The organism is Phragmitibacter flavus, assembly GCF_005780165.1.
GTDB classification, from domain to species: domain Bacteria; phylum Verrucomicrobiota; class Verrucomicrobiia; order Verrucomicrobiales; family Verrucomicrobiaceae; genus Phragmitibacter; species Phragmitibacter flavus.
Window position 1 is genome coordinate 173,015 of sequence record NZ_VAUV01000003.1, and the last position, 57,671, is coordinate 230,685.

At 57.4% G+C, this 57,671-nt stretch carries 31 protein-coding genes (2 of these 31 running past the window's edge); 15 read left to right on the forward strand and 16 right to left on the reverse strand.

Annotated elements, in window-relative coordinates; genetic code table 11:
• The 6 genes from FEM03_RS04230 to FEM03_RS04255 all read right to left on the reverse strand — a co-directional run.
• Window positions 1–8,917, reverse strand: partial view of a calcium-binding protein gene (locus FEM03_RS04230; RefSeq protein WP_138084942.1) — the 5' portion only. The gene continues 22,769 nt to the left of window position 1, outside the view; the window shows 8,917 of its 31,686 coding nt (coding positions 1–8,917); the start codon lies at window positions 8,915–8,917; its stop codon lies off the left edge, out of view.
• 129 nt (window positions 8,918–9,046) lie between these two features.
• Window positions 9,047–11,068 carry a preprotein translocase subunit SecA gene (locus FEM03_RS04235; protein ID WP_138084943.1) on the reverse strand — a complete coding sequence of 674 codons (2,022 nt, stop codon included), beginning with the start codon at window positions 11,066–11,068 and terminating at the stop codon, window positions 9,047–9,049.
• 11 nt (window positions 11,069–11,079) lie between these two features.
• Window positions 11,080–13,233: a peptidase M50 gene (locus FEM03_RS04240; protein ID WP_138084944.1), complete on the reverse strand. Its 2,154-nt coding sequence runs from the start codon at window positions 13,231–13,233 to the stop codon at window positions 11,080–11,082.
• Window positions 13,234–13,267: 34 nt separating this feature from the next.
• Entirely contained in the window at window positions 13,268–15,097 is a 1,830-nt protein-coding gene (locus FEM03_RS04245) for a GAF domain-containing protein (protein ID WP_138084945.1), read from the reverse strand.
• 21 nt (window positions 15,098–15,118) lie between these two features.
• Complete coding sequence (locus FEM03_RS04250) at window positions 15,119–15,850, reverse strand: efflux RND transporter periplasmic adaptor subunit (RefSeq protein ID WP_240772679.1); 732 nt, start codon at window positions 15,848–15,850, stop codon at window positions 15,119–15,121.
• A gap of 109 nt (window positions 15,851–15,959) precedes the next feature.
• Window positions 15,960–17,519 carry a TolC family protein gene (locus tag FEM03_RS04255; RefSeq protein WP_166442618.1) on the reverse strand — a complete coding sequence of 520 codons (1,560 nt, stop codon included), beginning with the start codon at window positions 17,517–17,519 and terminating at the stop codon, window positions 15,960–15,962.
• A 669-nt stretch (window positions 17,520–18,188) separates the two neighbouring features.
• Between FEM03_RS04255 and FEM03_RS04260 the strand changes: the two genes are divergently transcribed.
• From FEM03_RS04260 to FEM03_RS25015, 5 genes are read left to right on the forward strand one after another with little or no spacing between them, the layout of a single operon-like run.
• Window positions 18,189–19,043 carry an STAS domain-containing protein gene (locus FEM03_RS04260; protein WP_138084948.1) on the forward strand — a complete coding sequence of 285 codons (855 nt, stop codon included), beginning with the start codon at window positions 18,189–18,191 and terminating at the stop codon, window positions 19,041–19,043.
• 50 nt (window positions 19,044–19,093) lie between these two features.
• Window positions 19,094–19,450: an STAS domain-containing protein gene (locus tag FEM03_RS04265; RefSeq protein ID WP_138084949.1), complete on the forward strand. Its 357-nt coding sequence runs from the start codon at window positions 19,094–19,096 to the stop codon at window positions 19,448–19,450.
• Window positions 19,451–19,453: 3 nt separating this feature from the next.
• Window positions 19,454–19,858, forward strand: coding sequence for an anti-sigma regulatory factor (locus FEM03_RS04270; RefSeq protein ID WP_138084950.1), 405 nt, complete (start codon window positions 19,454–19,456; stop codon window positions 19,856–19,858).
• A gap of 16 nt (window positions 19,859–19,874) precedes the next feature.
• The gene (locus tag FEM03_RS04275) at window positions 19,875–20,876 is read left to right on the forward strand and encodes a SpoIIE family protein phosphatase (protein WP_138084951.1); all 1,002 of its coding nucleotides are present in this window, start codon (window positions 19,875–19,877) and stop codon (window positions 20,874–20,876) included.
• A 10-nt stretch (window positions 20,877–20,886) separates the two neighbouring features.
• Window positions 20,887–23,175: an ATP-binding protein gene (locus FEM03_RS25015; RefSeq protein ID WP_240772680.1), complete on the forward strand. Its 2,289-nt coding sequence runs from the start codon at window positions 20,887–20,889 to the stop codon at window positions 23,173–23,175.
• A 21-nt stretch (window positions 23,176–23,196) separates the two neighbouring features.
• On the opposite strand, the gene FEM03_RS04285 is transcribed toward FEM03_RS25015, so the two are convergent.
• The gene (locus FEM03_RS04285; protein ID WP_138084953.1) at window positions 23,197–28,566 is read right to left on the reverse strand and encodes a chemotaxis protein CheB; all 5,370 of its coding nucleotides are present in this window, start codon (window positions 28,564–28,566) and stop codon (window positions 23,197–23,199) included.
• 444 nt (window positions 28,567–29,010) lie between these two features.
• Between FEM03_RS04285 and FEM03_RS04290 the strand changes: the two genes are divergently transcribed.
• The gene (locus FEM03_RS04290) at window positions 29,011–31,311 is read left to right on the forward strand and encodes a hypothetical protein (RefSeq protein WP_138084954.1); all 2,301 of its coding nucleotides are present in this window, start codon (window positions 29,011–29,013) and stop codon (window positions 31,309–31,311) included.
• Between the two features lie 239 nt (window positions 31,312–31,550).
• Here the strand turns inward: FEM03_RS04290 and FEM03_RS04295 are convergent, their stop codons facing one another.
• Entirely contained in the window at window positions 31,551–36,692 is a 5,142-nt protein-coding gene (locus FEM03_RS04295) for a DUF1549 domain-containing protein (protein WP_138084955.1), read from the reverse strand.
• A gap of 144 nt (window positions 36,693–36,836) precedes the next feature.
• A complete protein-coding gene (locus FEM03_RS04300) occupies window positions 36,837–37,289 on the reverse strand; it encodes a lipocalin family protein (protein ID WP_166442619.1) in 453 nt (150 codons plus the stop codon).
• 307 nt (window positions 37,290–37,596) lie between these two features.
• Between FEM03_RS04300 and FEM03_RS25020 the strand changes: the two genes are divergently transcribed.
• The 3 genes from FEM03_RS25020 (at window position 37,597) to FEM03_RS04315 (ending at window position 39,694) form a co-directional block, all read left to right on the forward strand.
• The gene (locus tag FEM03_RS25020; RefSeq protein ID WP_138084957.1) at window positions 37,597–38,370 is read left to right on the forward strand and encodes a helix-turn-helix transcriptional regulator; all 774 of its coding nucleotides are present in this window, start codon (window positions 37,597–37,599) and stop codon (window positions 38,368–38,370) included.
• Between the two features lie 78 nt (window positions 38,371–38,448).
• Entirely contained in the window at window positions 38,449–39,336 is an 888-nt protein-coding gene (locus FEM03_RS04310) for a PPK2 family polyphosphate kinase (RefSeq protein WP_138084958.1), read from the forward strand.
• Between the two features lie 31 nt (window positions 39,337–39,367).
• On the forward strand, window positions 39,368–39,694 hold the full coding sequence (locus FEM03_RS04315) for a hypothetical protein (protein ID WP_138084959.1): 327 nt from the start codon (window positions 39,368–39,370) through the stop codon (window positions 39,692–39,694).
• On the opposite strand, the gene FEM03_RS04320 is transcribed toward FEM03_RS04315, so the two are convergent.
• A complete protein-coding gene (locus FEM03_RS04320; protein WP_138084960.1) occupies window positions 39,691–40,212 on the reverse strand; it encodes a phospholipase D-like domain-containing protein in 522 nt (173 codons plus the stop codon). The two genes, FEM03_RS04315 and FEM03_RS04320, sit on opposite strands and share 4 nt — an antisense overlap.
• 80 nt (window positions 40,213–40,292) lie before the next feature.
• On the opposite strand from FEM03_RS04320, the gene FEM03_RS04325 reads away from it, so the two are divergent.
• Window positions 40,293–40,700, forward strand: a complete 408-nt coding sequence (locus tag FEM03_RS04325; protein ID WP_138084961.1) for a thiol-disulfide oxidoreductase DCC family protein — start codon at window positions 40,293–40,295, stop codon at window positions 40,698–40,700.
• On the opposite strand, the gene FEM03_RS04330 is transcribed toward FEM03_RS04325, so the two are convergent.
• On the reverse strand, window positions 40,697–43,840 hold the full coding sequence (locus FEM03_RS04330; RefSeq protein ID WP_166442620.1) for a beta strand repeat-containing protein: 3,144 nt from the start codon (window positions 43,838–43,840) through the stop codon (window positions 40,697–40,699). The genes FEM03_RS04325 and FEM03_RS04330 overlap by 4 nt on opposite strands.
• Before the next feature lie 136 nt (window positions 43,841–43,976).
• On the opposite strand from FEM03_RS04330, the gene FEM03_RS04335 reads away from it, so the two are divergent.
• Complete coding sequence (locus tag FEM03_RS04335; protein ID WP_138084963.1) at window positions 43,977–47,021, forward strand: DUF7133 domain-containing protein; 3,045 nt, start codon at window positions 43,977–43,979, stop codon at window positions 47,019–47,021.
• On the opposite strand, the gene lnt is transcribed toward FEM03_RS04335, so the two are convergent.
• The 5 genes from lnt to FEM03_RS04360 all read right to left on the reverse strand — a co-directional run bounded on the left by lnt (window position 47,018) and on the right by FEM03_RS04360 (window position 52,840).
• A complete protein-coding gene (gene lnt, locus FEM03_RS04340) occupies window positions 47,018–48,703 on the reverse strand; it encodes an apolipoprotein N-acyltransferase (protein ID WP_138084964.1) in 1,686 nt (561 codons plus the stop codon). The two genes, FEM03_RS04335 and lnt, sit on opposite strands and share 4 nt — an antisense overlap.
• 61 nt (window positions 48,704–48,764) lie before the next feature.
• The gene (locus tag FEM03_RS04345) at window positions 48,765–50,084 is read right to left on the reverse strand and encodes a SufB/SufD family protein (RefSeq protein WP_138084965.1); all 1,320 of its coding nucleotides are present in this window, start codon (window positions 50,082–50,084) and stop codon (window positions 48,765–48,767) included.
• Window positions 50,085–50,162: 78 nt separating this feature from the next.
• Window positions 50,163–51,578 carry a Fe-S cluster assembly protein SufB gene (gene sufB / locus FEM03_RS04350; RefSeq protein ID WP_138084966.1) on the reverse strand — a complete coding sequence of 472 codons (1,416 nt, stop codon included), beginning with the start codon at window positions 51,576–51,578 and terminating at the stop codon, window positions 50,163–50,165.
• Between the two features lie 25 nt (window positions 51,579–51,603).
• Window positions 51,604–52,362, reverse strand: coding sequence for a Fe-S cluster assembly ATPase SufC (sufC, locus tag FEM03_RS04355; RefSeq protein WP_138084967.1), 759 nt, complete (start codon window positions 52,360–52,362; stop codon window positions 51,604–51,606).
• A gap of 43 nt (window positions 52,363–52,405) precedes the next feature.
• Window positions 52,406–52,840, reverse strand: a complete 435-nt coding sequence (locus tag FEM03_RS04360) for a Fur family transcriptional regulator (protein WP_138084968.1) — start codon at window positions 52,838–52,840, stop codon at window positions 52,406–52,408.
• Between the two features lie 167 nt (window positions 52,841–53,007).
• Here FEM03_RS04360 and proC point away from each other — a divergent pair, with 167 nt between their 5' ends.
• The 4 genes in view from proC to FEM03_RS04380 are tightly spaced (at most 55 nt apart) and all read left to right on the forward strand, a layout consistent with a single transcriptional unit that may run on beyond the window.
• Complete coding sequence (gene proC / locus FEM03_RS04365) at window positions 53,008–53,808, forward strand: pyrroline-5-carboxylate reductase (RefSeq protein ID WP_138084969.1); 801 nt, start codon at window positions 53,008–53,010, stop codon at window positions 53,806–53,808.
• 55 nt (window positions 53,809–53,863) lie between these two features.
• The gene (locus FEM03_RS04370; RefSeq protein ID WP_138084970.1) at window positions 53,864–55,204 is read left to right on the forward strand and encodes a hypothetical protein; all 1,341 of its coding nucleotides are present in this window, start codon (window positions 53,864–53,866) and stop codon (window positions 55,202–55,204) included.
• A 41-nt stretch (window positions 55,205–55,245) separates the two neighbouring features.
• Entirely contained in the window at window positions 55,246–56,790 is a 1,545-nt protein-coding gene (locus tag FEM03_RS04375; protein ID WP_138084971.1) for a cryptochrome/photolyase family protein, read from the forward strand.
• Window positions 56,787–57,671 carry the 5' portion of a ligase-associated DNA damage response DEXH box helicase gene (locus tag FEM03_RS04380; RefSeq protein ID WP_138084972.1) on the forward strand. 1,599 nt of this gene lie beyond the right edge of the window, so only the first 885 of its 2,484 coding nucleotides appear in the window; it begins with the start codon at window positions 56,787–56,789; its stop codon lies beyond the right edge, outside the window. Before FEM03_RS04375 ends, FEM03_RS04380 begins: the two co-directional genes overlap by 4 nt.

The following is a 57,671-nucleotide window of genomic DNA, read 5'->3' on the forward strand; positions in this document are numbered from 1 at the left end:
GGTTGCCGGTGATGACGAGATCAGCCGGTTTGAATGAGATCCGCGTGTCCGCATTGATGGCGAAGATCTGGTCGGTGCCTGCGCTGCCTTTGGACGTCAGTTCAATGCCGATGCCTGCAAACGCGTCTTCCTGAGTGGCCGCGAGCTTGATGGTGTTGGCATCCAGGACAATGACATAATAAGTGGTGTTGGTGGTCAGTCCACCGATGGCGGTGCCCCCATTTTTGTAAGCCACCTGCTGACCGGTGGTCAATCCATGAGCGGTGGCGAAGCGAATGCTGTCGGCAAAGAAGCTCGCTTGGGAACCTGGTGCGAAAACGATGTTGGAAACTTCCAGAGGCCCGAGATCATCCAGCGTGGCAGGATCGCGATAACCCGCCAGGACTTGCACCCGCCCACCGGCTTCGACATCGGAAGAATCTATGTAGGCACGAACGCCGCTGCGGACATTGGTGTCGCCATCGGCGGCGGAAGGCAGCGGCATGCCGGCTGGACCGTTGAGAAAAGAAATAACATTCGGATCAGGCGAAACGCCGCCGGACATCTGATTTTGAATGGTGCCGCCGACGTAGTTATAAGCAATCGAGCCGCCAATGGCGATTCCATTGCTGGCTCCGGCTCCGGCCAATGCAACCACATACATGGTGGCGGCTTCGGAAGCACTGACCAACACATCACCGACCGTTGCGGTGATAATGGAACCCATGATGTGCGCATCCACCGCATTGGCGATGGAGTTGATCGTGATGGTGCCTGCGCCATTGATGCTGCCTGCCCCGCCTGATCCCGCACCCGCCGCGCCGATGGCAACCATCAAAGGAGTGGAAATCGCCCGCACCGAGATGTTGCCGGAATTGGAAGTCACCGTCGAAGAACCAATGTAAGCGGTGATGCCGTTGCTAACCCGGTTGTAGCTGATCGAAGCGCCAATGGCACCTCTGCCTGCCAGTGCCACGCTGATGCCACCGGTGAAGCTGTCCACTTCCGACTTATCTTCCGCAAGAAGCTCCACATTGCCTCCTGCCGTGACGGTCGAACTGGATTGGATGGAAGCTTCCACCGTGGTAACGATCACATTGGAAGCCACGGAACCTGCGCCAGTGAACTTCGCCTGACCAGTGGAAACGGCGACCCCAAGGGCGATGCCGATAATTTCAGGGCGGGAACTGGCGGTGAGACTGACTTTGCCGGTCGTGGCCGTGACCCGCGAGGATGAGATGATGCTGCGGGAAGTATTGGTGATGGTATTGAACGCAAGTGCCGCACCCGCTGCTGCTGCGGTGCCCGTCGTGACCGCCACCGCGCCGGCACCGGAATAGATCGCCGAAGTGTCATCGACACGCAGGGTGATGTCACCTGACGTGGCGGTGACTGTGCCATCAACCGTGCGATTGCCGATGATGGCCGCACGTGAAGTGCTGGTGATGGTGTTGACCGTGATGGCGATTTCGACATGGAATCCACCCGGTGGTTTCGGAGTGGTGCCGCTGTAACCAAAGGCAGCGGCCACCGCAATGATCTCGCCACCGGTATTGGCCGATACGCTGAGCGAGGCAGCGGAAAGGTCGGTGTTTTCGAGATAGGCTTCCGTGATTCCTGAAATTTCATTGATGGCAGCAGCGGCACCGACCCCGATCCGGCCACCGTATTCCACTGTGCCACCGACACCCACGATCATGCTGTCATTGATCGCCGTCACGGTGGCCGATCCACCATTGGTCAGCGTCACCGTCGAGCCGGTCAAATACGCGCGGGTGTCGTTATGAATCTCGTTCACGGCGACCGAACCTGCCAGACTGAAGCTGGTGCCGGAAAGGTTGTTCGCGAGGGTCACGCCAATGCCTGCCGCAAGCGCGATGTAGTTCGGACGGGTGATGCCAGAAGCGAACTCAAGTTCAGGGATCTCCGCCTTGACCAGCAAAGCACCGCTGAGGGTGATGCTCGAATCCTGGATATACGCTTTGGTTTCGTTGTTCGCCTGATTGAAGGCCACCGAACCTGCAAGACCACCAGGCGATTTTGCCAGAGGATCATTGGCGGAGATGGCGACCGATCCGCCAAGAGCCATGAGCTGGGTGGAGTTGGTGGCCACGATCGACAAGCCACTGCCGGAAGAAATGACTGCCTGACGGACGAACGCATAGGTCTTGTCCGTGACATCGTTCATGGTGAAGTCACCCGAAATGGCGATGCCATACTCGCCCGCGCCGCCGGTGAACTTGGCGTTCGGATCGGTTGGGCTTACCGGATCGCTGGTGCTGTAGGTGCCGGCAATGCCGACGTTCGCGATGTAGCCGGAATTGGTGGAATGAACCGCGATGCTGCCCGTGGCATTGATGTTGCCGGAGTCATCCGTGGCCAGCGCTTCATCAGGATCATTGCCGATATAGGCTTTGGTGACGCGGTTGACGATGGCAATCGGAATGGAGATGCCGACGCCAACACTTTGTGAGCGAAGGAAACCGCCGCCGATGTTGACGATGCGGATGTCATCGGAAGCAAACACGCTCAGGGCACTGCCGAAGGTGATGTCGACATGGTCATCATTCTGAACCACCGCACCCAAGGCATCGCGAAGTTTCGTCGGTCCGTCGAGGACGTTGATGGTCGCGCCATCATCAATGCTGGCGACCGTGAGGTTGTCGACGGTGATTACGGCGGAACCGCCCACGCCGCCGTATTTGCTGGCTGAACCACCGGACTGCGCAAAATTGATCGCGCCTGAAACGGTCGAAGCGGCGACATAAAGCGTTTTGGCATCGAGCAGCACGCCGCGACGAACCTGGGCCGACGTGTTGGTGTTGTAATTAAGGATGAGCACCGCCGCACCGATGGCGTTGCCGCTTTTCAGACCATAGAAAGCGGTGCCGGGGATGAAAGGCAGACCGAGATAGCTGATGTTACCGACCAGGTTGATGGTTTGGATTTCGCTAATTGCCTGCACCAGCACTTCCTGATCGGCGCGCACCACGGCCACGCTGTCGAGAACGGTCTTCTGGTTGATCTTCGCAAACTCATCAATGTAGCTGTGCGCGGAAGGATTGAAGTCGAAATAGCTGAGGGCACCGGCGATGGCAATGTCCTGGGTGACCGCACTGGCCTGCGACCACGAGGTGAAGAAGCCGTTTTGAATGCCGGCGTTGGGGTTCACTTTTGAAACGACCGACGCGAGAATCGGGCCGACCAAACCAGCGCCTTCGGCGGAGTTTTGACCCACGTCCGCCCACTTGATGTCAAAGGGCAGACTGGATGCGGAATAAACGGAGAGCACCTTCGCCGCGTCGAGCTCGGCATGTTTGCCGATGTAGGCTTCAGAACCGTAGATGAAGTCGGCAATCGTGATGCCAATCGACAGACCCTTTTTCTTCACTTCGTCCGGCGCATTCGAATAATCAACCCCGGCAATGGCGGACGTTTGCGGCGTATCAGTGGTGGTGGAAACGACCAGCACATTGCCGGTTTTTGAAATCACCACGGCGTGGTTGCCAGCCGCCGCGCTGGAAGTGGCGGAGTTACCGATGCGCGCACTGGAGCGATGCGTTTGCTCACCATAACTGATGGCACCCGCGATGCCATTGGTGTTGTCGAGGGAGCCAAGTTTGCTCTTCACCTTGTCCATCCACAAATTACGAACAACGCGCAACGGCGCGGTAACGGCCCAGACGCCTTTGATGATTTTGTTGGCGATGCCACCACTGCCAGCAGCGCCGCTTGAGACAAACATGTTACGACCGTAGTTGGCCGAGTTCCACGCGGTGAGGTTTGGCTGGTCTTTGGCGAAGGTGAAGATGCGGGAGTCGGCGAGGACGGTCACATCGCCATTCGCGACAACGCTGCCGTCGACCCATGCATCCGAAGACGTTTCAAAAATCGAAACCGTGACCGCAATGCCGACGATGCCGTTGCGGAAAGCCCCCGCCGTGGCGGCAAGCGAATGGTTCCACACCGTTTCAGAACTGACCAGCACATTTCCGCCGGAAACGATGGTTGAACCCAATTGAAGATGCGTTTTGGATTCAGCCTTCGAGTTGCCAATGGCGAGAGCGACGTTCACCGGCGATCCATCGCTGCGGCTCAGTTTCAACACCACCGCCGCGCCGGAAAGCATGCTGACGGCTTTCGAGGAGAGGGTTACGTTGCCGGTGGCCGTGATCGAAACGCCACTTTCCACGATCACATTGGCGGTGGGATTCGACTCCAGATAAACCACACCCAGACCGGTGACAAAAATCATCGCCGCCGCGTTGGTGTTGGCATCGGCGTCGGCTTTGAAGGTCGTGGCTTCAATGATGGTGCTGCCTTTGAGTTCGATGATCGCCCTCGCATCGGCCACCGAAACTGAGAAAGGAATGTTAACGGCGCCGCCCAGCAAGGTGCCGATCAACGGAGCCGGCAGCGCGTCCAGACCTTCGGGCAGGAAGCTGGTGCGCTGGGTGGCGCGAGCGATGGCGATGATGTCAACTTTGCCGCCTTTGATGATCGCGGAATTCACCGTGACCCGGGCTTCAACGTCCACGAAGTTGACTGTCCAGTTGTCCGTGTAACCCAGCGCGCCCGCACGGAGCATGATGTCTCCAAAAGCGAATCCACCGGTGCCTTGCGTGAGCAGTCGAGCACCCGAATTCACGGTGATGGTTTCGATGTGATTCTCGCGTGTGCCATTCGGCCTGTCGCCCGTCGCGGTGGTTGATTTGAAGAAGATGCTGCCGGAATCCGCGACGGAATTGGCGGTCAGGTGATTGGCGCCCGTGGCGACCACCCGGGTGGAAATGGTCTTGCCCGCTGCGACCGTGATGGTTTCAGCATCCGCGATCAGCGTCTTGCCAGGAAGGAACAGATCATCATTAAAGGAGATCGAATCGCGACCTTTTCCGCCAGCCAGCGTCAGGGCTGAGGTGAGGGTCAGGATGCCCGCGAACACAAACGAATCATTGCCATCGCCGCCCAAAATGGTGAACGAAACCGCAGGATCAAACAGGGTGAAGGAGCCGAAGGTGCCGTTGAGGCTTTCCACCTTCAACTGACCATTTCCATCACGGGAGATGCGGATTTGGTTGTCGTCATCCGGGGTCTGGAAGAAAAACGCATCCACGACCGAGGTGTCATCCAGGGTCTCGACCGAGATGACCTGCATCGAAGCGAAGTGACCACCATCAATCGTCACGGTGTCGGTTCCGGCTCCGCCGTCGATTTCAAGCGTCGCCGTCAGGTCTTTGTTGGTTCCGGCCGCGCGGCCGGACAGATCTACGGTAATCTGATCGTTGCCACCCAAGGTCACGATGCGCAAACGTTCGCTCGGTTCGTTGAAAGCGATCACAGAAGAGTTCATCACCAACTCAAGTCGGGAACCCGTGCCTTTACGCAGTTCGATTACATCATTGGCACCATCGGTTCCGAGGAAAGTGCGGCGGACCGTGGTCGCGCTGTCGGTCACGACTTCAAAACCGCCGTAAGTAAGATCGCGGTAGGTGCCAGCAATGTTCAAGGTGTCTGAAACCGTGTGGCCTCCGCCCAACAAGGTGAGCGGCGAGGTGACGCTCACGCCAGTGGGAAGATTGAAGGTGTCGTTGCCCGCAGCGCCATCAATGGTAAGCGACCCGCCTGCCATGGTGGCAGAGATGGTGGCAAAAGTATCGGACGCGATCTGGAAGCGTCCAACCGCTGGAGTCGTGATGGTGATGTTGTCCGCTGCACTGGTGCCGCTCACCAACAAATGAGGCGCGTCTTCGATGCCGCGATAGGAAAGGTAGGTCGATCCATTGAAAGTGAAATCGCCGCTGGTCGCATCGCCCGACATTTTACTGAACACAAAATCCTGCGCGCTTCCGTTTCCTTGCGTGCGAACCTCAAGACGATTGACCGCCGTGAGTCCGCTCACTTCAGGAATGTCCGCCGTTCCGGCTGGGCGACCATCAATGGTGAAATCCAGCGATCCGTTTTTAGCGAACATCTCGACGATCACCGTGTTGTTGCCGCTCAGCAGTTCCAGGCTGAGGAAATCGAGAGGCTCGGCCATCTTGAAATCGACAAAGTCATCGTCGGGGCTGGTCACGTGGATTTGCGAACCCACTTTGGAAACCACGGCCAGGTTGTCCGCCTGTGGCAAACGAACGATCCGCTCATTGGACTGCGAACGATCTTCCACGGATTCCATTCCCACGAACTGCACGCCCATGTCGTCGCGACTGACGATCCCGCTGTGATTCGAGGACGCAATGTAGAGAGCCGAATCAAATTTCGCTCCAGCACGATAACTGACCGTCGCTACCGCTGCGCCGATTTCAATCCCATGCTCAAACGTGGTGGTGATCGTGTTGCCGCTGAGATCCAGGCCGAGCAGCGGATCGAACACCAAAACTTTTTGCAGGGTATGAATGCTGTTGGGCAGACTTAATCCGCCGTCCGTCAATTTGATGGTGTCCGGCGTCTCCCGAAGTGCATACTCGGAACTGAGCGCGAGTTGCAGGGTCGTGCTCGAAATGGCCACCGCATAATAAACCACGCCGCTGACCAATGGTCCGAGGCTGCGTCCGCCGCCATTGTTGTAAATGACTGCCTGACCGGTGGTGAAGCCGTGATCGGCTACAAAAACCAAAGTGTCTTCCAACAACCCGGCGGGCGGAACGACAAACGCTTTGGCCGAGTCGAGCAACAGGTAGTGCTCGGAACCCAACGCGATGCTGGTGAGATCAACCGCAGTGGTCGGCGACGAGGCCAGCGCCAGCTGAAGTTTTTTCGTGTCCGTCAAATGAGGAATGACGATGTAGCTATTGCCATCCGTCAATCCGCCGACGGAAGTTCCCGCCGCCATGATCAGCGAATCGTTGCCCGCTTCACCATCAAACAGGAAACCGACATCCGCGGAGAAAATCTGTGGGTCGACCGTCAACTGATCATCACCGGCCCCGGCGCGAATCGTGAGCGAGTCCGTCATGCCGCTGATGTCGATGTTTCCAAAAGTCCCGTTGCTGCTTTCCAGAACCACCGAATCCAAAACATTGCCGCGACGCAAACGCATCTGGTCCGAACCAACCGTGCCGTTGAACTGAAGATTGGCCGCGCTGCGAACTCCGACATAACTGACGACCGTCACCCCGCCGACCAGCACCGAGCCGTTGGTGGTGTCGGGAACAAAAGTGAACGCCACCGTTTGAGCCGCCGCTTTCGCATCGACCTCAATCAGGATCGTGTCGGCATTGTCCTGATGGCCGGTCAGCGTGCCCGTCAAACGACCGGCCGCTTTAAACACAAACGTGTTGTCCGAGTCCGTTCCGGTCGTGATGTTTTGCACGCCGGTAAAATTCACCAGGCCAGTCGCGGCAGCTCCCGACTTCAAATTGCCCGCGTCCAATCCGGTCACGGTCCAGGTCCCGCCGATTTCGGCTCCGATCACCGTGTTGGTGCCCGATCCCAAATCCAGGGTGACCGTCACGCCGTTGTCCGCGGCCAGCTTTTTGAGATTGACGGTGTCGTTGCCGTTTCCGGTCAGAATGATGAGGCTCTGCAATCCCGTCGCGGAAAGCGGCGCGTTGATCGTGATCAAATCGTCCCATGCTCCGGTCGCGTCATTAGCGCCGGTGTTGATGGTGACCGTCTGGATGTTTTTGAAAACGATGTATTCAAAAGCGGTGCCGCCACTCGTGCCGGAAATGCGAAGTTGATCAGGACCGACATCCGAACCTTCCCGATCAATCGAGATGTTGTCGACGCCGCCCGGAGTGACAAACGTGAAACTCGGATTGGTGACACTCAATCCTGGATTGGAACCGCTGACCGATGCGCCATTCACGTAAACGGGTTCGAGACCGGTAAAGGAGATTTGGTTTTGACCGGCTTGAATGACGCCGTCTCCAAAAACCTGGCCGGGAGTGTAGCTGCCGCCAGTCGCGCCATTCAGAACGAGTGAGTCGAATCCGCCGGTGCCGCCGTGGAACTCGATGGACAGAGAAAAGTCGCCGCGAGCCAGGTCAACGGTGAGCGTGTCATCGGTTGTATCGCTGCCGTGGAAAATCAGGCCGGTAATGCCCTGCGATTGCAGATGATCAGGGCGGAAACTCCAGAGATCGACCTCTCCGAAAATGAAAACACCCAGCCTGTTATCAGCCGTAAGGTAGGCTGCATGGCCGAGATAAGTGGAATTTGAGTCTAAAACAGTAGGTGCGGGAAGATTTTCACCCTCCGGCGGTCCATTGGCGGCATTCAATGCCTCGACCATCTGCTCAGGATGCGGATTGGAAATATCTCCCGTCGTGCCCTCCTGAGTATCGTGATTTTCAGTTGAAGTTGGCGTGTCCGTGGCGGTCGAACCGGAGTTCGTTCCCGCCGAAATTGGCTGCTGCTCGGTGCCCGTTTGATCCGTCGCAGGCAGGATTGGCGTGTCCAGATCACCTCCCAAAATGGGGGTGGGATCCTGCTCGGCAAGCGTCTCGGAAGACAGATCAGCATCGAAGTTTTCGCCGATGCTGTTGCTCACAAAACTGAGCGATTGACCCTCGTCAGAAGGCAAATCCACCGTCGGTTGATCAGCCAAAACTTCCGATTCGGAAGGCAGGGTCACCGGCGTTTGAGCCTCTGGAAGTTCGGGCAAAACCCCCGTTTCGGTGGGTTCGCTGGCGTCTTCCAAGGGCTGGGTTTCACCGAACATGAAGTCGGTTTCGGCCATATTTTGAGTCGAATGGGAGCCCGAATCGGGGGTCTCCAAGAGGGCGAATTCGGCCTGCTGGTAGACATCCACCGGAGCGCTGTGGGAGGTGGATTGAACCACCTCGGGAACCGGAACTCCCGCATCCACCGGACCGGCGGAGAGCAGGATTCGAGGCTCCAAAACCTCCAAAAGATAGGCCCCCGCATACTCCCCCCGCAGCCGTAATGGCCGGGCTTTGTAACGCGATTTGCGCTTATTTTGGGGGTGTTCCATGAAGGAGGAAGAATCGCATTGTCGCTGATTGCAATCAGCTGACGAGCGGCGGGACCTGTAATTTCTCGTCGAAATTGTGCAAAGTTTATTTTATGGAAATGAGAAAAAACCACAGCTCATAAGCCTAAATCATCCTTGTTTGCGACGGGTTCCCTGCTTGCCAAAACCCAGTCCTTTGCTGATTTCCACCTCCCCTTTCATCACCTGACGACGGCTTTTGGCCGCCCGATTCTGCGCTCGCAACTGGGCAAACCAAAGCAAAGTTCTTCCCATCATTTCACCCAACGGGGAAGCTCCCAAACTGCGATTTCCCGACAGAATTTGCCTCCAGACCCGCAAAATAATTCGCGGCAAATATCGCACAAAAAGCGGGTCTTCGATGCTGTAAATGGCGAGCACTGATCCGGGGTTTCCCTGCCGTGCCGCCCGCCCAAAAAGCTGCCGGTCCACCCTCGCGCTCTCATGCGGTTCGGACGCAATCACGTGCAATCCGCCCACCTCCAGCACCCCGGATTCGAGTCGAATATCAGTCCCCCGACCCGCCATATTGGTGGCAATGGTGATCCGCGAACGGTGCCCCGCCTGCATGATCGTCATGGCTTCTTCCCGGTGCCGACGGGCGTTGAGCACGTGGCAGGTGACGCCTTTGGAGGCCAGATGAGCAGCCAGGGATTCGCTGGTTTCCACGCTGCGCAGACCAATCAAAATGGGCTGACCACGTGCCTGGCGCGCTTTCGTTTCAACAGCAATGGCCTCGTTTTTTGCATTCAGCGTAGGATAAAATCGCCAGCCGAGAACCTGCTTTTGAGAGGGCAAATGACGCGGAATTGCCAGGGTCGGAAGGTCGTAAGTCCGCCAGATTTCTGCCGCCACCTCGCTCACGGTGCCGGATGCTCCGGCCAGGTTTTGATACTTGCAGAAGAAGCTTTGGAACGAAATTCGCGCCAACGTTTCCGAGGCGCCCGACAGCGTCACCCCCTCTTTTGCCTCGATCATTTGATGCAATCCCTGCCGCCAGGTTCGCATCGGCATGGGCCTCCCGGTGGCCTCGTCGACGATGATCACCTTGCCCTCTTCCACCACATATTGCACATCCCGTTGGAAAAATTCGCGCGCCTCCAAAGCCAGTTTCAACAGCTCCGCACGACGTGTCAAACTGGTCCAAAGTGGTGACTGCGAAACCCTAATGTTAGCGGCAAATTGCTCCGAAATTTCAGGCTCAATTTCAATCGCTTTACGCGAATGATTCACCTCATAATCCTCACCGCGAACCATCTTAGCGGCCACTTCCCAGGTCGCCGCACAGGCGTTTTCAAGTTCCCCCGTCGGCAGAATCCGACTGATGATCAACGGAGTCACCGCTTCATCGATCAGCGCGTTGTCCGCCTCATCCACCAAAGCGAAATACAGCCCCCGTTGCACTGGCTCCCCGTGTGGCAGTTGCCCGGCACCGGTCATTTGCGCCAGCGCCAGCCGGGCTCCCGATTCCTCCAAACCTTGCAGGCGCAGACGGTCACGAAGGTAATCCGCCGCAGCTTCTTTTGCCGTGGTGTAGGTCACTGAACGACTGTATCCGCGCCGCCGATCAGGCTCCGAGGAATCGCCCAACACCCTTCCCACCGAGAGTCCCACCCGCTGATAAAAAGCCTCCAGCTGCTCCGCATCCCGCGCCGCGAGATAGTCGTTCGCCGTCAAAACATGGCAGGGTTTTCCGCTCCAGGCTTGATATGCAGCGGTCAGCGCCAACGCCAAAGTCTTGCCTTCGCCGGTGTCAACTTCGGTCAAAAATCCGCGCGCCAAAGCAGCCGCCGTCATCAATTGCACCCGATACGGAGCCAGTCCCAGCTCGCGTTCCGCAGCCACGGCGAGCAGTGCCAATCCGTCCTCCAGAGTGGCATCCACCTCCGCCGGACAAGCCTTCCGTCGCACTCGCATTTCAATAAGCCGTTCGTTCAAAACTCCGTCTTTCAACTCACTGAATTGAAGCCGGGCCTGATCGATGCGCGACGCGGCCGCCTGCAGATCTCTGAGGTGTTTGTTTCGACTCTTCCACCAACCCAGCAGACGATAACTGACCGCATCCAGGCCTTGAAGACGCGCTCCCTGCCGCCGTTCGTGCACGGTGCGTTGTCGATCAGTGGGAGTCGGCATGGCAGACTAAACTAGACCCGATAATTGCGCTGGAACAGCTGGCGCAGACTGCGCAGCCACTGGGAAAGCAGCGGCTCCCAGGGCAAATCCAGCCGCGCAATGCCTTGTTGTCCGTGCACCAACATGCAGGTGGAATCGGGCACCAGAAACGCCCTCACTTCGAAAAACGGCTCCGAACTCATCGCTTGGCGACCTGCATCCATCCCCGCCACCCCTTGTGCCTGGGGCTGATTGGAATTCTGTCTGCCGTTTTCGCCAGGATGGTCCGCAGGAATGGCTTGGAGATCCGATACCGCCAGGGTTTTCGCTTCTTGCCCCCGCACCTTGACCCCGGTTTTTTGAATGTTGCCGCCGAACAATCGAGCCACCTCCGCCTGTCGGACCACCGCCGCCATGTAAAATTTTTCCTCGCCCTGAACCACGCCCAGCTCGGTGCCGCGCTGCAAGGTCGCGCCCACCACCGTGCCCAATTCCGGGGAAATCCAGCGCCCCGCCACCGGTGCCCGCACCAATAATGACGCCTTTTGATCCGCCAGTTTCTGCTGCCTGACCACGAGCGCCTGCTGATACTCCTGAAGACTCAAATGGCGCACCGGATCCGTTTCGAGAGCATCCCGCTTCAAGGTTTCCAGGCGCCGCAGATCCAGCTGCAACAGCTTGATCTCCTGATCGAGATCAAAACTGACCATTCGGACCAGCGGCTGCCCTTCCACCACCACCGTGCCGGAGGGCACCAACATCTCGACGAGGTCACCCGCCGACCCGGCATAAACCCGCGCGAAAGGATCGGATCGAATCACCCCGTTCGCACGAAAATGACTCGGCATCGGCACCAGCGAAATCGCCGCGCCCAACACCATCACCAAGCCCAAACAGATCGCCGCCGCCACGTGACGCCTGCCTTCCAGTCGCGGACTCGTCAGCAGATATTTGATCGCCTTGAACACCGGAACCACCAGCCAGAGAACGAAAAATCCGATTGCGAGGAGGATCCCAATGATGAAAAACCAGCCCGACACCAGCAGCAGAATTCCCACCAGCAGCAGGATGCGGTAGATGAAGGAGGCGACAAAATAGAAGGTCAGCCAGAACGTTTCCACGCGCGTTTCCGCCGGATTCGCCGTATTGGGCACCCGGAAGACATACTTCTCCAATAGATACAAGGCGGTGCGCGAAGCCCGCGATTGCAAATTCGGCACCTCCAGCAGATCCGACAAAATGTGGTAGCCATCGAACCGCAGCAGCGGGTTCAGGTTGAACAACAAGGTTCCGACCGAAGCGATGATGATCACATTATAAGCAATCGCATGCTCGATTCCCTCGCGAGTATTCGCCCAAACGATTGCCGCCACCGAAGCCAGCAAAATCTCCACGATCATCCCCGCCGCACCAACCAGCGCCCGCTTGCTCTTCTCTCGAAAGGCCCAACTGGATGACGCATCCACATACGGCAGCGGATTGAACAACAGCAGCATGATCCCCATTTGCGGCACCTCCCCGCCGAACTTCCGGCAGAAATAACCGTGCCCATATTCATGCAGTCCCTTGATCACAATGATCGCCGCATAAAGCCAGGGCAGGTTCGCCGCTCCCAGCAATCCGCCACTTTCCGCACGAAACTGCTGCCAGTTTTCCGCCACCGCTTTCACGCCCAAAACCAGCAACAACAGCCAGATCACCAATCCCAGTTTGCTGATCAACCAGCCCACCGCTGGCAACGTTCTCTGCAAAAATCGATCCGGATTGATCAACGGAATGCGCAGAAAAAACAGGTTCGCCCATTGCGCGGTGACCTGCCGACGTTGTTCTTTTTGCTGGGCCTCAAACAACGCGGTGACGTCGCCTCCGAGATCACTGCGCAGCAATCCGGATTGATGCAATTGTGAAAGAAGCTGCACCACCTCTCCCTGTCCCGGCGCTTCCTCGGGAGAATTTTTCAAGCTGCGTTCCCAGGCCCCACCCACCGTGCCGGAACGCTCCAGTTCACAGATGAAACGGTAGGCCGGAGGTCGAATGCGAAAGAAGCGGTTGCCCAACGAATCCTGCACCACATACCAGCGCATCCCGCGAAACCGCTGGGGAAAAATCTCCACTCCAGGTCGCAGACAAACACGACGATCCTCCACTCGATGCCAGGATTCGTCGAAGGTGGGCGGACGATTCATCACGTTTTTTCTTTTCTCTTCCTGCCAAAAATAACTAGATCCAAAACCACAGGCGCAATGCCTCCACCAGACGGTGGGTGCCAATCCACAACAATGAACGCTTCTCCGTCGCGATCTTGCAAAGTCCACTCATGCCCGGGCGCCACCATGCTTGCGGTTCTCCAAGCACCTGGGCGCGCAACACAAACACCGTGCCCTCCGCCCGAACCTCTGCCACCGGCTCAAAACGATCCACTTTCACCGAATAAGATTCTCCTGGTCGACTCGCAAAAGCCAGGTCGCCCTGCAGCCCTGCGGACAAATACGAAATGTCGCGTTCATCCACCTGCAGCTGCCCGAAAAGGTCTTTGATCTGCACCACCTTCAACAGCAGTTCACCCGTCTGCACCGGCGACGAAAGCCTCTCGCGCAGATCCCCTTCCACGATCACTCCATCAAACGGCGCGGTCAGTTCCGTCAATTGCAACCGATGCCGAATGACCGCCAGTTTTGCCTCCGCCTGACGCATCTCCGCCTGTGAAACCAACATCTGCGCCAGCTTGCCCTCGCCCTGATTGCTGCGGACTTCACGTTCGCTTTTGTTGCGCAACGCCACCGTGTCCGCCTCCTCCAACAACAACTCCGTGCGATCAAGGCGCACCAGCACATCGCCTTTTTTCACGATGTCGCCGACATGAAAAGCCGCCTCATCAATAAACCCCGGAAACGGTGCTGAAATCAGCGAAGCCGCATCCGTCTTCAAGATGAACGGTGCCTTCACCTGATGATCGACATGAATGATCGCCAGTGCCACCAAAGTCACGCAAGACAACACCGCCGCCAGCTTCCAGCCGGTGTGATCCGGTCCCAGCCAGCCCGCTGCTTTGCGACGAGTCGAACGCCAGATGCGTTTGCCGATCCATCCGGTGCGCCCATGCAAACCTTGCAATCGCGGGGCCACCAAATCAGCCAGCAACCGCACCCGCTCCAGCTCGCCGATGGTCCAAACCCCTTCCTCCGCCGCGCGCTCCAGACACACCAACCCCACCACTTCCTGTTGATGCCGCAACGGCACCGAAGCCACCGCCACCGCCTCTCGCGCCGTGGAAAATTTGCGATGCTCGCGACTCACCACCGAAGTGCCCGCCAGTTCCGGCCAGGCCACTTCGTTGTCCTGATCCGCCGCCTCCTCCATCACCTGCTGCAGGGCCAGCGCCTCCTGTGAGCCACTCGAGATCCTGCCGCCATGACTGGTGCTCGAAAGCTTCAAATCCTGACCTTCCATCCACGCAAGCGACACCCGCGAGGCCCGCATCGGTGCCGCCAATTCATTGCAAAGCCGCAACGCCGCCTCCTGAAAATGGCCGCTCTCCCCCAGCGCAAGGCCGAGATCCATGACCTGCGACAGATTGAGCAGCTTCTCTTCGCTGCGTTGCGCGTGACGACGCGATTGATAAAGATCCGCCAGCGCTCGCGCTTCTTTGGAAACCGCTTCAATCAAAAGTTCCTCTTCATCGCCGGCAATCCCCTCGGCCACCATCCATAGCGGCGGCAGTCCTTCACGAACCGGAAAACTCATCGCCTGATAGCGTCTCCCCAACAGACCCGGCAACGGCGTGAACTCATTGTTGCGGACGTTGCGCAATTCTGCAGTCAAGCCCGACTGCCCCAGACGTTTTGCCGCGCCCACTGGTGCCTGTGCCAACACCCGAAACTCACTTCCCGCCCCGCCGCCGACCAGCAAACAAACCGATTCCGCATCCAGACGCGCCGCCGCATAAGCACAAAGACGTCCCCAAAAAATATTCGGCTCGCCATCAAACGTCGCGAGCAATTCATACTCGGGAATCGAATTCGCAGAGGGCTCGGAAAGATCAGGTTTCATGCTTGGGGGATGCCGCAAATACTACGGGTTCACTGAAACCGTCGGAAACGGAGTCAACACGCGCAAGCCGGGACGGATCAAACCCGCCTTGTTGTCCAGCAGCAACCTCACCCGGAACAAACCGCTGCGGGCATCCACTTCAGGATCGATGAAGTTGATCTTCGCCTTCAATCCCTTCACCTCAGGCATCTCAGGAAACTGCGCGGGGTATTCCTGACCGAGTTTCAGCAACGACAATTGTGAGGCTTCCAGATGAAACAGCAGCAAGACCTGGTCAGTGGTCATCACTTGAAGGATGGGATCATTTTCGCTGATCGACTCGCCCGACTCCTTGAACTTGCGCACCACCACTCCCGTCAATGGCGAAACGATTTCGCGTTCATTCACCTCCGCTTTGGCAATGGCGAGCTCCGCCTGCAAACGTTTCAATTCCACCTCCTTGGCCAAGGCATCGTCGCGACTCGCCACATTCTGTTGGAACAATCGTTGCGCCGCGTTGAAGTCGAACTGTGCCTTGCTGATCATCTGGTCATACCGCTCCACGGCCAGTCGCTGCTTTTCCGAAAGCAGACTCACCAACAATTGCCCCTCTTTGATACGTTCCCCTTCCTCCACCTGAATCTTGCCGATGATCTCACGGATTGAAGCACTGATCGTCACCGAGCGAAACGGCTTCACCACCCCTTCCGTCATCAGATTGACTTCCGCCTCGACGGCAAAACTCACCACCGGTGACGCCATCACTAACAGCATCGTCACACAGGCATAACTAAAACAACGACACGACTGCTTCATTTCAAGGGGGGACCTCACTGGGGAATTTCTCAAATGGCAGATGAATCCTGGTGCCGGCCTAAATCGACTACTTCTTGGATTTGGATTTTTTGGTCATGGAAGGTGCCGGACCCACCGAGGCCCCCTGGCTGCTTTCCTTCTCCATCTCTTCCACGATGATGCCCTGCTTCTCCAGCATCTCGCCCGTCACCAGCCAAAGGTCGACCTGATCCTTGTTAAGATCCGCCAAAGCCGCCAGCTCACGACTGCGCGTCTGCGAATATTCCTCCTGATATTGTAACACCTGATAACTGGTGGAGACCCCTTCCGTCAGACGCTTCACTTCACCTTCCATCGTGCGTTGGGCGACCTCGCGGCTCTTGCGCGCCGAAATCAAACGCTGCCGATCCATGTCAATCCGGCTCAACACCGTGTCCAGTTCCAACGAAATCAGCGCCTTTACCCGATCCACATCGATCATTGCCTGGGTCTCCAAATGCTGAGCCAGACGGGCTTGTGAACGCATGCGTTTCACCCCAAGCGGAACCGAAAACGTCACTCCGACGGTCCATTCCGGACCCTGACCACCCAATGCCTCATCATAAGAACTGCCCGTGCTGCCCGCCAAACCGTGAACGCCGCCGCTCGCAATCAGATCAAATCGCGGACGCGACTGGTTCTCCGCCAGCAAGGTCTGATGTTTGCGCTGATCCACAATTTCCAACGACTGCAGCACATCATATCGCGCTGCCGAAGCCTTGCCCAACAGCTCAGCCCGCGGGGCCACCTGCACCGATTCCCTCAAATAATCCGCTGGCCGAATCCGCAGGCTCTGTCCCGCATCCGCTCCTTTTTTGAACAGCGTTTGCAACGTGTTCTGCCGTTCGATGTATTGGGTCTCCGCCAGCAGCGCACCTTCCTTACGTGCGTAAACCGCCGCTTCCGCCACCAGCACATCATTCGGCTGCATCACTCCCTCTTCACCGCGCTTTTTGTTGTCGCTAAAAAGTTTCTCCGCCAGTTCGATGGAATCGCGCTGCACCGCCATGTTTTCATACGTGAAGATCACGTCATAATAGAGCTTCATCACGTTCCCCACCGTTGCCGCCGTGCGCGCCCGCCATTCGAGATCCGCCACACGCATGTTGGAACGGGCGATGCGCAGTTCCGCAAGGTTCGCACTGTTGCCAAAATCCCTCAACAACGGCTGGGTCACGGTCAAACCAGTGAAGGTCTCATACTCCGGATTAAAAAGTCCCGGCGGCAGATTGCGGTTCAAACTGTTGTCCAACACCCGCAGGCTGCTGCCCAGTTCAAAGGTCGTGCCCCAAGGAATTTTCTGCACCAGGGCCACCTTAGCCACATGGTTGCGTTGCTCAAAAATGGTCGGCTCCCCGAGGATCGGCGTGGACAGACCCGTTTGCGAAGCGATCACTTCAGGAGTCGCCGCACCACCACCCGTGGCTACAAAATCCTGGGCGTTTTGTGGCGTGTCGATGTATTGATAGGCATAAGCACCTTCCAGTTTAGGATCAAATGCCGAACGCGCGATGTTCGCCCGCTCCTGTTCAATCACCTTGTTAAGATTCTGAACCGCAATGTCGTGGTTGTTCTCCAAAGCGAGAGCAATGACCTCCTGAAGGCTCATTTTCCTCACCTCAACCTCATCCGCAACAACCCCCGTTCCAACCATTCCTATGGTGCCTAGAGCAACTAATTGAGCCAGGCAAAAATATGTTGGAACGGCACACCGGGGATTAGTAGATTTCATAAATGCACAGAACTGATTAATTTCAGCTTCGGCTGTATGTGCATGATGCCCAACAATTGTCGACGAATTTCCTTCGGATTTTCGATAATAAATGCATCCAACGGTCAGGCCGACATCCATGATGGCCGATCAAAATTGCAGCAACTCACCAGCCGCCAAGGTTAAAAACCATGTCTCCAAAGCGTGGCAAACTGGAGGGCATGCTGACGACGTATAACCCCCTGTCATGACGGACAGCCTCACTGCCGGTCAACGCCTCAACCGCAAATCGCAGAATTCATCGATCGTAAAAGTTCATAGAAGACTATCCGTTGAAATTGGATGCTTGATGAGTTGACGCGCTTGTTCGTGTTGCCCGCACTAACTCCCAGCCATTCAGCAGGATTTTTTTGTGCCCGAAAATCCAAACCTATCGATGGATATCATTCGCGTCCCATTCTCTCCTTGATGGGACCAAAACGCGATTCAAAGCGATTCACATGCGACCTTTACACTTAGGGCTGCCAACCATAGGGTGATTTCCCCAAATCAAAACTTCCATTAGCCATGACCACTCTTCCTGATTTAATCGGCAAAGCAAAATCCACGATTCTTAGTGAGTGGGTCCGGCAACAAATCGAAGCGCCAGGGATGCGGTCTGACCTTATCAATGATGCGCAATTGAAAACCCAGTCGGCCGAATTTTTCCAGCAATTCCAGAAGGGACTCGAGAGCGGCGAACTGAAAAACGTCAAGGTGGCGGCTTGGGAACCGACCCTGAACCTTCTCAGCGAATTTTCCCGCCAGCGCGAGCGCATGGGCTTTTCCCCATCGGAAACGGCGCTGTTCGTCTTCTCACTGAAAGACCCTCTCTTCGATCAATTGCGCAAAGATTTTAAGGCTGAGCCGGATCGTCTGGTGGACACGATGACGGCCATGTCGGGACTTCTCGACAAACTGGGTCTCCACACCATGGAGGTTTATCAGGTGGCGCGTGAAGACGTCATTCGTCGTCAGCAGGAGGAACTTCTCGAGCTCTCCACGCCGGTGGTCAAACTTTGGGAAGGCATCGTGGCCCTGCCCCTGATCGGCACGCTCGACAGCGCCCGCACCAGTGTGGTGATGGAATCCCTTTTGCAGCGCATCGTCGAAACAGGATCAGACATCGCCATCATCGACATCACTGGCGTGCCGACGGTCGACACTCTGGTCGCGCAACATCTCCTCAAAACGGTGGCCGCCGCCCGGCTCATGGGTGCCGACTGCATCATCAGCGGCATCCGGCCCCAAATTGCCCAGACCATGGTGCACTTGGCCATTGATCTTAGCGCGGTAACGACCAAAGCGACCATCGCCGAGGCACTCAAGGTCGCTCTTCAACGCACTGGCCACCGATTCGTCCGGGATGCCGAGGCCAAGTAACTCACCGACGTTTCCTTCCGCCACCTACCTTTCCCCAACCCACCGAATCTATGCAAGACCGCATCCCGATTCTGCACATGAGCAACATCCTGCTCGTGACCATTCAAGTCGACATGCACGACCGACTGGCCTTGCAGTTGCAGGATGACTTGACCACCAAGATCTCCGACACCGGTGCAAGCGGGGTTCTCATCGACATCTCCAGCCTGGAAATGGTCGACTCATTCATTGGCAGAGTATTGGGCAACATCTCCTCAATGGCCCGAGTTCTCGATGCAAAAACCGTGGTGGTCGGTATGCAGCCCGCGGTGGCGATCACGCTCGTCGAGCTGGGGCTTTCTCTGGAAGGCGTGCTCACCGCCCTGAATGTGGAGAAGGGTATGAAACTTTTGGCAAAGGGCAGATGAACCATGCCCGTGCTTAAAAGCGAAATTCAACCCGTTCTCACGGAAAACGACATCGTTTACGTGCGGCAGAACGTTCGCAAATGGTGCCTTGAACTGAAGTGCTCTCTCGTCGATCAAACCAAGGTGGTCACGGCGGCCAGTGAGCTTGCGCGGAACCTTCTCATCTACGGCGGCGGCGGCGAAGTTCACCTTGAGCTGGTGCAGGAAGGTGTGCGCAACGGACTGCGCATTGCTTTTGTGGATGAGGGTCCGGGCATCCCGGATATCGAGCAAGCCTTGAAGGACGGATTCACCAGCGGCAAAGGCATGGGCCTCGGCCTCGGGGGTGCGCGACGGCTGGTCAACGATTTCCATATCGAGTCAGAAGTTGGAAAAGGAACCCGCATCACCATCACCAAATGGCGCTAGGCCCGCTGTTCTGACCATGCCCGCAACCCTCCAACTCCCGGTGCAGGACCGATCCCAAGTGGGTGAGGCCCGACGCCTCGCTTGCGCATGGGCCGCAAAGCACGGCAGCTCCCAACAACAGCAAGGGAAACTCGCACTCATCGTATCCGAACTCGCCAACAATCTTGCCCTTCATACCACCGAAGGCGGCAAAATTCTGGTGCAGGTGCTCGTCGAAAACGATCCGACCACCCTTGAAGTCCTCGCCTTGGACAACGGACCTGGGAGCGCCAACTTCACTGCCTTTCTTCAGGACGGATTCTCCACCACAGGCACCGCCGGAACTGGCCTGGGGGCGGTTCAACGGGGCTCCAGCCTTTTTGAAATGCACTCAAATCCTCAAACTGGCACGGCGCTTTTGAGCCAACAGGGCGAGGGACACGAGTCAAACCATGCCCACTTCGGCATGATCAACGTGCCCATCCGTGGGGAACACGTTTGCGGAGACAGCCTTGGATACTTGGATCTTGGCGGCGGTCGACAACGGCTCATGGTGGCCGATGGACTGGGTCACGGACCTCTGGCAGCGGACGCGTCTCTCGCTGCCATCGCGACCTTTAAATCCAATCCCCATTTGGATCTTATCTCCCTGCTGCAAAAAGTTCACACCGCTTTGAAAAGCACCCGTGGTGCCGCCGTAGCCGTGGCTGAAGTCGACGCCAACACCCAGAAACTGCTCTACGCCGGCGTTGGCAATATCGCCGGATCCATCGTTCACCAAGTCGATGAATACAGCCACCTGGTCTCGATGAATGGAACTCTTGGCATGGCCTGCGGACGCATCCAACAGTTCAGTTATGCCTGGCAGCCGGAGAGCCTGTTGGTCATGACTTCTGATGGGGTCAAAAATCACTGGCGCCTCGACCGTTATCCCGGCCTCATCAATCGCCACCCCAGTCTCATCGCCGGCGTGCTTTTCCGCGACTACGCGCGAGACAATGACGATGCAACGGCCGCTGTCCTCCGATTTAGCGTGTAACCACTCAGTCATGAGCAGCGACTCACAGTCTTTACCCCTCCACATCGTGGATCTCCACGTGGAAAAAGACATCGTGGTCTGTCGTCAACATGCGCGCCAGTTTGCTTCAGCACTCGGATTTGACCTCCAAACGCAGACACGGATCGCCACCGCAGTTTCTGAAATCGCCCGCAACGCCTATCAATATGCAAGCGGCGGCGTGGTGGAGTTTTTGTCTGATTGTGAAACCAACAGCCAACGGCGATTCGACCTCCGACGTCAAAGTTTCATCATCATCATCAGGGATCAAGGCCCCGGCATCCCTCATCTGAAAACCATCCTTGAAGGCGACTATCGATCCACCACCGGCATGGGTCTCGGCATCATCGGTGCCCGTCGCCTCATGGACACGGTGGACATCCAGTCGGACTCAAAGGGCACGGTCATCACCCTTCAAAAAAACCTGCCCCCTTCCGCTGCCCGTAAAACCGACGCGCAGATCCAGAGCATCGCCGTGATCCAGTCGGAACCGGCTGCCGTGGAGCGCACCGTCATTGCCGAGGTGCAGAGGCAGAATCAGGAACTCATCACCGTGATGGATGAGGTGCGGCTCCGTCAGGAAGACCTCGATCATCTTAACAAGGAACTTGAAGATACCAATGCGGGCGTGCTTGCGCTTTACGATGAGCTGGAGACTCTCCACCGTGTGGGCCTGTTGCTCGCGTCGAAAATTGACCTGCCAGCCGTCATGCAAACCTTGATTGAGGCCACCACCGATCTAACCGGGGCTCAGTTCGGTGTGTGTTACATGCTCAACAAAAAGACCGGACATTGGGAACGCTACGCCGATGCCGGACCAAAACGTGATTTGTTGTCAGATCTACCGAAGACCCAGGGATCCGACTTCTTCGGAAGCAATTTCGGCGAGGAAGGACTAACGCATGTCCCGGACATGGAAGACCTGTCTGAGCCCAGTTGCATGTCTGATTTTTCGGCGGCGCTTGATCCTTCCAACAAGCTCAGGAGTTGCCTCGCGTTCCCTTTGAAGGCCGAGAACAATTCGGTCGTCGGAGCCCTCATCTTCGGCAGCTCAGAACCGCGTTTCTTTTCCGAGAGAAGCGAGCGTATCGTTTCAAGCATTGCCGCCCAAGCCATTGTCGCCGTTGAGAAGGCCCGGTTGTTTGACAGCGTCAAGTCAGCCAGCGAGGCAAAAGACCGCTTTCTGGCAATGTTAAGCCACGAGCTGCGAACCCCGCTTAATCCGGTGCTCAGCATTGTCTCCGACCTGCATCAAAATCCCTCCTTCCCCAAGGAGTTTCAGGAAGATATCGCCGTCGTGTTGCGCAACGTGCAGCTTGAAGCACGACTTATCGACGACTTATTGGACTTTCAGCGCATCATCAAAGGGAATTTCAGCTTCGCTTCAGAACCCGTTGATGCCCATTCCATCATTGAGACCGTGGTCAATATTTGTAAGCACGATTTGCTAAGTCACAAACATCATCTCACTCTGAATCTGGACGCCCCTAGATTTATCGTGATCGGCGACCCCGCCCGACTTCAACAAATTCTCTGGAATGTGCTGAAAAACGCCATCAAATTCACCCCCATCGGCGGCGACATCTCCATCACCACCGAGTTGGGTAGTAGTGACCAGACATTGTGTATTGTCATCACGGATACCGGTCGCGGCATTGAAAACGAAATGCTCGAAGGGATCTTCAATGCTTTCGAGCAGGGCAGTTTGGAGGGCACCACCGAGTTCGGCGGATTGGGACTCGGCCTTGCCATCGTCAAGGCCTTCATTGAAAAACTGGGCGGCACCGTCAAAGCCGAAAGTGCTGGCCGGGATCACGGCACAAAAATGATTCTAAGCTTCCCACTGGTCGATGTTTTGGCACCAGGAATTGCCCCGGTTCTGGAACCTACCGATCAAAAGCCCGGCCTTATCGGCGGAAAGGCTCAACATGTCCTTTTGGTGGATGACCACTTCGATACTCTTGAAAGTCTTTCCCGGATTCTCGCTAGAAAAGGCTATGTGGTCACCACGGCCGTTGACTGCGCCTCGGCCTTTACCTTGGCCCAGAACCAAACCTTTGATGTGATTTGCAGCGACCTCGGACTCCCCGATGGTTCTGGACTCGACCTCATGATTGACATTCGCAAGCTCGGGATCACCACCCCCTCCATCGCACTCAGTGGATACGGGATGGAGAGTGATGTCGCCCAGGCACAGGATGCCGGTTTTCAAAAGCATCTCACCAAGCCGGTCTCGATGCACGCGCTGTTGAGCGCGCTGGCTGGAGTGCTCGCCGATTAGCGGCCACAGGACCTGATCCACTTAGTTCCTTTTTTGCAAAAGGTCGCGCAACACGCTTAGATTGGCAGGCTTCACCAGGTATTCGTCAAAACCCGCCCGCTTCGCCTCAGCGATGTCTTCGCTGCTGCCATAACCACTCAAGGCGATCAGAAAAACGTCCTTTAGATCAGGCAGGGTGCGTAACTTCCGTGCCACCTGAAAGCCATCCATGCCAGGGAGACCGATGTCCAACAACACAACATCGGGAAGAAACTCCGTGGCGGCGGTGATGGCGTCCGGGCCGGTAAATGCCGTCTTGGTCACGTGACCCCGACGCCGTTGCAGCAAGGCGAGACTCTTGGCAGCATCAACGTTGTCATCGACAACAAGAATTCGCCGCGATGCCTCACGCGCGACGGGCGCTGGCGCTGGTTGTGTTGACGGACCCTCATCAACAATGGGCAGGCGGACAACGAAGGTGGCACCTTTGTCAGGTCCGTCGCTGTGGGCGGTGATGCTGCCGCCATGCATGCTGACCAAGCGCTTCACCAAAGTAAGGCCGATACCCAAGCCGCCATGGGCCCGGTCGAGCGTATGACTGGCCTGAACGAAGAGATCGAAGATATGAGGCAGCAAGTCAGACGAGATGCCAATTCCATCGTCAATGACACTTATCTCCACCTCGTGCGTATCGCTTCCGATCTTGCCAGAGGGAGAAAGAGCCTTGGCAAGAGCAGAGTTTTTTACCACCAACTCAGCTTTCACGGTGATGTGACTGCCATTCCCACTGTATTTGCAGGCGTTGGATAAAAGATTGACGAAGACCTGCTCGATCCGCGTCGCATCGGCATCCACATAGACAGGCTCTTGGGGCAACGTGAGAACGAGTTGCTGATCCTGCGCATCGCAACTGGCACGCACCGTGGCAGCGGCGGCGGCGAGGATGGCTTCCAGCGCCAGAGGTTTTTTCCGCAGCCCAATCTTGCCTTCGGTGATGCGGGAAACATCCAGCAAGTCATCCAGCATCCGGCTCATGTTCTCAATCTGTCGAGTGATGACGTGTTGAGCTTGGATTCTCTCCTCCACGCTGATGTTGCCGCAATTGAGCAACTCAGTGGCATTGCGGATCGGTGCCAATGGATTGCGAAGCTCATGAGCCAGCATGGCAAGAAACTCGTCCTTGCTGCGATCCGCCCTGGCCAGTTCTTCAGCTCGGGAAATGATCGCTTGTTCAAGTTCACGCCGCACTGTCACGTCGCGTGAAACGGCAAGCAAGCGCGTCGGCTGCCCCCGCGCATCCAGGATGGGCGAGATGGCCACGTCCCACCATTTATCAAGGCCATGCAGCGTTCGGAAAAATCCGACGAAACTGGCTTCGTTGCCGGCCGCAGCCGCGGCAACGGTTTCGCGCGCCGCCATCAGGTCCTCCGCGCTTGACCAAAATTCAATCCACGACTTGCCGACAAAAGGCGTGATGTCCGGGATGCCCAGCAATTCCTGCCCGGCCTCAATGGAAAGTAGATTGCCGTCAAGGTCGAGCACCTTGATGCAGTCCGGGCTGCTGTCGATGATGCTGCGCTTAAATTCCTCGCTCTTCCGGATCGCCTCCTCGGCTTCCCTGCGCTCGATGAGCAAGGATGCCGTGCTGGACACCATTTCGCTCAACAACTTCTCCCGCACTCCCGGCTCGCACGGCTCCGTGTAAAAACAAACGAACGTTCCCAGCACTCTGCCAGTGGAGGCAACGATGGGTGTGCTCCAGGCGGATTGCATTCCCTGAGAACGTGCAAATTCGGCCAGCAGGGGATACTCATCACAGTTGGCAATTTCGGGCACGACCTCGCGTTCCCGGCGTGTCACGGCGGCACAACAGGGGCCCCCATGACTGCTCACGGCCATGCCATTGACCTTGTCCGCATAAGCAGGAGGCAGCGACGTCGTGATGGTCCTGGTGAATGTTTCGCCCTTGTCATCCAGCAGATGAATGGCAGTGCGGGTTCCCGCCGGAGACTGCACCTCGGAGGTGACGGTCAGGAACTCAAGCACTTCAAGCAATAGCGTTCCACGTGCGGATTTTTCAAGCGCTTCCTTCGACGCCGATTGCAGCAGTTCAGCCTGTCGCAGTTCGTGAATGTCGGTGTTGCTGCCAAAGTATCGCACCACCTTCCCTGCGTCATCACGAATGACCTTCATCCGCGAAAGGAACCAGCGATACTCACCGCCGTGATTGCGCAGAGGAAAGGTATCCTCGCAGTCCTGGCCCTCGGTCAGGTGCCGCTCGAACTTTTCCTTCACCGCCTCAAGATCATCGGGGTGTAGCGCACGCATCCAGCCGTCTCCCACATTGTCTTCCAACGTCGTGCCGGTATAACTGAGCCAAACCTGGTTGAACCACACCATGCGTCGGTCAGCGTTGGCCAACCATGCAAGCTGTGGGATGTGGTCGGTAATGGCATGAAGCCGTTGTTCGCTTTCGCGCAGCGCCGTTGCGGCTGCCACTCGATCGGTGATGTCCTCGAGCGACATGATGATCAGCGCTTCGTCCTCAACCACCTGCCGTAACCGGCTCGCATTGACCATGATGATGCGCGGACCAATATCTTCAAACGTGTGCTTCACCTCGTAGTTCTCGACCACCTGCTCCTGCACCAGCATATCTTCGAGCAGCATGCGCAAAGCAGGGATGTTCCACTGGCCGTTGCCGAGATTGTAAATGTAACGGCCCTCGGTCTTGTCGGGTTCGACACCGAAGTGATCGTAGAAAGCGAGGTTGGCCGACTTCACACGCAACGAGCCATCGAGCATCACCAGCGGAATGCGCACATTGGCAATGATGTTCTCCGCGTAGTCGCGCGCCCGATGCAAAGTATCCACATCCACCAGCGTGACCACGGCTCCGTCAATTTTGTTATCGTGCGTGAGATAGGGCCGGGCGCGCAAGGAAAACCAGTGTCCATTGGCATCCTGAATTTCCCGCTCGCGGGGACCCACCGTATCAATGACCTCGCTCAGAAGGGGTTCAAGGTCAGGGATGGCGAGACTCAACTTGATGTCGCTCAGCGGACGCCCGATGTCGCCCTTGGCAAGGTTGAGCGTCTTTTCCGCCATGGGGGTGAAACGCCGGATGCGCAATTCGCGTGAGACGATAACGATGGAAAGCTGCGTGCTGGCGAGCACGTTGTTGAGGTCGTTGTTGAGTCCGTTGAGTTCGAGATTGCGGCTGTTGAGCTCGTCATTGACCGTCGCCAGCTCCTCGTTGCTGGACTGGATTTCCTCTTTTGAGGTCTCAAGCTCCTCGTTGATGCTCTGCATCTCCTCGTTGGTGGATTGCGCCTCCTCGTTGGCAGTTTGCAGCTCTTCGTTGGCAAAATCCTGCTGTTCGATGACGGACTGGAGATATTCACGCGTGGTAACAAGCTCACGAGTGAGGCGGGCGATCTCATTGGCCTGATCGCTGTCCGCATTGCGAAGGTCCCGCGACTTTGGCAGCGCGGGGGGCTGCAGGCTTCCGTGGGTTGGCACGTCATGCTCGTCGAAAATGACAATGAAACCCGCCTCGCGATCCTGAGCCGCCTTGAGCGGGATCACTTCGATCGCGACCGCACGGTGGCCACCACTGCTTTTTACCCAAGCACCCTCCTCGCGCACCGCTTGACCGTCGCTTTGCGCCCGGGCAATGGCGCTGCGCACCGGAACGAGCAACCCTTCGCGCAGCATTTTCAGAAGGTCATGACTGGCCATCCCGGACGCCGGTGCCAGAAATTCTCCGGTGTCGCCGCGAAATTGCACCACCTCCATCACCGCGTTGATGACCACACACGGCGGCACGTATTTTGCCAGCAACACACGTTCGGCATCCCGGTGCAGCATCGCCGGAGGTTTCTCCCGTGGACCCGCTGCCGCTGGCGCAAAACCGGAGGCGCCATGCGACGGACGGAAACGCGCGTCGGGAGATGTGGGTCCGGGCCGACGGGTGAAAATTTTCTGCCGCGCATCTTCAACATCAAATAGAGCGCGGGATGTGCCCAGCGATTCCGAACTGCCAAGCCAGAGATGCCCGCCAGGTTTCAACGCGTAGTGCAGCAGCGGTAACACCTGTTGTTGCAGCACAGGCTCAAGATAAATGAGCAGGTTTCGACAGGAGACAAAGTCCACTTTCGAAAACGGCGGATCGGCCAGCACATTGTGCCGCGAGAAAACCACACGCTCACGAATGCTTTTGCTGACGCGGTAGAATCCTTCTTCCTCGGTGAAGAACTTTCGCAGCCGTTCGGGTGAAACATCCAGCGCAATGCTCTTTGGATAGCGCCCCGCGCGCGCCTTCTCAATGCCCGAAGCATTCAAGTCGCTGGCAAACATCTGCAATTGCACCGAGCGTTTCGTCGACTCGGCGCACTCCGCGAACAGCATCGCCAGCGAATACGCCTCCTCGCCCGTCGAACAGCCCAGCGTCCAGATGCGCACTGGTTCGTGATTGGAGCGCTCAGCAATCACCTTCGGAAAAATCTTCTTCGCCAGCACTTCAAACGCCTCGGGATTGCGAAAGAAGCTGGTCACGTTGATGAGCACATCCTGATAAAGCGCTTCGATCTCGCCCGGGGTCGCCAGCAGGTGTTCCTCGTATTCCGCCAACGTCTCAATCTTGTGCACCAACATGCGCCGCTGGATGCGCCGCTGCATCGTGTTCGCTTTGTAATGGGTAAAATCCACGCCGAGTGCCCGATGCAAAATTCCCGCGATCCGTCCATGCCCCGGCTCGTGAACGACGCCTTCCCTAATTTCCGTCGCGACATAAGGATGCCGGGCCAGGCGGGCGATTTCATGAGCGATCCCCTCCGGTGGCAAAACAAAATCGACACTCCCAGTCGCCGCCGCGCTTTTTGGCATCGAATCATACTCCGCGCTCTCATCCTGGGCGAAAGTCACGCCCCCCTCGGCCTTGATGATCTCCAATCCCAGCGTGCCATCCGTCGCGCTGCCGGAAAGCACCACTCCGATCGCCTGATGCCCGCTGTCCTCGGCGAGCGAACGGAAAAATTGGTCAATCCCGCGATGTCGTGCTTCGCGCACCTGGGGCAAAAGCTGCAACTTCCCGCCCTCAATGATCATGTCCCGCCCGGGTGGAATGACATAAACGTGATTCGCTTCCACCGTCGGCTCATCCCGCACCTGACAGACAGGCATCTCCGTCGCGCGAGAAAGAATTTCCGCGAGATTGCTGACATGCGAAGGTGCCAGATGCTGGACAATGACAAACCCCATCCCCGTGTTGTCCGGGATCGCACGCAACAGCTGAGACAATGCTTCCAATCCACCTGCTGAAGCGCCGACACCCACAATAGGAAACTTCGCCCCCTGTCGAGGTGCGGTATTTTGCGTCGCTTCCGACGAGGGATTGATGTCAGAAGGCATTGTTGAGAGTTGACCGAGCTGTCAATCATTGACCAGGACCACTGCAACTGCATCGCCGGGCCATTGACGTAGCCGACTGGAGCAGCCTACCTGTTCATCCTGATTACATCAACCCAAACTTCGTTCAGACACAAGTGCATGCGCTTAAAGCTTTAAACCGCCCAATATAAACCTGGTGATTCCATCATGCGACGCTTCTAGGTGGATCAAGCTCCAGCTCGCTGCGTGTCCAAAGCCGTTCCGTCGGCAGGATGGAGCGGTCGACAGCCTGCTCCTCATCTCTCAAAATCGATGTCGCCGCACAGGCCACTTTAATCGCGACAACCGCGTGGAAATCCTCCCGCCCCTTGATGCGTTGGCCCTGTTTCTCCGCCGCATCTCCTCCATTTCCCATTGCCAACTCCCCACGAACTGCCACATGGACGGTTCCTCAACGCACGCCCCATGTCCGATTCCCAAGACACCAAGCCCCTTCTCGACCTTTCTGACCTTCGACTGACCCCCAAATGGGTCTCCGATTTCGGCAAGTCCAGTTCCAGCTCTTCGCCCGACCAGGAAGAGACCAATTCCCGTCCCCAACGTGGAGGCGGACGCGATTTCAACGACCGCCGCGGCGGCCCCCGCAATGATCAACGCAGCGGCCCCGGCCCACGTGGTCCCCGTGATGGCGGCAGCCAGTTTCGTGGCGGCCAGGGCGCAGGTGGCGGTGCTGGTGATCGTCAACGCGACGGTGGCAATCGTTCACGCGATGGACGCTCCCCCCGCCCGCAGGACGGTCGGGGTCGTCCCGGGCAAGGTGGTGACCGACGCGACTTCCAAGATCGTCGTCCTCCACAGGAAGCTCCTCCACGTCTGCCAGCCGGACTCATCACCGAAATCGAGCCCGAATCCCGTGCCACCGAAGCCATGGCTTCGATGATTCGCAACGCGGGCAAGGCCTACAGCGTGTTCGACGCCGCCCGCCTCGTGCTCTCCAGCGGCGACCGATTCCACGTCAAATTCTCCCTTCCCAAAGACAGCGAAGCGAAACTCTACGCCATCCCCGCCGACGGCTCCCTGTGGTTGTCCCGCGAAGAAGCCATCGAACATTTTCTTAACAGCGAAGGCATCAAGGAATTTTATCGCGTCGAACAAGTCCAGCTTGAAGCCCCCAAAGGCAACTTCGCCAGCGTCGCCATCTGTGGCCTCAGCGGCACCCTGCTTGGACCACCAAGCCATCACAGTTATCAAACCACGCTGCATCGCATCCATCGCGAGCGTTTTGCCAACATGTCCTTTGAGGACTACAAACGCCGCGTGCGCACCGACAACTCGCCGGAAGCGGTGGAGAAGTGGAAAGAATCCCTCACCCACGGCACCGAATGGGTGGTCATCACCCCTGGTTCCGAGCCTGAGCAGGAGCCAGTCGCAGAGGTGAAACCTCCCACGGAAGCGACTCCCGAAGTTGAAGCCGAAGCAGAAGCTCCTATCTCCAACGCCGCACCTGAAGTGATCGCCGACGAGCCAGCGTCCGAAGAAGCCGAGGCAGCAACCCCAGAGGCATCTTCCGAAGAAGCAGCACCCACGCCTGCTCCAGCAGCAGAACCTGCAACTCCTGCCGTGCGCCTGAAAACCCGCGCCGAGATGCAAACCCACTTCCGGGAAAACTTCGCGCCGACGTTGGTTCACGAAACCAACACCCGCTACGTCTCCGGCAACATCCCCCGCCAGAACATCAATCCTGGGCTCTACAACCTGTTGCGCCGCAGCGTCGACGAAACCCGCAAACACCTGCTCACCCTCGCCCAGCGCCTTTGCATCGGCTTTGAACAACAGGGACTTAAGCTATTCAAACGCCGCGGTGGCAAACTATGGGTCAGCCGCGCCAGACCCCGTCTTCTCGACAGCAGCGTCGTTCTTTCCGAGCGCATTTCCTTGATGATGCAAATCGTCAAATCCAAGCCCGGCATCAGCGCCAAAGCGCTCATCGAAGCCGTCGCGCCTGCCGCCGCCAAGGTCGAAACACCGACACCTGAGCCAACACCCGCGCCTGCAGTGGTTACCGAATCCATTGACGCAACCCTGCCTGTCATCGACGAATTGGGTGCCGTGGTTGAATCGATCGTCGATACGCCAACAACAGTGGAAGAAATCGCCGAGGCCCCCGCTCCTGTTGCAGCAGCCGTGGTCGCTCCGCACGAACCTACCGCCGACCAGATGGGTGCCCTCAAAGACCTTCATTGGCTCAACAGCGAAGGTTATGTGATCGAATACGCCGATGGCCAGGTTTTCCCCGGCGTCACCGAGCCACCTCCCGCCAAACCCAAGCCTGAGAAGCTGCCAGTTCCGGTCGCTCCCGCTGACGAAGCCGCCGAGACCGAAGTCCCCGCAGATTCCGCACCCGCCGAAATCGCCCCAATTCAGGCCGCCATCGAAATGGCTCCTGCTCCTGCTCCTGTCGAGCAACCGAGTGCCGATGTCGAATCCGCAGAGGCAGAGACTGGAGAAGCACCGCAGGCCATCGCCGGCTCCGAATCCAACATCAACGAACTTGAAGCATCCCCCCAAGCCTTTGATTTCCTGATGGAATCATCCGAAGCCCCTGCTCCTGCCGTCACCGACTCTGAAGAGACCGAATCCTCATCCGCCGAACCCACCGAAGAAGCAGGCTTCCTGGTGGAATCCGAAGCCGAGGTTGAAATCGAAGCCGAAGTAGAAGAATCTTCCAGCGAAGAAAAAGTCGCCGCCAAACAAGCGGCTGAGTAATCGGCAAACAGAAACGGCACGTCAGACCCCAGCTGCGCCGCAGCCCGGGATGTTCGCTACGCATTTGACCAAACCGGTGCGGGTGCAGGTGCTGGAGGAGGCGAGCGCCTGTTCGTTGTCGCGATAGAAAGCAAAGTAGAAGGGCCGTCCCGGCCCTTGAGTTGTATTGGGCAAGGCCCGGGACGAGCCTTCTACGTTTCCTCCATCAATAAGCGAAGCGCTCGTCCACTAAGACCGGCTCAATAATTAAACAAAAACGCCGGTGAATTGATCAACGCCCACGCCAGATCCTGCGCGGCGGTCAATCGCATCGTCGACATCTGTTGCCGGCTCAATCCCGCATCGCGACGCAACTGCACCAGCTTCGGATCCAATACTACCGGCTGCTGCGCCTCTACCAACTTCCCTTGAAGGGCCAGCAATTGCTGATCCACCGGCAACGGCATCCGCGCCGCCACCAACGCCCTCTTCGCATCCTGATGGGCGGCATCCGTCAAAAGATATTCCGCCCGCAATTTCGCCAACTGCGCCTCATCCCGTTTGCCCATCTCGGTTGTAGCAATCTGCGCCAAACCTTGCGATGCCCCAAAACGCAACGGCTGTGCCGAACTCGTCACATAAATGCGAAACTTTCCAAGGTGATAGCGCTGCCGCTGATACCCCTGCTGCAACACCAGATTCAACACCCCGTCCTTTGATCCTATGGCCGCCGGATCGGTCTCAAAAATCGCCTCATGCCGACGCGACCCGCGGGGACTTACCGCCCACCCCTTGTCCGCCACGTCATTGTTGCCGTTGACCGATGCCGCAATCCCAAAATCCTTCTGTTCAAAACTGGCAAGATGCGGCCGCATTTTCACCGCCTCAGGTTTTGCCTGCCCCGCCGCCTGATGGCTCACCGTAAACTCCGTCAGCACGAAATTCCCATCTGGAGCCAACCCAGGACCGTTGTCAGGAAGTCGCTCATCTGGCAAGGCTTCAATCTTGATCCCGGTGATCCCCGTCAACGAAGTCTTCGCGCGCAATACATACATCGCCTGAACCGCCGCCCCCGGAGGCAACGCCGTTGCCAGCAACGAACCATCCGCCTCCTTCACCAATTTCTCCACCCCGCTGACCCTCACCACTTCCAAATCCAGCGGAATCCATTCCGTGGAAAGATCCAGATAAGCCGACCAGTCAGCCAGCTTGGGCAAAACGGCTTCCTCCGATTTTTTGACCTGTTCCTCGGCTTTGGCGATGCGCGTCGCACGCTCCGCCTGTTTCTTCGCCAGTTCAGGAGCCACCGCTTTTTGATGATCCGCAATCGCCTGCCTGGCCTTCGCGATCTTTTCCGCACGCTCGGCTTCCTGCGCCGCAATCACCCCGGACATCTTCATCTCATACTCCGCCCAATCCTTCATCATCGACGCGTTTTCTCCAGCAATCTCCGCCATGCTCGCCTCGGCGGCCTTGATCTCCTCCTCCGTCGGAGGCCGATTCAAAATGCGCACAAACAACTCTTCAATCAACCGCCGATCATCTGGCATCTTCTTCGTCAGTTCCGCGATCGCATTGGTCGGCGAACTGATCGCATCTCCCACCGTCGGACCACTGATCAACGCCATCACCGGCCCCAGTTGCACATCATTGCTGCGCTCACACTCACACGCGCTCTCGCGCACCGGCCGACCAAAGTTGCCCAGAAACCCATCGGCAATCTTGATCTGCGCATCGTCAATCTCCGCCGCTCTCGTCCCTGGTTTAACCCCCGGGATGTTGTTCGCCGCACCCGTCACCGCATGAATCGCATCATACAACGCCTCCGCCGGCAAACGCCGCGCCTTGGCGTGGGAATAATTGATCTGGTCATCCTTGTTCCATTCATTGGTGGCGATGCTCAATTGATAAGTGCGGGACTTGGTGATCACCCGCATCAAATGGCGCACATCAAATCCACTTTGAATAAACTCATCCGTCAAATAGCTCAGCAACTCAGGATTGCTCGGTGGATTGCCCGCACGAATGTCGTCCAAAGGTTCAATCACCCCGGTTCCGGTCAGATAGCCCCAAATCCGGTTGGCATAACTCATCGCAAAATAAGTGTTGTCCGGACTGGTCATCCAATCCGCCAGCCTGGCACGACGACTTGCGTCCGGCTTCTCCGCGAGATTCAGTTTTACCGGATAGGGAAATTCCGGCTTGGTCTCTTTGTTGGTGCGCTGATGCACCATCTCGCCCTTGCCCGTGTCCTGCACAATCTCAAAGAGCGGCTTGGCTCCTTCGACGGCACTGCCGCCGATGTTGCGGTTGCCGCTTGCGGGATCTTTGGTCAGTCCCACCTGCGAGAAAAATGCCGCCGTCTCATAATACTGACCTTGGGTCCAACGCTCGAACGGATGGTCATGACACTTGTTGCAGTTAAAGCGAACCGCCAGAAACAAGTGGGTGGTGTTCTCCATGGTATCTTCCGGAGTGCGCAGGATCTTGTAGTAACTCGCCGCCGGATGCTCCCGATTGGAACCGCTGGCCGTTAGAATCTCCTTCACAAACTGATCATAAGGACGATTGCCGGCAATCTGCTCCCGAATCCATCCTCTGAAAAGCTGCGCTCCCTCTTCGCCGAGAAACTTGCTGTTCACCTGCAACATGTCCGCCCATTTGTTGGTCCATTGTTCAACAAAGGCCTCGCTGGCAATCAGTTGATCAATCACCTTGTCACGCTTCAATCGCGTGTCCGTCTTGTCTTCAAGAAACGCCCGCACCTCATCCGCCGTCGGAGGTAATCCGGTGAGATCCAGATAAACCCTGCGCAGGAACTCGTTGTCTTTCGTCAACCCACTCGGAAGAATCTTCATCCGCTGCCACTTTGAGGAAACCAATTCATCAATGCGACTCCACTTCTCCGGTTCCTTCCAGGCAAAGCCGCTGCGATCCCCCATCACCGTCACCGTCGTCGCCGCATAAGCTCCTTCAAACCTAGCCAGCATCGGTGCCTCTCCACGCCGGAGCGTTGTTACCAGGCCATGCTTGTCCGTTTCCGCAACTTCCGTGTTGCCGCTCTCGATAAAAGCCTCTGCCGTCACATCTTTGGTGATGCCATCCGCATAAGTAGCCAGCACCCGCATCTGCTGTTTTTCGCCAATGGCTTCCACCACCGGATTCAATGGAAACACTTCGAGACGGGTAACCTTGGGGGTATCCTCCTTGATCTTGCTGCCATTCGCGATCCACGCCTTGATCATTTCATAATACAGCTCACCCGGCACCGTCAACTGACCGCCTTCATGAGGCACCGCCCCACTCGCCTTGAGTAACATCAGACTGCGCGCCGGGGCCGCCACATTGCTGCGCCTGCTCCACAACTCCTCCGTCAAAGCGGTCACATCATAAGCCATGTCATAACCGCGCAGCGACAACTGAAACCCATTCTTCCCTGCCTGTCCTCCATGACAGGTGCCCATGTTACAACCCAGTTTGGACAGCACCGGATTGATGTCCCGAATGTAATCCGGCTCATAGGCTTCCTGAAGGCCACCCACACTCACCGGAACCTCCACCAATTGTGATGCCAGACGAATCTTGATGATTCCACGCCCTTCGGCTTTGGGACGCACCAACCGATGCGGCGTAATCTCCACCTGCACCCCCTGTGCCTCCATGGCCGCGATCCGCGTCACGTCCGCACGCGTGCCGTCTTTCATGATGGCCGTCACCAGCAACTGCGCATATTCCGCCGGTTTGCCCAAGGCGATTTCTTTTGGCATCACTTCCAGCTTTGCGACCTGACGATTCGGTGACAGCACTTCCGCCTCCATCGCTTTGTCCCTGGCCGCCCGCTCGATCTGATCAGAAGTATCTTTGGCAATCGTTGCCGCATCCGTCAAAGGCACACTGATAAACTCCTTGCTCACCTCGCCGGTGCCGACATCAATCAATCGAATCTTCCCGTCCGCCCCACCTGCTGCGAGCGTCTTGCCATCGGGACTAAAACCCACCGCATAGATGCCAGAATCTGCCACCACCACCGACTTGAGCAGCTTTACTCCGTCATTGAGCGATGCTTCCAATGTCGCCTTTTCAGCAGGGGTGTGGTCACTGACGCGCTTCTCATGAATTTTTTTCAGTTCATCGCTCAATGCCGAATCAAACTCCGCACCGTAGATATTCACCGCACCACTGGCATGATAGGCACTCGCGGCCGCAATGGTTTTGCCATCGGGAGAATAATCCACCCCAAAAATGCGCCCCTCCATCGCAGGAAACTTGCGCACCAGATTCGCGTTGTCACCAATCACCCGCTTGGTTTGACGATGAATCCGATAGATTTGCGGCAGCCCGTCCGATCCCCCAATCAAAATCTCATCGCGCTGCGGATGCCGCTCCACTGCATGAATCCCACCACGCAATGCCCCGGGTGTGATGGAAGTGATGTTGTCCACAAACCTGGACGTCGCCACCTCGGTCAGTTTCGCCGCCATGTCCCGGCTCGTCGCCACCAGATGGGAACCATCGCTGCTCCAGACCGAATCCAGCACCCAGTCATTCGCCGAGCCATTGAACAGCACTTCCTTGCCTGACTTCGCATCGATCACCCGCAGCGAATTGTCCGCTGCCCCAAAAGCCAGACGTCCCCCATCAGGAGACCAGCTCACCCCATACAGCGTGTCAAAAGTGGTGCTGGTGCTCTGCAGCAATTCTCTGTCCGCCACGTCCCACACCTGAATCTCTCCCATGCGCCCCGGATTGCCACCAGCCACGGCAAGATGTTTCCCATCCGGTGAGAAACGGATCTTCTGAATCCGCTCCGACAACCCCACCAACCTCGCTTCAAGTCCCGAACCATCGGCCCGATGCAGCAACACCTCATGATACCCTGCCACCGCCAGGTATTTGCCATCTGGCGAATAATCGAGCGAAGTCACCAATGGTGCCGTGGCATACACCGGCGGATTCTCCATGTCATGCTGACGACGCGCTGAGGGCGGCGTATCATCTTTTGCACCCTCTGCGATCCAGCGTTTGATCAGGTCGATCTGGGTCGTATGCAAAGCGTCCGCTTTCTGCGGCATCGACGCCTTGCCGCTCGCATCCGGCGTGATTTCCTTCACCAAGAGACTCGCCTCCGGATTTCCACCTAACACCGCCTCGCCCTCTTCGCCGCCCTTCAGCAAGGTCGCGAAATCGGTCATGATGTAATCGCCCTTCGCCTTGGAAGGTTGGTGACAACCATAACATTGCGCCTGGAGAATCGGACGAATCTGCCGGTAAAAACTCACCGGTTTTGAAGGATCCGGTTCCTCCTGCTTGGCTTGAAGAGCAGAAGAAAAACAAAATCCCGAGACCAAAGCAAAGGCAGCGGCAGCGAGGGTGACGGAGGTGGACGTCAGACGATCAATCATTGGAGCAAACAGGCGGTTGTCAGTGCGATGGAATTCGCACCAGTGGTCAGCAAGCAACATTCGGCAACGCTGAATACAGCGCCACCTCGCCTATTTTTTCAGGTTGCCACAAAATGGCAAGATTATAACCGCCGCTCCCAATGCTTACCACTTCGCGTGCAGCAGCTGGTCAGTCGCAAATCCCAACCGTTTGGCCTCATCAAGGTAGACCTGCTTATCCGACTCGGAAATCTTTGGGTCGCGAGCCAGCAACCACAAAAACTTCCGGCTGGGCGTTCCCACCAGCGCCACCGAGTAGTCGTCCGCCAGTTTGATGATCCAGTAGTTGCCCTCTTTCGACGCCGGTGCCAAAGCGGCGAGTCCTCCAAATTTCACCCTCAACCGGCTGTTTCCTGTCTCAGGAACCGCCGTCGCACTCCCCACCACCTGCTTTTGTGAACCATCGGGACGCATCTCCGTGTTCACCACCTTCACGCTCCCATCCGCCTGGGGAGTGTATTCCGCAATCGCCTTGGAATCATCACGCTGAAATGCATTCGGCAGACGTGCGACCTCATGCCAGCGACCGGCATACTGCGCGAGATCCACTTTCGACACCGTGGGCAATGGGGGCTTGGGAGCCGACTTGCAAGAAACCACCAACAACAGAACCAAAAGAGCCAATGACCAGTAGCAAGCGTTCAAGATTTTCACAGATTCAAATTCGACGGAGGTGAATCCAATGGATGCCTCAAAGATAAACTCTGCGGATTTCCCGCGAACCAGCACAGGAATCGGTGCCCTCCCGTAAGAGAATCCACCATCTCGCGATAACTGGTGGCTCCCCCTAAGTTATCGAATTCCAATCGTTGTATCCCATGAAAAGTGCTCTCCCTTCCCCGAACCCCTAATCCCCCCACGGATCATGAACGCGATCAACGGACAGCAGATTCACCGACTCCTTGAAGCGTTGGAGAGACTTCATTGCCACCAGGCCGGCCCTTTTCACCAACGACTTTTCGACGCCACCAAGACTCTTTTCAAAGAGTGCGGCCAGGCTTTTGAGATCTTTTCGACCACCGAAGCGGGAGGTCACTCCCTGCAAACCGACATCACCTTCCCCGCCTCCTACTCCCAGAACGAATTTTTCGAACGAATCGGCGAGCTGGTTCAACTGCAACATCCAGGATATCAATTGCTCATGCTGGGCCACATGGACGTCTTCCGCATGAGCGACCTCCTCTCACAACGCCAGTTCCAGCGAACCGACCTCTACAATGAAGTGTTCATCCCGATGGACAAAAGATATCAACTGGCGATCCCTTTCGTGAGCGCAGGAGGCTTCGGAGCCCTCACCCTGAATCGACGCGATCGTGACTTCTCCGACACTGAACTCGCCCTCGCCATCCCTTTTGCCAGGCATGTTGGCATCGCCTACGAAACCGACCAAATCCTGCAGTCCGCCATGCCTGCCCGTGCAGCCGCCGCTACTAAAGACTACACCCCATGGCGTCAACTCGGCCTCACCAAGCGCGAATGCGAAGTGCTCGACTGGATGACGCAAGGCAAACGCGACGGTGAAATCGCCGTCATCCTTGGCATCAGCCAGCGCACGGTCAACGTTCATGTCCATTCGATTTTGTCGAAATTGAAAGTCGAAAACCGCACCGCCGCCGCCAGCATGGTGGCAACTCTCTAGGATCAACATTAACAAGTGACACGACAACGGTTGCCGGTTGACCAATGCCTGTGTAGTTTGGTGCAAGCAACTGACACCATGGCAAACCAACCCGACCCAAGCGCGTTCAAGTATCCACGCAAAACGGCTTTTAAACTGGGGAAGGCCCCGACCTCCATCGACAAGCTCTACAAAAACAAGCTCGATTACAAGGAGAAGCTCAACGTCATGCGTGAGGAGATTCACCTCCTCCAGGAAAAACTCTACGCCGAGAACCGCCACGCCGTGCTGGTCATCTTCCAGGCCACCGACACCGCCGGCAAAGACGGCACCATCGACCACGTCTTCAACGGTATCGATCCCCACGGACTCGAAGTCCATGCCTTCAAACGCCCCACCAGCACCGAGCTCGATCAAGACTTCCTCTGGCGCACCACGGTCGCCCTTCCTTCGCGCGGCAAGATCGCCGTTCACAACCGCAGCCACTACGAAGAAGTGCTCGCCTGCCGCGTCCATCCCGACATCATCACGGATATCCAGCGACTCCCCCTTGCGCTCACCAAAAACATGGACAAACTTTATCAGGGACGATTCGAAAGCATTCGCGACCAGGAAAAGCACCTCGTCCGCAATGGCACCCGCGTGATCAAATTTTTCCTCCATCTCTCCAAGGAAGAACAACGCAACCGCCTCCTTGCCCGCATCGACGATCCGGAAAAGCATTGGAAGTATGAGCCCGGCGATCTCAAGGAACGCGGCTACTGGGACAAGTATCAAAAAGCCTACGAAGAAGCCATCCAGGAAACCGCCACCGAAGCCGCCCCCTGGTATGTGATTCCCGCCGATGACAAACGCAACATGCGCCTCCTCGTCGCCGCAGTGCTCTGCGAAGAGTTGCGCGCCCTCAACCCCGATTGGCCAAAAGTCAATGTCGTGCAGCTTGAGGCCCTCGCCGAAGGCAAAAAAATGCTGCTCGCCGAAGACTAAACTTCTTCAAAATGCCCTCAACATTGAGCCCATGGAATCCATCATCACGGCGAATCAGTCGCTCCTCCCGTGGGTTTACACCACCGTTAACTTTTTGGGATTCATTTTCTTCATCCTGGCCTCAGCGTTTAAAGGATGGAGCAAAGGCGAACTCCTCCTGGCCATCGCAGCGATCCTATCCCTGGCGCTGCAAGTCTATTGGATTTTGATGGAAATGCGGATCACCTGGATTTCCTCTGGCCACACCGGCAGAGCCATCTGGTTCGTCCATGCATTCGCAGAATACGTCTCCATTTTCTGCTATGCACTCGGAGCAATCCTCATCTATCGCGCCGCCCGAAAACGCCAGCCATCCTAACGGATCGGCTCCGGGCAAACATCCCTCCTCTGGCACTTCTCACAATGGTCCCCCAGATAAAACTCATCGATAAAAGCCATCAACTGCGCCAGTTGCTCGCGATCTTCCGTCACCACTCCCGCTTCAAAGTTGCGCCGTCCATCGGACTTCGCCCCCATCCCCGCTCCCGTGAGATTGGCTGACCCAATATAGGCCACGCGTCCATCCGCGATCACGCACTTCATGTGCATGCGCGGACACAGCAATCGGTCAAACCCATCGCTGCGCAGGAACTCCGGGAACCGGTCGAAATCCTCACGAAACCTCGGCCCCGGTTCCTTCGCATGGATCAGCCTCACCTCGACCCCGTTCCGCAACTTGCCCGCCAGCACTTCAAGAAACGGAATAAACTTCCCACGTCCTCCATCCACATGCAGATCCTTGATGTCCGCCGTCACGATCCATAAAAATCGACGCGCCTTCGCCACAATGTCACGGAACACCGTTTCGTAAGTCTCCGCATTCAACACCAGGCGCATTCCCGCGATACTAACCGCTTCCAATCACAAACGAAAGCGTCTTGTATTTGCCTTTCCCACAACGATGTTGTTGCCGTTCCATGCCCGCCCCTGCCAAAGAACCCATCATCCTGTTTGACGGCGTCTGCCATCTTTGTGCCGGAGCCGTGCAGTTCATCCTCAAGCGCGATCCCAAAGCCATCTTCCGTTTCGCCCCCCTGCAATCGCCGCTCGGCATCGAACTGCGCCAGCAACATCACCTCGATTCCACGACCGTCGACACCCTCGTGCTGATAGAAAACGGCAATGCCTACACCCGCAGCAGTGCCGCCCTGCACATCGCCAAACAACTCAACGCCGCCTGGCCCTTGTGCTACGCCGCCATCATCATCCCGCGTCCCCTTCGCGATGCCGCCTACAACTTCATCGCCCGCAATCGCTACCGCTGGTTCGGCAAATCCGAAGCCTGCATGATGCCCCAACCCGGCTGGAAAGAACGTTTCCTTTAGACCGAAACGAAGGAATTCTTCCCGCGCCGACGCCGAGTCAGCCACACTGCTCCTGCCAGCAACAACAACATCGCGCGACCCGGTTCTGGCGTCACGGTGATCGTCAATGCCTTGTCAGCCGTGGAAACTGCCCACATCTGCCCCGCATATCCCGTCAGCGTCGTCAGGTCAGGCAGATCAAAATTCGTCGCATTGTCGCCGCTTCCATCGCGTGTCTCACCGAAGTCGAAGCCCTCCGCCATCAGTTCCCCCGTCCACGTTGCCAACGTCCAACTGTCCCCAATCATCAACGAATATCCCGCGTCAAAATTCACCTGGAACTTCGTAAGGCTGTTCATCGACAAATCCCCGGTCACATCAAACATGTCGGCGCTCGATGCCGAAAACAAATTGAACTCCGCCACCGCCGCATTCGCCGTGGTCGGCGCAAACGCAAGACCGCTGGAAAACCTCAGCGTTCCCGCCATCGCTCCCAAATTGTCACCGGGCTTCACCGTGCCCACCAGAATCTGCCCCATCCCCTGCACGATGCCCGTGCCGGAAAGGATCGTCGTCGCCGTCGTGCCATTCAGAAAAACTGCCCCCAATCCCGTCCTGCCCAATCCCGCCACTCCCACCTGCAAATTGCCCTGACTCACCAAAGTCTCTCCCGTGTAGGTATTATTTCCTTCCAGCCTCAGAAAACCATTCCCCGTCTTGGTCAATGAGCCCTGCCCCTTGATCACCCCACCATAGATCAACTGGGTATCCGCGTTCAACGTTCCCCCCTGCTCGCGCAACTCCATCCCGCGATTGGAATTGACGGTAATCGACGTCACATTCAGTGCGCCGCCGTTGAAGACCAAGTTGTCATCATCCACCGCCGCAGGCGCAGCCCCCAGAGCGGTCTCAATCCCTATTCGAAACGTTCCTCCATCAAAAAACGTTCCTCCTGTGTAACCGTTGGAGCTCCCAAAAACCGTCCGCCCCGTGCCGTTGTGCACCACGGACACCGCCCCCGTTCCATCATCCGTGATCCGCGCATTGATCCGCGATTCGGTCGTGTTGAAATAGTTGGTCACACTGATCTGACCACCCGAATTCGCTCCCGTTCCCGCCGTGAGAAACCCGTCGCCACCTGCGGCCCCCAGATGCAATACCCCCGCATTTTCTGCGATCAAAATCCCCCCGTCCGCCGCGAGACGCAAGGTGTTGGTGCCCCCGAGACCGATGACCGTCATTCCCGTGCTCGAACTCACCAGCGATGCCACATTCGTCACCCCGGCAGCCGCCATGGAAACGTTGCCCGTTGTCCCGCCCGCAACGATTTTGATATGCGACGCCGCATTGTTCACGATCACATTCCCCGGCCCCAACCGCGTAATCTCTGTATACCCGTCAAACGCCACCACATTTCCCCCACTCACCGACGCCCAATCACGCCGGTTCACGGTTGCCCAATGGCCCATGAATCCATCCGCATTCGAGGTCCGCACCCCATTCGTCACCGTTTGCAGGACATTCGTCAAACCCGGCAAAAGAAAACTCACCACCCCATCCGCGCGCGTGATCGCCCCCACATCCACCAACACATCCGCCACCCCGCCACTGTTCGGCAGCAACGCCACCACCGACGAACCGCCATCCACCAGCAACCCGTCAAAAGTCTGCGTCACCGCCGACCCCGATTTCCCCGAAACCAACAACGTCCCACCCCGCATCTCCAGTGATGAATCGGCATCAATCATGTCCCCAAGCGGTGCCCCTGCCGCATTAAAATCCAACTGCAACGTCCCGCCAGCCACCACCGTCTCACCGGTATACAAACTCGCACGATTCAAAGTCAACCGCCCCGCCCCTTCCTTGACCAACGACAAATTCCCCGCCGCCCCTCCATCCTGGATCACCCCGCTAAACGTCGTGTCCACCGCCGACCTCACCGTCAGCGTCGCATCCACAGCACTCGCGTTCTGAACCGTATTCAACCCAACCCCCGCTCCAGCAGCCGAACTCAATCCCCCCACCACCGTCGAAAACCCATTCAATTCCAACGTTTTTGCATACGCCGAGTCCTCAAAAATCACCGTATTTGGTCGGCCCGAATTCAATGCCCCCACATGCCCCAGTCGCACCGTTCCCCCCTGAATCCGCAACCCGCCAGTAAACCGGTTGTCCCCCGCCAGCACCACCGTGCCACCCGCGTTGCTCGCGTTCTGCCGGATTGTCAGCGCCCGGCTCCCCCCACTCTCCACCACACTCCCCGCAAGAGTCGCCATCCTGGTCGCATTCTCCGTCGCAATCGCTGCATCTGCCGTCAGCGTCACCGTTCCGTTCAAAACCGCATTCGAATCCATCCGCAGCACCCCGCGCGACGACGACCCAGTCCCCGCCAATCGAAAATCACTGCTGTAAGCCCCCGCCGTTCCATTGATCGCCATGGTCGAATTCGCACCCACCACGATCAATTCCAATCCATTCAAATTCGCCGCCGCACTCGACCTCAAGAACAATTGCCCATTGGCACTGTCGACCGTCAAGGTGCCGGTCAAATCCTTCACCCCCGTCGTGCCCAGCTCCAAATAACCAATCGTCCCGCCCGTCTTGCGAATCGTCAAATCATGCGCCGTGATGTTGGTGTTGAATACCATGAATCCCCCCGTCGATGCCGCCGCCTCCCCATCGACTTGGATGACCGCCCCATCCCTGAACTGCAGGCGACCCGCCCCCGCAAAACGGTAGGCATTGCCCGGAACCGTTGGCATTGGCCGGGGCACCGCATTGAACGTCAACCCCCCCACATAAACCACCCCATCATAACCGCCACCCGCCGCGCCCAAGGTGATTGTGCCTGCATTCCCGCCCGACCCAAACACCGCCACCGTGTCCAGTCCCAACGTTTGATAACCCGGCACGATCGTTTCCGTCCAGGTGGTCTGGCTGGCGTTCTCCACCGAATACCAACCTGCCCTCGTCCCATCCGACGCATTCGAACTCCACACCCCACTGCCATCCGACCCGGTGCTGCCGACCCCGCCCACTGGATCCCATACAAAAGTCCGGCTCTGTCCATGCCCCGATTCCAACACTCCAATCAAACCCAACAGAACTCCCAGCTGGCAAAGCCTGGGAAAAAACCTGGAACCGGCACAATTGGAAATCATTAAATTATTGGTAAGAGCTTCATCATCAACCACAACAGCAAGCCTCTCAAAATCCCCTTTCATTGACAAGCACAAAAGCATCGGCCTCGCAGCCCATCGCAATTTCATCCCACCCAACCACGTATCCGTGTAGCCCATGTCCCGACTCCTTTCCCTGCTCCCGCTCCTGCTGACGCTCTTCAGCCCATTCCTCCAGGCCCAACCACCAACGCCTGCCGCCAATGACGAGGTCCGCAAGGTCATGGAAACCTTCAAAGGCCGTGGCGTCATGCGTGGCGAAACTCCACCCACTCCCCCAGACGCCGCACCAGACTCCTTCCAACTCCGCGATGGACTCGCCCTCGACCTCATGGCTGCCGAACCCATGGTCGAACAACCCCTTTACTTGAGTTGGGACTCGCGCGGTCGACTCTGGGTCACCCTCTACCGCCAATACCAGTTCCCCGCCGGACTCAAAATCACCAGCTACGACCAGCACCTGCGCGCCGTCTTCGACACCATCCCCCAACCCCCTCCTCACGGCGTCAAGGGAGCCGATCAGGTCATCGTTCTCGAAGACACCAACCACGACGGCCAGTTCGACAGCCGCAAGGTTGTCATCGACGGACTCAACATCGCCACCGCCGCCATCAAGGGAGCCGGTGGCATCTGGGTCCTCAACCCGCCCTACCTGCTCTTTTATCCCGACGCCAACCACGACGACATCCCCGACAGCGACCCCGAAGTCGCTCTCAGCGGCTTCGGCCTCGAAGACACCCATGCCGTCGCCAACAGCCTGCAATTCGGCCCCGACGGCTGGCTCTACGGCGTCAACGGCAGCACCACCACCTGCAACATCAGCAGCCGTGTCACCAAAAATATCCGCTTTGAAGGTCAGCATGTCTGGCGCTTTCACCCCAAGACCCATCGCTTCGAAGTCTATGCCGAAGGCGGCGGCAACACCTTCAATCTCGAAATCGATTCCAACGGCCGCTTCTTCTCCGGCACCAACGGCAACGCCCGCGGCATCCACTACGACCAAGGCATGAGCGGCATCAAAAACTTCGGCAAACACGGCCCCGCCGGCAACCCCTACGCCTTCGGCTACTTCGACCACCTCGAAACCAAAAGCGACGGCAAACGTTTCTCCCAAGCCTTCTGCATCTACGAAGGCGGCGACCCCACCCTCACCAAACTCCTCGGCAACCGCATCATCGCCCCCAACTCCCTCCACAATTTTGTCTACGTCAGCCGACTCATCCCCACCGGCTCCACCTTCCGCGTCGAAGACGATGCCCCCTTGCTCAAAAGCACCGACTCCTGGTTCCGTCCCGTCGATATCAAAGTTGGACCCGACGGCGGCATCTGGATGGCCGACTGGTATGACACCCGCCTCAGCCACGTCAGCCCTGTCGACGACTGGCACAAAACCAGTGGTCGCATCTACCGCGTCCGCGCCAACACCGAACCCTCTCCTAGCAAACCCTTCAATCTCCACACCAGCCCCGCCGCCGACCTCGTCAAACTCCTCAACCATCCCAACAAATGGTTCCGTCGTCAGGCCGGCTTCGAACTCGCCTGGCGCAACGCCACCGAGGTCCTCCCTGACCTCGAAAAACACCTTCGCTCACCCAATCATCCCCACGCCATCGACTCCCTCTTCGCCCTGCACATGCTCGGCGGCCTCCGCGACGAACTCGCCCTCGACCTCCTCGTCCACCCCAACCCCTCCCGCCGCCGCTGGGTCATCCGCTGCATCGGCGACACCAATCAAACCAGCCCCCGCATCGCCACCGCCATCCGCGAACTCGCCCTGCGCGAAGACCATCCCGAAGTCCGCACCCAACTGCTCTGCAGCCTCAAACGTCTGCCCGCCAGCAACGCCCTCCCCGCCCTGCGCGTGATGCTCACCCGCGATCAGGACCTCACCGATCCCCGCATCCCTCTCCTCCTCTGGTGGGCTCTCGAAGACAAAGCCGAAACCGATCGCGAACCCCTCCTAGCCCTTTTTGACGAATCCGCCGTCTGGCACAGCCAGCTTGCCCAATCATACGCCATCAAAAACCTCGCCCGCCGCTGGGCTCTCGCCGGAGGCACCGACAACTTCAACGCCTGCGCCGGCCTGCTCCGACGCGCCCCACGTGACACCGACCGCACCCTCGTCATCGAAGGCATCGCCTCCGCCTTTCAAGGTTCCAAAATGCCAGTGCTTCCTCCCGCCCTCGCCGAACCCCTCCAGGCACACCTCAAAAAACTCGTCGAAGATGACCTCCTGCTCGCTGTCAAAACCGGCGACAAAACCGCCATCAAAAAATCTCTCGCCGTCATCACCGATCAAAAAGCCCCCACCGAAAAACGCATCGCCCTTCTCGAAGCCCTCGCCGCCGCCAATCATCCCGACCTCCCAAAAATCCTCCAATCCCTCCTCAAATCTCCCGGCAACCTCCCCCTCAAACACGCCGCCCTCAACGCCGCCGGCCGTTACGACGACCTCGAGCTCGCCAGAACCGTCCTCACCGGATACGAAGCCCGCTTCGCCGGTGACCCTGCCCTGCGCGACGCAGCCCACCGCATGCTCGCCAGCCGCAAAGAATCATCCACCCTGTTCCTCGACCAACTCGATGCCCGCACCATCAAACCCACCGAAGTCGCCGTCGACGTCGTCAACCAGATGCGCGTCTACAACGACGAATCCTTAACCATCCGACTCGACAAACACTGGCCCCCCGTCACCACCCTGCTCGCCGCCGACCAGGCCACCGAAATGACCCGCATCAAAACCATACTTACCGCCCAACCCGGCAACCCCAAACAAGGTCACCTCATCTACCAGCAGCGCTGCCACGCCTGCCATAAACTCTTCAACGAAGGCGGCCTCGCCGGACCCGACCTCACCGGCTATGAACGCAGCAATCTCGACTTCTGGCTCACCGCCATCCTCGCCCCCAACGCCGAAATTCGCGAAGGATTCGGCACCTACATCGCCAAGCAAAAGAACGGTCAGATGCTCATGGGCATGCTCGAAAAGCAAGACGCCACCGGCATTCTCCTGCGCGACATGGCCGGACAAAAACACCTTATCTCCAACAACGACATCGAAACCCTCGACGCCTCCCCCGTCTCCCTCATGCCCGCCGGCCTGATCCAAGGCCTGAGCGACGAAGACCTCCGCCATCTCTTCGCTTACCTCATGAAACCTTAGCGTCCTTGTCCACGCCGTATCCATCCCATCAAGGCCAGCAGCGCCGTGACTGCAGCCATCGCGATGGAAAATACGTCGCCATGTTTCGCATAGAAAGTCATGGGCGGATTTTTCTCCAATGCCACCTCTTTGGGCAAAAACCCTTTGATGAACACACTCCCGGTGTTTGGGTCCTGAAGCTTGTCGGCCTTCGCAATTCTCCCATGGGAATCCACAAAACAACTCACCCCCGTATTGCAGGAACGGGCCATCGGACGACGCAATTCCACGCAACGAAAAATCGCATTGGCGAGATGAACCTCATTCTCGTTGCTCTGCAAGAACCACCCGTCGTTGGTCATGTTCACGATCATTTGTGGTGCGTCCCTCACAAACTTTCTGGCCAGCCTTCCCACCGTATCTTCAAAACAAATCAGCGGAATGATCTGCACTCCACCACCCGCCGGAAACTCCAACTTCAAAGGCTCCGTTGATTCCCCAAAGGCAAAATCGCTCGGCAGAATCCCCCCCAGCAATGCCTCCACCCCCGGCACTCCACGCATCGGCAGATACTCCCCAAACGGCACCAGATGAATCTTCCGGTAGAGCTCGTGATTCTCGAAACTGCCCTGCATCAAAGCCGCTCCGTTGTAACCGGGCTCATTCGGCATCTGAATGTCGGTTCCTGTCAGCAGCGCATACTGATGATCCTCAAACAGCGCGTTGAGAAAATCGAAATGATTCGGATCATGAAACGCATAAGAAAGCGACGTCTCCGGCCAGATTACCAAATCCGGTTTGGAAGTGATCAGACCATACCTCGTCAACTCACCCATCTCCTGATAAATCTGTTCATGGGTCCCGGGCGTCCAGCGCACCACCTGCGGGATGTTCTGCTGCACCACCAGCGTCCGCACCTTCACCGTCTCCCCCGGCTTTTCCGACAATACATTCACCCCAAAGAAAAAGTTGGCAATCACCAGAAACGCCGCAAAGAAGAAATCCAGATGCGGACGCGCCCCCCGCTGACCCGCTTCGATGCGAAACCGCACCACCGTCGTATAACCGATGCACCCCACCAACACCGGCAGGAACGAGAGACCCGTCACCCCGACGAACTCCGCCGTTTGAATCATCGCCAGATGGTGACGCATCGCCACCCCCAGGCCATTCCAGCCAAACCCGGTGAACACCACCCCACGCAGCCACTCACAAGCCACCCACGCCGCCGCGCAAACCAGTCCACAACGAATCGAAGCAAACGACAAACTCACCCACTTGCGTCGCCCCTCATCCCTCGCCTCCTCCAACTTGGGCCTCCCAATCGTCACCGCCAACGCCCCCCAAATCCCCCAATAAACCGACAAGTAAGCGCCCAATCCTAACACCGCCCCCGCCCCCAACAGCTCAGGTCCCCACCCCACCCACGAATGATCCATCGCGCCATGAATCACCCTCGATGAATGCCGCACCCAAGCCAGATTCGGAATAAAAAACGCCAGCCCCGCCAGATACCCCAAGCCAAATCCCCGCCGCCAGGGTTTTTTGTCCTTGGAAGATGAAGAAGAGGCATCCCCCCACCACAACGCAAACAACAGCGGCAGCATCCATACCCACACGACGATGCCCACATTCCAGTTCGGATACGCAAACGTCAGCGTCACCCCACTGACAACCGCTAAAAATGGTCGGAGATATTTCAAGCCGCGTATCCTGCCCGCAAACCCACCCAAGGGCAAGCGAAGGCATCTGCCATTCAAGCCTTCAACCGTGCTTCGCCTCAATGCGCCGATCCAGATCTTCAATCAACGCTTCATCACCGAGACGGGAAATCACATCTTCAAGGAAACCCAGCTCGATCAACCGGCGCGATTCACGATCCGCAATGCCGCGCGCTTTGAGATAAAACAACTCATCCTCGCTGATCGGGGCGCTGGTGGCACCGTGACTGCACTTCACCTGATCCGCATTGATCTCCAGACCGGGCATTGACACCGCCTCACACTCTTCGCTGTTCAACAAGTTGCGACATTTCTGGTAGGCATCGGTGTAATGCGCACCTTCCGCCACCTGTATCAGTCCCGAAAAAATCGAGCGGGAATTATCAGCCAGAGAATTTTTGTAAAGCAGATCACTGAAGCTGTGTGGGGCCAAATGATTCTGCAACGTGCGCATGTCGACCACCTGGTCATTCACCGGGAGAGTCACTGCAAACATCTCGCTGCGCGAATGTTCACCCACCAGATCACTGACGCTTTCGCTGCGCGCAAACGCCGCGCCGAGCTGCAATTGAAGCGCCTGCACTTCAGCATTCTTGCCCACCGACGTCGATGAGATATGCAGCGCATTGGCTTTGTCCGCCATCTCCTGAACATTGATATACTGAATGCGGCTGCTTGGTCCGGCCACCAGATCGGCCACCGCAATGCTCTGCGCATGTTCCTGATTCAATGAGCCGTGATGATCCACCACCGTGACACGCGACTGTTCACCTGCCACAATCAACGTATGCGGGAAAGTCACGGCATTCTCACCACTGACCCAATGATAGATTTCAATCGGAAGTTCCTGCACCGTGTTTTTGGGAACCAAAACCACCGCCCCGGCCTTCACATGAGCCAGATGCAGCGCCGCAAACTTGGTTGAACCAAGAGCCGATTCACGCTTCATCAAATACTGCTCCAGGACATCCCCATGCGTGCGCAGCGCTTCCGCAAATGGAAGGCATTGCACACCAAGCGCCAAAGCGTCGGCCGAAGCATGAACAAGACGATCATTGAGAAACACCAGCTTGGCTCCCAATTTGGAAATCCCTTGCGAGAGCAATACCGCACGCTGCTGATCTTCAGCACCGGCCTCTTTCGCCAGATGCAACCCATCAAGCTGAATGCGCCGGGCATTCGAGTAACGCCAGGTCTCCGTCTTCGCGGCAGGCACGGGTGTCGCCAGATACACCTCCCAAGCACTGCGCACCCGCTGCTGGAACCAGACAGGGGCTTCATTAAGTCGATTAAAATCCGGCTCCAGGTGCAGCTGATCGGCGGATGAAGGAGTTTCCGGTTGTGGCTCGGTAACGGTGGACATGTAAGAGGGAGGCAAAAAAGATAAATGGGTCAGATGTTATGAACTAGCACGGCACGCAGGCAAGCAGGATGGGGTTGGTTAACCAACGGAACCTTCCATCTCCAGATCAATCAGTCGCTTCAGCTCCACGCTGTATTCCATCGGGAATTCGCGCACCAGATCGTTGATGAAACCATTGACGCTAAGGCTCATCGCCTCCGCTTCACTAAGTCCACGCTGCTGCATGTAAAAGATCTGCTCGGAACTTACCTGGCTGACGCTCGCTTCATGCTGCGTCGCGTGTTGGTTGCCCTTCACATTGATCGCCGGATAGGTATCCGTGCGGCTGCTGGTGTTGATCAACAAGGCATCACACTCGGTGTTGTTCTTGCAACCCTTCAGGTGTTTGGGGATCTGCACCAATCCACGATAAGTGGCACGACCTTCACCAATCGAAATGGATTTGGAAATGATGTTGCTCGTCGTGTCATCCGCCGCATGCACCATCTTGGCACCGGTGTCCTGATGCTGACCACTGTTCGCGAGGGCGATGCTGATCACTTCGCCACGCGCACGTTTGCCTTTCATGATCACGCCGGGATACTTCATCGTCAGCCGGCTGCCGATGTTGCAATCAATCCAGCGCACTTCCGCATCTTCCATGGCGATGCCACGTTTGGTCACCAGGTTAAACACGTTGCTGCTCCAGTTTTGCACCGTCACGTATTGGATCTTGGCACCTTTCAAGGCCACCAACTCCACCACCGCGCTGTGCAAGGTTGAAGTCTCAAACTTCGGTGCCGTGCAACCTTCCATATACATCACTTCAGCCCCTTCATCGGCGATGATGAGCGTGCGCTCAAACTGACCGAACTGTTCGGAGTTGATGCGGAAATAAGCCTGTAAAGGATGTTTCACTTTCACGCCCTTCGGAATGTAAATGAACGACCCACCGGAAAACACTGCGCTGTTCAACGCGCTGAATTTGTTGTCGCTGGAGGGGATCACTTTCCCGAACCAGGGCCGGAAAATTTCTGGATACTTCGCCAGGCCTTCAGCACTATTGACGAAGATAACGCCCTGCTCTTCCACTGCCGCCTTGATGTTGGAGTAAGCCGCCTCGGAGTCGTATTGAGCTTCCACGCCAGCAAGGAACTTGCGCTCCTGCTCAGGAATCCCCAAACGGTCGAAGGTGCGCTTCACATCTTCAGGCACGTCATCCCAACTGCGCTTCGGCTTTTCACCGGAGGACAGGTAATAACGGAACTCATCAAACTTGATGTTCTCCAAGTCCTTGGTCGCCCAATGCGTCGGCATCGGTTTGGAGTTGAAAATCTCCAGCCCCTTTTTGCGAAATTCACGCACCCAGTCAGGATCGTTTTTGACGTCGGCAATGTAGTCGACCGTCTTTTCGCCCACGCCGAATCCGGCGTCATACTTGTGCACCTCGGGAAAATAAAAATCCCCAACGGAGTCGACCTTGATGTCGGCGATTTCTTCTTCTTCAGTAGTCATGATCGTATCCAGTTAAGTTTCTATCTCAGGCCACCGCAGCGGCCAGCTCTTCGCGAGCCCATTCGTATCCTTTGGCTTCCAGTTCGAGCGCCAGTTCCGGTCCACCGCTGTGCACAATGCGACCGTCCACCATCACGTGAACGATGTCGGGTTTGATGTAATCCAGCAGACGCTGGTAATGGGTGATGACAAGGAATCCACGTTCCTCAGAACGCATCGCATTTACCCCGCGTGAAACCACTTTCAGCGCATCAATGTCGAGTCCGGAATCGGTCTCATCCATCACCACATACTTGGGTTCCAGCATCATCATTTGCAAAATTTCGTTGCGCTTTTTCTCACCGCCGGAGAATCCTTCATTCACACTGCGGGAGGTAAACGAGCGGTTCATTTCCAACTGATCCATGCGCTGATAAAGTTTCTTGTAATAACCCACCGCATCCAATTCATCGCCCTTTGGCAAACGCGCCTGCAGCGCCGCACGGATGAAGTTCGCATTGCTGACACCTGGGATCTCAAACGGATATTGAAACGCCAGAAACAATCCGGCACGTGACCGCTCATCAACTTCCATCTCCAAGATATCGACTCCATCCATCGTGATGCTGCCACTGTTCACTTCATAATCTTCATGCCCGCAAAGAACTTTGCTCAAGGTGCTTTTGCCGGAACCGTTTGGCCCCATGATGGCGTGAACTTCGCCGGGTTTCACTTCAAGGGTAAATCCGCGCAGAATTTCGCGGCCAGGGATGCTTGCGTGCAGGTTGTCGATTTTAAGACTCATGGTATGGGAAAGAGATAAAGAAAGAAAAGGAGAGTTGAGCGAACTAGGCGTGGGTTTTTTTGGTGCATTCAGGACAGCGACCACGGATCGCCACATCGAGACCGGTCACCGTCACGCCTTCAGGCAGACGCCAAAGTTTTTTGGCCTCAATGACCTCCATCGGCGGTGCATCAATCACCAGCCCGCAGCCCTCACAATGGAAATGCACATGCTCCTGAAGGTTTGCGCAAAACCGCGAGGAAGCCCGCTCAATGTTGACCTGACGGATCAGTGCATGCTCCGTCAGCGTCTCCAAACAATTGTAAACCGTCGCCAGCGAAATGCCCGGGATGCGCTCTTTGGCCCGCATAAAAACTTCGATGGCCGTGGGATGATCGCAGGACTCCTGCAAGACATCCAGCACCTGTCGCCGCTGCGGCGTCATGCGTAGATCAGCCGGCATCGCAGTCTCGTGAGAGGTAGGATCGTTGAGTTTCATGTGAGTGAGGAATGGTGGAAGCCTGAGCCCCTCACTATAAAACGATTCAGAAGACAATCAAGAATGATTCTAAATCTAATCTCTGCAAATAATCTCACTTTCCCAAGCCCCTCCCGCGAATTTCAAATTCCCAATCCCCCTGTTCCCGCTATGCTCACCCCCAAATCATGAAACTTGGACTCATCGGCTGTGGAAAAATGGGCTCGGCATTGCTAAACGGCGTGCTCGCAGCCGGATTGGTCAAACCTGAAGATGTGCTCATCTGCGACGCCTACGCGACCGCCGCCATGCAGCTCAAAAATCGGCATCCTTCCCTTATCGTCGTTTCCGACGCCGCCGAACTCGCCCCCCAGGCCGACGTCGTCATCCTCGCCGTCAAACCCAAGGACATCCGTCCCCTTCTCGAAAACTGCGCCTCCCTCAAAAAATCCCCTCTCTGGCTCTCCATCGCCGCCGGTATCACCCTTAAACAACTGCAGGACTGGTCCGGTCCCAAAGCCCGCGTCATTCGCTCCATGCCCAACACCCCCGCGCAAATCGGCAAAGGTTACAGCGCGTTCGCCAAAGGCAGCACCGCGACCGACTCCGACGCCCAGATCGCCCGCGACCTCCTCGGTGCCGTCGGCCTCGTCGATGAAGTGCCCGAATACCTCCTCGATTCCATCACCGGCCTCAGCGGCAGCGGCCCCGCCTACGTCTTCACCATCATCGAAGCCCTCGCCGATGGCGGCGTCCTCATGGGCCTGCCCCGCGACGCCGCCTTGCGCGCCGCCGCCCAAACCGTTGTCGGTGCCGCCCAGATGGTCATCGACACCGCCCAGCACCCGGCATCCTTGCGTGACGCCGTCACCAGTCCCGGCGGCACCACCATCGCCGGCCTCGAACAACTCGAAAAACACGGCCTCCGCAACGCCCTCCTCCAAGCCGTCCGCAAAGCCACCGAACGCAGCCGCGAACTCGCCGGCTAAAATAAAAGTAGAAGGCCCGTCCCGGGCCTTTCATTTCCTCTCTCCATCCAAGGTCATGTCCGACCTGCTCGCCAGCATCGAAGCCGAAAAGCATCGTGATCGCCAACGCTGGCGCTGGTTCATCATCACCACCGCCATCGGGCTGCTCGTCACTCTTGCCTACGCCTTCCTGCACGACGACCCCCCTCCCGACGACGCAGCCATCACCCCCACCTTCACCCCCGGCGGCGGCCCCCAAAACCCCCTCATCCGCTTCATCGAAGGATCCGAGTCACTGTTAGTCGACTCGGAAATCTCATTTGAGGCCCTCGCTCTCACCATAGGCACTGAAGACGAACAAAAACGCCACCTCGCCAAGAACACCGCCTTTATCAACGCTTGGGACAATCTCATGTTGAGTGATCCCGCCACTTGGCGCTCTCCACTCCAGTTTAGTAGCCTGCAAAGCACCACCGAAAGCGATAACACCTTCCTCATTCGATTGCAGGATATTTCCCGTCTCATCCGCATGAAAGGTCATCTCCTGATTCGTCAAGGTGACCACGTCCAAGCCACCAATCTAGCCCAGCAACTCATCCGCTTCGGCAAAGGCATCACACAAACACAAGGTGGCATCATGTATTGGTTGGTCGGCATAACCCAACAACACTTGGGACTTCAACTTTTGGAGCACAGCCTTGCCACGTGCTCCGATCCACAACCACTACGCGCTGCAAATGACTTCCTTCAAGTTCTCGAACCCTCAGTTCAAGATCTCCAGCTATCGCTGAAAATCTCCCACCTTGATACAAAATCAATGTTGGACCTCTTCCTCGCCCAAAACGCCAATTCACATTGGCAATTAAGAAAAAATCGCACCCTCCGCTTCGAACTCTCTCTTCTCCACCCCTTTCTCGATGCACTTAACGAAAGTGGCCCGGCCATATTAGCCGCCCAACAGCATTATCGTCAGGCTACTGAAGACTGGGATGAACAACCATGGTTCTCTCGTTTCAACCCCAACGCCACAGGCTATGGACGTTCGATGTTTAACATTGCCGCAATAGACCGAGTCGGCACCGGAGCCCTGCACTCGATGACCTATTTTCGCATCACCCGCCTCATGCTCGCTATACGCCGCCACGAACTCGACCACCAAAAACTTCCCTCTTCCCTCACCGAACTGATCCCCGCCTACATTCCTCAAATTCCCCTCGACCCCTTTGACAACCAGCCACTGCGCTGGAACCCCATCACCCAACGTATCTACAGCATCTCAGCCGACCAAGCCGATAACAACGGCTCTTTCAAACAGCCCCTCGCCTTTAAAGGCCCCGACTTCGGCATGTTTTACTGGTGGGGAGCCGAAGCCATCGCGTTTCGCCAAAAAACATTTACTCCACGTTCCAACCCCTGACACGCACATCCCCCCACCCCAGCCCGCACGTATCACCCCTGATGCACACCCAAACCATCTGGGTCCTCGGCGATCAACTCTCGCCCAACAACGCCGCCCTCACCGCCGCCGATCCCGCATCGGCCGTGGTGCTCATGATCGAATCCAAAGCCCGCGGAGCCCTTCGACACTATCACAAAAAGAAGCTCCTCCTCGTCTACTCCGCCATGCGCCATTTCGCCAACGATCTGCGTCAGGCCGGATGGACCGTCGACTACCACCTTCTCACCGACACCCCCGACTTCGAATCCGGCCTCAAACGCCACCTCGAAACCCATCACCCCACCTCCATCCAGCTCACCGAACCCAACTCCTTCATCGAAACCACCGCCCTCAAAAAACTCGCACGCAAACTCAACACCGACCTCACCCTCCTCCCCACCCAACAATTCCTCTGCCCTCGCGCCGACTTCCTCGCCTGGGCCAGCCCACGCAAACGCCTGCTCATGGAGGATCACTACCGCCGCCTGCGCAAACAAACCTGCTACCTCATGCAGAAAAATGGCGAACCCGTCGGCGGCCAGTGGAACTTCGATCACGACAATCGCAAAACCTTCTCCGACTGGCACAAAGCCGGACGCCCCACCACCCCCATCCCCGCCCTCAAACCCGACACCATCACCCGCGAAGTCGCCGCGCTCATCGACACCGAATTCGCCGACAACCCCGGCACCACCGAAAATTTCTCCCTCCCCGTCGACCGCCACCACGCTCTGAAGTGGCTCGACAACTTCATCACCCACCGCCTCCCCACCTTCGGCGACTACGAAGACCTCATGGTCAGCACCGAACCCGTCCTCTTCCACTCCCTCATCTCCCCCCTCATCAACCTCGGCCTCCTCACCCCCCAGGAATGCGCCGAAAAAGCCATCACCGCTTATGAAAACGGCCACGCCCCCCTCCCCGCCGTCGAAGGTTTCGTCCGCCAGATCATCGGCTGGCGCGAATACATCAACGGCATCTACTGGCTGCGCGGACCAGACTACGCCAAAGAAAACGCCCTCCACGCCCACCGCCCCCTCCCCGACTGGTTCTACCACGGCAACGTCCCCATGAGCTGCCTCAACCACGTCCTCCATCAAGTCATCGACACCGGCTGGAACCACCACATCCAGCGCCTCATGATCCTCGGCAACTTCTGCCTCCTCGCAGGAATCCGCCCCGACCAAACCCTGCGTTGGTTCACCGAAATGTATGTCGACGCCAACGAATGGGTCATGGCCGCCAATGTCGTCGGCATGATCTGCCACGCCGATGGCGGACTCATCACCACCAAACCCTACGCCGCAGGCTCTGCTTACATCAACCGCATGAGCGATTATTGCCCCTCCTGCCAGTTCGACCCCAAACTCAAAACCGGCCCCCAAGCCTGCCCCTTCAACTACCTCTACTGGAATTTCTACGACCAACACGCCGACCGCTTCAACAACAACCCCCGCACCAGCATGCCCGTCAAAAACTGGCTCAAACGCCCCCCAAAAGACCAGCAGGCCGTGCGCGACTCCGCCACCACCTTCCTCAAAACCTGGGTCCCTGTCCCCGAATGACCACCAAGAAAATCAAACCACCCAAAGACCCCTGGCTCCACTGGTTCAAAACCCAACGCTGGAAACCCTTCCCCTTCCAGCAACAAACCTGGAGCGCCTATCTCAACGGCAAAAGCGGCCTCGTCCACGCCCCCACCGGCCTCGGCAAAACCTACGCCGTCTGGGGCGGCCCTATCCTCGACTGGCTCCAGCAAAACCCCGACCCCACCACCTGGCCCAAAATTTCCTCCCCCGAACCCCTCCGCGTCCTCTGGATCACCCCCCTCCGCGCCTTGGCCAACGACACCGTCGAATCCCTCCAACTGCCCATTCGCGACCTCCGCCTCCCCTGGACCGTCGAACTCCGCACCGGCGACACCAAATCCGCCGCCCGCCAACGCCAGCGCAAACACTTCCCCACCTGCCTCGTCACCACTCCCGAAAGCCTCTCCCTCCTCCTCAGCTACCCCGACCTCCGGGAAAAATTCGCCACCCTGCAAGCCGTCATCATCGACGAGTGGCACGAACTCCTCAGCTCCAAACGTGGCGTCCAAACCGAACTCTGCCTCGCCCGCCTGCGCCGCTGGCAACCCAACCTCCGCACCTGGGGCCTCTCCGCCACCCTCGGAAACCTCCCCCAAGCCCTCGAAGTCCTCACTGGCCCCAACCTCCCCCCCGAAAAAACCACCCTCATCTCCGCCCAAATCCCCAAAAAATTCGAGCTAAAAACCCTCCTCCCCACCCGCACCGAGTCCTTCCCCTGGTCCGGCCACGTCGGCCTCCACCTTCTCAAAAACGTCATCGCCCAAATCGAAAAAAAACAAACCACCCTCCTCTTCACCAACACCCGCTCCCAATCCGAAATCTGGTTCCAGGCCCTCCTTAACGCCCGACCCGATTGG

What these genes read in the sequence shown, in the direction of transcription:
- FEM03_RS25015 (WP_240772680.1), top strand. Translation starts at nt 20,887, where the DNA reads ATGAGCAGCGACTCACAGTCTTTACCCCTCCACATCGTGGATCTCCAC.
- FEM03_RS04270 (WP_138084950.1), top strand. Translation starts at nt 19,454, where the DNA reads ATGCCCGTGCTTAAAAGCGAAATTCAACCCGTTCTCACGGAAAACGAC.
- FEM03_RS04255 (WP_166442618.1), bottom strand. Translation starts at nt 17,519, where the DNA reads ATGAGCCTTCAGGAGGTCATTGCTCTCGCTTTGGAGAACAACCACGAC.
- FEM03_RS04260 (WP_138084948.1), top strand. Translation starts at nt 18,189, where the DNA reads ATGACCACTCTTCCTGATTTAATCGGCAAAGCAAAATCCACGATTCTT.
- FEM03_RS04285 (WP_138084953.1), bottom strand. Translation starts at nt 28,566, where the DNA reads ATGCCTTCTGACATCAATCCCTCGTCGGAAGCGACGCAAAATACCGCA.
- FEM03_RS04235 (WP_138084943.1), bottom strand. Translation starts at nt 11,068, where the DNA reads ATGCCGACTCCCACTGATCGACAACGCACCGTGCACGAACGGCGGCAG.
- FEM03_RS04335 (WP_138084963.1), top strand. Translation starts at nt 43,977, where the DNA reads ATGTCCCGACTCCTTTCCCTGCTCCCGCTCCTGCTGACGCTCTTCAGC.
- FEM03_RS04375 (WP_138084971.1), top strand. Translation starts at nt 55,246, where the DNA reads ATGCACACCCAAACCATCTGGGTCCTCGGCGATCAACTCTCGCCCAAC.
- sufB (WP_138084966.1), bottom strand. Translation starts at nt 51,578, where the DNA reads ATGACTACTGAAGAAGAAGAAATCGCCGACATCAAGGTCGACTCCGTT.
- FEM03_RS04295 (WP_138084955.1), bottom strand. Translation starts at nt 36,692, where the DNA reads ATGATTGATCGTCTGACGTCCACCTCCGTCACCCTCGCTGCCGCTGCC.
- FEM03_RS04345 (WP_138084965.1), bottom strand. Translation starts at nt 50,084, where the DNA reads ATGTCCACCGTTACCGAGCCACAACCGGAAACTCCTTCATCCGCCGAT.
- proC (WP_138084969.1), top strand. Translation starts at nt 53,008, where the DNA reads ATGAAACTTGGACTCATCGGCTGTGGAAAAATGGGCTCGGCATTGCTA.
- FEM03_RS04330 (WP_166442620.1), bottom strand. Translation starts at nt 43,840, where the DNA reads ATGATTTCCAATTGTGCCGGTTCCAGGTTTTTTCCCAGGCTTTGCCAG.
- FEM03_RS04315 (WP_138084959.1), top strand. Translation starts at nt 39,368, where the DNA reads ATGGAATCCATCATCACGGCGAATCAGTCGCTCCTCCCGTGGGTTTAC.
- FEM03_RS04250 (WP_240772679.1), bottom strand. Translation starts at nt 15,850, where the DNA reads ATGCTGTTAGTGATGGCGTCACCGGTGGTGAGTTTTGCCGTCGAGGCG.
- FEM03_RS25020 (WP_138084957.1), top strand. Translation starts at nt 37,597, where the DNA reads ATGAACGCGATCAACGGACAGCAGATTCACCGACTCCTTGAAGCGTTG.
- FEM03_RS04265 (WP_138084949.1), top strand. Translation starts at nt 19,094, where the DNA reads ATGCAAGACCGCATCCCGATTCTGCACATGAGCAACATCCTGCTCGTG.
- FEM03_RS04290 (WP_138084954.1), top strand. Translation starts at nt 29,011, where the DNA reads ATGTCCGATTCCCAAGACACCAAGCCCCTTCTCGACCTTTCTGACCTT.
- FEM03_RS04325 (WP_138084961.1), top strand. Translation starts at nt 40,293, where the DNA reads ATGCCCGCCCCTGCCAAAGAACCCATCATCCTGTTTGACGGCGTCTGC.
- FEM03_RS04240 (WP_138084944.1), bottom strand. Translation starts at nt 13,233, where the DNA reads ATGAATCGTCCGCCCACCTTCGACGAATCCTGGCATCGAGTGGAGGAT.
- FEM03_RS04320 (WP_138084960.1), bottom strand. Translation starts at nt 40,212, where the DNA reads ATGCGCCTGGTGTTGAATGCGGAGACTTACGAAACGGTGTTCCGTGAC.
- sufC (WP_138084967.1), bottom strand. Translation starts at nt 52,362, where the DNA reads ATGAGTCTTAAAATCGACAACCTGCACGCAAGCATCCCTGGCCGCGAA.
- FEM03_RS04245 (WP_138084945.1), bottom strand. Translation starts at nt 15,097, where the DNA reads ATGAAACCTGATCTTTCCGAGCCCTCTGCGAATTCGATTCCCGAGTAT.
- FEM03_RS04275 (WP_138084951.1), top strand. Translation starts at nt 19,875, where the DNA reads ATGCCCGCAACCCTCCAACTCCCGGTGCAGGACCGATCCCAAGTGGGT.
- FEM03_RS04310 (WP_138084958.1), top strand. Translation starts at nt 38,449, where the DNA reads ATGGCAAACCAACCCGACCCAAGCGCGTTCAAGTATCCACGCAAAACG.
- FEM03_RS04370 (WP_138084970.1), top strand. Translation starts at nt 53,864, where the DNA reads ATGTCCGACCTGCTCGCCAGCATCGAAGCCGAAAAGCATCGTGATCGC.
- FEM03_RS04360 (WP_138084968.1), bottom strand. Translation starts at nt 52,840, where the DNA reads ATGAAACTCAACGATCCTACCTCTCACGAGACTGCGATGCCGGCTGAT.